The organism is Humidesulfovibrio idahonensis (assembly GCF_054657715.1).
The window spans coordinates 1,025,001-1,081,916 of the sequence record NZ_BAAHYE010000002.1 but is presented as its reverse complement, the minus strand read 5'-3'; the positions used below and the strand labels follow the sequence as shown (position 1 = coordinate 1,081,916).

Annotated in this window: 48 protein-coding genes, 4 tRNA genes, 2 rRNA genes and 1 other RNA gene (2 of these 55 running past the window's edge); 36 read left to right on the top strand and 19 right to left on the bottom strand. The window is 63.4% G+C overall.

The window, feature by feature from the left end; translation table 11 throughout:
- The 13 genes from ispE to ACYQ4W_RS05210 form a co-directional block, all read left to right on the top strand.
- Positions 1–793: the 3' portion of a 4-(cytidine 5'-diphospho)-2-C-methyl-D-erythritol kinase gene (ispE, locus tag ACYQ4W_RS05270; RefSeq protein ID WP_459853683.1), read on the top strand. 83 nt of this gene lie to the left of the window's left edge; 793 of the gene's 876 nt are visible here — the last part of the coding sequence; its start codon lies off the left edge, out of view; its stop codon occupies positions 791–793.
- Positions 794–868: transfer RNA gene (locus tag ACYQ4W_RS05265), tRNA-Gln, on the top strand.
- Positions 869–890: 22 nt separating this feature from the next.
- Positions 891–1,835 carry a ribose-phosphate diphosphokinase gene (locus ACYQ4W_RS05260; protein WP_459853681.1) on the top strand — a complete coding sequence of 315 codons (945 nt, stop codon included), beginning with the start codon at positions 891–893 and terminating at the stop codon, positions 1,833–1,835.
- A 47-nt stretch (positions 1,836–1,882) separates the two neighbouring features.
- Positions 1,883–2,521, top strand: coding sequence for a 50S ribosomal protein L25/general stress protein Ctc (locus ACYQ4W_RS05255; RefSeq protein ID WP_459853678.1), 639 nt, complete (start codon positions 1,883–1,885; stop codon positions 2,519–2,521).
- A 122-nt stretch (positions 2,522–2,643) separates the two neighbouring features.
- Complete coding sequence (gene pth / locus ACYQ4W_RS05250; protein WP_459853675.1) at positions 2,644–3,291, top strand: aminoacyl-tRNA hydrolase; 648 nt, start codon at positions 2,644–2,646, stop codon at positions 3,289–3,291.
- Positions 3,292–3,339: 48 nt separating this feature from the next.
- On the top strand, positions 3,340–3,867 hold the full coding sequence (locus ACYQ4W_RS05245; RefSeq protein WP_459853673.1) for a CarD family transcriptional regulator: 528 nt from the start codon (positions 3,340–3,342) through the stop codon (positions 3,865–3,867).
- 465 nt (positions 3,868–4,332) lie between these two features.
- Positions 4,333–5,628, top strand: coding sequence for a transcription termination factor Rho (gene rho / locus ACYQ4W_RS05240; RefSeq protein ID WP_459853670.1), 1,296 nt, complete (start codon positions 4,333–4,335; stop codon positions 5,626–5,628).
- Positions 5,629–5,759: 131 nt separating this feature from the next.
- A complete protein-coding gene (locus ACYQ4W_RS05235; protein WP_459853668.1) occupies positions 5,760–7,289 on the top strand; it encodes a beta-barrel assembly-enhancing protease in 1,530 nt (509 codons plus the stop codon).
- A gap of 89 nt (positions 7,290–7,378) precedes the next feature.
- Positions 7,379–8,353, top strand: coding sequence for a bifunctional riboflavin kinase/FAD synthetase (locus ACYQ4W_RS05230; RefSeq protein ID WP_459853665.1), 975 nt, complete (start codon positions 7,379–7,381; stop codon positions 8,351–8,353).
- Positions 8,354–8,410: 57 nt separating this feature from the next.
- Positions 8,411–8,971 carry a macro domain-containing protein gene (locus ACYQ4W_RS05225; RefSeq protein WP_459853663.1) on the top strand — a complete coding sequence of 187 codons (561 nt, stop codon included), beginning with the start codon at positions 8,411–8,413 and terminating at the stop codon, positions 8,969–8,971.
- A 14-nt stretch (positions 8,972–8,985) separates the two neighbouring features.
- Positions 8,986–9,537: an ATP-dependent protease subunit HslV gene (hslV, locus tag ACYQ4W_RS05220; RefSeq protein WP_459853661.1), complete on the top strand. Its 552-nt coding sequence runs from the start codon at positions 8,986–8,988 to the stop codon at positions 9,535–9,537.
- Positions 9,534–10,904: an ATP-dependent protease ATPase subunit HslU gene (gene hslU / locus ACYQ4W_RS05215; RefSeq protein WP_459853658.1), complete on the top strand. Its 1,371-nt coding sequence runs from the start codon at positions 9,534–9,536 to the stop codon at positions 10,902–10,904. The genes hslV and hslU overlap by 4 nt, the downstream gene beginning before the upstream one ends.
- A gap of 9 nt (positions 10,905–10,913) precedes the next feature.
- A complete protein-coding gene (locus ACYQ4W_RS05210; RefSeq protein WP_459853656.1) occupies positions 10,914–11,333 on the top strand; it encodes a PaaI family thioesterase in 420 nt (139 codons plus the stop codon).
- Between the two features lie 264 nt (positions 11,334–11,597).
- On the opposite strand, the gene ACYQ4W_RS05205 is transcribed toward ACYQ4W_RS05210, so the two are convergent.
- The 3 genes from ACYQ4W_RS05205 to ACYQ4W_RS05195 form a co-directional block, all read right to left on the bottom strand.
- Positions 11,598–12,107 (bottom strand): cytochrome c3 family protein, encoded by a 510-nt coding sequence (locus ACYQ4W_RS05205; protein WP_459853653.1) that lies wholly within the window; start codon positions 12,105–12,107, stop codon positions 11,598–11,600.
- Positions 12,108–12,266: 159 nt separating this feature from the next.
- On the bottom strand, positions 12,267–13,331 hold the full coding sequence (locus tag ACYQ4W_RS05200) for a phosphotransacetylase family protein (protein ID WP_459853650.1): 1,065 nt from the start codon (positions 13,329–13,331) through the stop codon (positions 12,267–12,269).
- Positions 13,332–13,450: 119 nt separating this feature from the next.
- Entirely contained in the window at positions 13,451–15,553 is a 2,103-nt protein-coding gene (locus tag ACYQ4W_RS05195) for an acetate--CoA ligase family protein (RefSeq protein WP_459853647.1), read from the bottom strand.
- Positions 15,554–15,709: 156 nt separating this feature from the next.
- Here ACYQ4W_RS05195 and mobA point away from each other — a divergent pair, with 156 nt between their 5' ends.
- The 13 genes from mobA to ACYQ4W_RS05130 all read left to right on the top strand — a co-directional run bounded on the left by mobA (position 15,710) and on the right by ACYQ4W_RS05130 (position 30,017).
- On the top strand, positions 15,710–16,375 hold the full coding sequence (gene mobA, locus ACYQ4W_RS05190) for a molybdenum cofactor guanylyltransferase (RefSeq protein WP_459853644.1): 666 nt from the start codon (positions 15,710–15,712) through the stop codon (positions 16,373–16,375).
- Complete coding sequence (locus tag ACYQ4W_RS05185; RefSeq protein WP_459853641.1) at positions 16,372–17,613, top strand: molybdopterin molybdotransferase MoeA; 1,242 nt, start codon at positions 16,372–16,374, stop codon at positions 17,611–17,613. The genes mobA and ACYQ4W_RS05185 overlap by 4 nt, the downstream gene beginning before the upstream one ends.
- A gap of 191 nt (positions 17,614–17,804) precedes the next feature.
- Positions 17,805–17,880: transfer RNA gene (locus ACYQ4W_RS05180), tRNA-Thr, on the top strand.
- 549 nt (positions 17,881–18,429) lie between these two features.
- Positions 18,430–20,157: a sulfoacetaldehyde acetyltransferase gene (xsc, locus tag ACYQ4W_RS05175; protein ID WP_459853639.1), complete on the top strand. Its 1,728-nt coding sequence runs from the start codon at positions 18,430–18,432 to the stop codon at positions 20,155–20,157.
- Positions 20,158–20,335: 178 nt separating this feature from the next.
- Entirely contained in the window at positions 20,336–21,718 is a 1,383-nt protein-coding gene (locus tag ACYQ4W_RS05170) for an aminotransferase family protein (protein WP_459853636.1), read from the top strand.
- 36 nt (positions 21,719–21,754) lie between these two features.
- Positions 21,755–22,873 carry an alanine dehydrogenase gene (gene ald / locus ACYQ4W_RS05165; protein ID WP_459853633.1) on the top strand — a complete coding sequence of 373 codons (1,119 nt, stop codon included), beginning with the start codon at positions 21,755–21,757 and terminating at the stop codon, positions 22,871–22,873.
- A gap of 47 nt (positions 22,874–22,920) precedes the next feature.
- The gene (locus ACYQ4W_RS05160) at positions 22,921–23,679 is read left to right on the top strand and encodes an ABC transporter ATP-binding protein (RefSeq protein WP_459853630.1); all 759 of its coding nucleotides are present in this window, start codon (positions 22,921–22,923) and stop codon (positions 23,677–23,679) included.
- Between the two features lie 93 nt (positions 23,680–23,772).
- A complete protein-coding gene (locus tag ACYQ4W_RS05155) occupies positions 23,773–24,831 on the top strand; it encodes an ABC transporter substrate-binding protein (RefSeq protein ID WP_459853627.1) in 1,059 nt (352 codons plus the stop codon).
- A 90-nt stretch (positions 24,832–24,921) separates the two neighbouring features.
- Positions 24,922–25,719 carry an ABC transporter permease gene (locus tag ACYQ4W_RS05150; protein ID WP_459853624.1) on the top strand — a complete coding sequence of 266 codons (798 nt, stop codon included), beginning with the start codon at positions 24,922–24,924 and terminating at the stop codon, positions 25,717–25,719.
- A 2-nt stretch (positions 25,720–25,721) separates the two neighbouring features.
- The gene (locus ACYQ4W_RS05145; protein ID WP_459853621.1) at positions 25,722–26,570 is read left to right on the top strand and encodes an ABC transporter permease; all 849 of its coding nucleotides are present in this window, start codon (positions 25,722–25,724) and stop codon (positions 26,568–26,570) included.
- 71 nt (positions 26,571–26,641) lie between these two features.
- Positions 26,642–27,436 carry an ABC transporter ATP-binding protein gene (locus ACYQ4W_RS05140; RefSeq protein WP_459853618.1) on the top strand — a complete coding sequence of 265 codons (795 nt, stop codon included), beginning with the start codon at positions 26,642–26,644 and terminating at the stop codon, positions 27,434–27,436.
- Positions 27,437–27,457: 21 nt separating this feature from the next.
- Positions 27,458–28,384 (top strand): EamA family transporter, encoded by a 927-nt coding sequence (locus ACYQ4W_RS05135; protein ID WP_459853615.1) that lies wholly within the window; start codon positions 27,458–27,460, stop codon positions 28,382–28,384.
- Between the two features lie 238 nt (positions 28,385–28,622).
- On the top strand, positions 28,623–30,017 hold the full coding sequence (locus tag ACYQ4W_RS05130) for a sigma-54 interaction domain-containing protein (RefSeq protein ID WP_459853613.1): 1,395 nt from the start codon (positions 28,623–28,625) through the stop codon (positions 30,015–30,017).
- Positions 30,018–30,260: 243 nt separating this feature from the next.
- Here ACYQ4W_RS05130 and ACYQ4W_RS05125 read toward each other — a convergent pair whose 3' ends face one another.
- The 7 genes from ACYQ4W_RS05125 to ACYQ4W_RS05095 form a co-directional block, all read right to left on the bottom strand.
- Positions 30,261–31,379, bottom strand: a complete 1,119-nt coding sequence (locus ACYQ4W_RS05125) for an STAS domain-containing protein (RefSeq protein ID WP_459853610.1) — start codon at positions 31,377–31,379, stop codon at positions 30,261–30,263.
- A gap of 3 nt (positions 31,380–31,382) precedes the next feature.
- Entirely contained in the window at positions 31,383–32,126 is a 744-nt protein-coding gene (locus ACYQ4W_RS05120; protein ID WP_459853607.1) for an ATP-binding protein, read from the bottom strand.
- Positions 32,123–33,241 carry a PP2C family protein-serine/threonine phosphatase gene (locus ACYQ4W_RS05115; RefSeq protein ID WP_459853604.1) on the bottom strand — a complete coding sequence of 373 codons (1,119 nt, stop codon included), beginning with the start codon at positions 33,239–33,241 and terminating at the stop codon, positions 32,123–32,125. Before ACYQ4W_RS05115 ends, ACYQ4W_RS05120 begins: the two co-directional genes overlap by 4 nt.
- A gap of 77 nt (positions 33,242–33,318) precedes the next feature.
- Positions 33,319–34,149: a methyltransferase domain-containing protein gene (locus ACYQ4W_RS05110; RefSeq protein WP_459853601.1), complete on the bottom strand. Its 831-nt coding sequence runs from the start codon at positions 34,147–34,149 to the stop codon at positions 33,319–33,321.
- 108 nt (positions 34,150–34,257) lie between these two features.
- On the bottom strand, positions 34,258–35,268 hold the full coding sequence (locus tag ACYQ4W_RS05105; RefSeq protein WP_459853598.1) for an inorganic phosphate transporter: 1,011 nt from the start codon (positions 35,266–35,268) through the stop codon (positions 34,258–34,260).
- Positions 35,261–35,890 (bottom strand): DUF47 domain-containing protein, encoded by a 630-nt coding sequence (locus ACYQ4W_RS05100; RefSeq protein WP_459853595.1) that lies wholly within the window; start codon positions 35,888–35,890, stop codon positions 35,261–35,263. The genes ACYQ4W_RS05105 and ACYQ4W_RS05100 overlap by 8 nt, the downstream gene beginning before the upstream one ends.
- Before the next feature lie 290 nt (positions 35,891–36,180).
- Positions 36,181–36,256 (bottom strand) — tRNA-Lys (locus tag ACYQ4W_RS05095).
- A gap of 97 nt (positions 36,257–36,353) precedes the next feature.
- On the opposite strand from ACYQ4W_RS05095, the gene ACYQ4W_RS05090 reads away from it, so the two are divergent.
- Together ACYQ4W_RS05090 and ACYQ4W_RS05085 are read left to right on the top strand one after the other, a co-directional pair.
- Positions 36,354–38,210, top strand: coding sequence for a protein-disulfide reductase DsbD family protein (locus tag ACYQ4W_RS05090; RefSeq protein ID WP_459853593.1), 1,857 nt, complete (start codon positions 36,354–36,356; stop codon positions 38,208–38,210).
- Between the two features lie 10 nt (positions 38,211–38,220).
- Entirely contained in the window at positions 38,221–39,408 is a 1,188-nt protein-coding gene (locus ACYQ4W_RS05085) for an iron-containing alcohol dehydrogenase (RefSeq protein WP_459853590.1), read from the top strand.
- Between the two features lie 40 nt (positions 39,409–39,448).
- On the opposite strand, the gene miaA is transcribed toward ACYQ4W_RS05085, so the two are convergent.
- Genes miaA through ACYQ4W_RS05065 form a run of 4 tightly spaced genes read right to left on the bottom strand, consistent with a single transcriptional unit; the run spans position 39,449 to position 43,047 of the window.
- Positions 39,449–40,372 carry a tRNA (adenosine(37)-N6)-dimethylallyltransferase MiaA gene (gene miaA, locus ACYQ4W_RS05080; protein ID WP_459853587.1) on the bottom strand — a complete coding sequence of 308 codons (924 nt, stop codon included), beginning with the start codon at positions 40,370–40,372 and terminating at the stop codon, positions 39,449–39,451.
- Complete coding sequence (gene coaD / locus ACYQ4W_RS05075; protein WP_459853584.1) at positions 40,369–40,887, bottom strand: pantetheine-phosphate adenylyltransferase; 519 nt, start codon at positions 40,885–40,887, stop codon at positions 40,369–40,371. The genes miaA and coaD overlap by 4 nt, the downstream gene beginning before the upstream one ends.
- Positions 40,833–41,432 carry a 16S rRNA (guanine(966)-N(2))-methyltransferase RsmD gene (rsmD, locus tag ACYQ4W_RS05070; RefSeq protein WP_459853581.1) on the bottom strand — a complete coding sequence of 200 codons (600 nt, stop codon included), beginning with the start codon at positions 41,430–41,432 and terminating at the stop codon, positions 40,833–40,835. Before rsmD ends, coaD begins: the two co-directional genes overlap by 55 nt.
- A gap of 1 nt (position 41,433) precedes the next feature.
- Positions 41,434–43,047, bottom strand: a complete 1,614-nt coding sequence (locus tag ACYQ4W_RS05065; RefSeq protein WP_459853578.1) for an MBL fold metallo-hydrolase RNA specificity domain-containing protein — start codon at positions 43,045–43,047, stop codon at positions 41,434–41,436.
- A 170-nt stretch (positions 43,048–43,217) separates the two neighbouring features.
- Between ACYQ4W_RS05065 and ACYQ4W_RS05060 the strand changes: the two genes are divergently transcribed.
- The gene (locus tag ACYQ4W_RS05060; RefSeq protein ID WP_459853575.1) at positions 43,218–43,874 is read left to right on the top strand and encodes an LOG family protein; all 657 of its coding nucleotides are present in this window, start codon (positions 43,218–43,220) and stop codon (positions 43,872–43,874) included.
- A 9-nt stretch (positions 43,875–43,883) separates the two neighbouring features.
- Positions 43,884–44,771, top strand: coding sequence for a DMT family transporter (locus ACYQ4W_RS05055; protein ID WP_459853572.1), 888 nt, complete (start codon positions 43,884–43,886; stop codon positions 44,769–44,771).
- Here the strand turns inward: ACYQ4W_RS05055 and ACYQ4W_RS05050 are convergent.
- From ACYQ4W_RS05050 to ACYQ4W_RS05040, 3 genes are all read right to left on the bottom strand, one after another.
- Positions 44,768–45,595 (bottom strand): rhodanese-like domain-containing protein, encoded by an 828-nt coding sequence (locus ACYQ4W_RS05050; protein WP_459853569.1) that lies wholly within the window; start codon positions 45,593–45,595, stop codon positions 44,768–44,770. The two genes, ACYQ4W_RS05055 and ACYQ4W_RS05050, sit on opposite strands and share 4 nt — an antisense overlap.
- 63 nt (positions 45,596–45,658) lie before the next feature.
- A complete protein-coding gene (locus ACYQ4W_RS05045) occupies positions 45,659–46,615 on the bottom strand; it encodes a YbgA family protein (RefSeq protein ID WP_459853566.1) in 957 nt (318 codons plus the stop codon).
- A gap of 13 nt (positions 46,616–46,628) precedes the next feature.
- Positions 46,629–48,623, bottom strand: coding sequence for a peptidase U32 family protein (locus tag ACYQ4W_RS05040; protein WP_459853563.1), 1,995 nt, complete (start codon positions 48,621–48,623; stop codon positions 46,629–46,631).
- A gap of 67 nt (positions 48,624–48,690) precedes the next feature.
- Here ACYQ4W_RS05040 and ACYQ4W_RS05035 point away from each other — a divergent pair, with 67 nt between their 5' ends.
- From ACYQ4W_RS05035 to ACYQ4W_RS05010, 6 genes are all read left to right on the top strand, one after another.
- Positions 48,691–49,467 (top strand): iron-sulfur cluster-binding protein, encoded by a 777-nt coding sequence (locus ACYQ4W_RS05035; RefSeq protein WP_459853560.1) that lies wholly within the window; start codon positions 48,691–48,693, stop codon positions 49,465–49,467.
- Between the two features lie 14 nt (positions 49,468–49,481).
- Positions 49,482–50,396 (top strand): dihydroorotate dehydrogenase, encoded by a 915-nt coding sequence (locus ACYQ4W_RS05030; RefSeq protein ID WP_459853557.1) that lies wholly within the window; start codon positions 49,482–49,484, stop codon positions 50,394–50,396.
- A gap of 79 nt (positions 50,397–50,475) precedes the next feature.
- Positions 50,476–50,567 (top strand) — tRNA-Ser (locus tag ACYQ4W_RS05025).
- Positions 50,568–50,576: 9 nt separating this feature from the next.
- Positions 50,577–50,673, top strand: an RNA gene (gene ffs, locus ACYQ4W_RS05020) — signal recognition particle sRNA small type.
- Positions 50,674–50,853: 180 nt separating this feature from the next.
- The gene (locus ACYQ4W_RS05015) at positions 50,854–52,056 is read left to right on the top strand and encodes an OmpP1/FadL family transporter (RefSeq protein WP_459853554.1); all 1,203 of its coding nucleotides are present in this window, start codon (positions 50,854–50,856) and stop codon (positions 52,054–52,056) included.
- 190 nt (positions 52,057–52,246) lie between these two features.
- A complete protein-coding gene (locus ACYQ4W_RS05010) occupies positions 52,247–54,034 on the top strand; it encodes a methyl-accepting chemotaxis protein (RefSeq protein WP_459853552.1) in 1,788 nt (595 codons plus the stop codon).
- A gap of 365 nt (positions 54,035–54,399) precedes the next feature.
- Here ACYQ4W_RS05010 and rrf read toward each other — a convergent pair.
- Both rrf and ACYQ4W_RS05000 read right to left on the bottom strand, forming a co-directional pair.
- Positions 54,400–54,514, bottom strand: a 5S ribosomal RNA gene (rrf, locus tag ACYQ4W_RS05005).
- 41 nt (positions 54,515–54,555) lie between these two features.
- A 23S ribosomal RNA gene (locus tag ACYQ4W_RS05000) occupies positions 54,556–56,916 on the bottom strand (it continues 579 nt past the right edge of the window).

The window sequence follows — 56,916 nt, the reverse complement described above, 5'->3', positions numbered from 1 at the left end:
GGAAAGCCTGTTCATTCCCGTGCCGGGCTTGGCCGACAGCCTCGAAATTTCCGCAGCGGCGCCGGGCAGCGGCTGTATGGTTACGCCGCAGCTGGCGGACTGCCCGCCTGAGAAAAATCTAATTTTTCGCGCCTGGCAAGCCTATGGGCTGCAAACGGGCTTCACGCCCGACATCACCGTCCGGCTGACCAAGCGCATTCCCACCGGCGCGGGTTTAGGCGGCGGCAGCTCGGACGCGGCGGCCATGCTGCGCTGGCTGCAGGCCAATGCAGGCACTGCGGCCATGGCGCAAGATGCTCTGACGGCCCTGGCCGCGGGCATCGGCGCGGACGTGCCGTTTTTTCTGCAGTGCGGCCCGGCCATCGCCGAGGGCATAGGCGACCGCTTGACCCCGGTTGCGCTTGATCTCTCGGCATTCATCCTGGTGCTGGCCCTGCCCAAGGTGCATATTTCCACGCCTTGGGCCTATGCGGCCTGGGACACGCACACGGCGCAGAAAAACAGCGCGCAACCCGCTTCGGATTGCTTGACAACCCAAGATTCGACGAATAAGAGACGTGTTTCCCTTTCGCCTGTATTGGTTCGCAACGACTTTGAGATTGTTGTCTTTCCGAACCATGCGAACTTGCGCATCCTCAAAGAGCAATTGCTCGGCCTCGGGGCGGTGTGCGCGGTGATGAGCGGAAGCGGCGCGGGGATAGCATCCCTGTTCCGGAGCAGCGGCTTGGCGGGCGATGCCGCAAAAGCGCTGCGAATGAATGGTGTGCCCGTCCATGTGGAGACCCTGAGATAATGGGGTGTAGCCAAGCGGTAAGGCGGCGGGTTTTGGTCCCGTTATTCGAGGGTTCGAATCCTTCCACCCCAGCCATGCACGCGAAGGAAGTATAACGATGGCTTGCACAGATGATCTGAAGATCTTGAGCGGCTCCGCCAACGTCGACCTGGCCGAGTCCATCTGTTCGCACATTGGCTGCAAACTGACGCACGTCCTTCGTGAGCAGTTCAGCGATGGCGAGATCCGCATCGAGATCGACGAGAATGTGCGCGGCGACGACGTCTTTGTCGTGCAGCCCACCAGCTCGCCGGTGAATTTCCATCTCATGGAGCTCTGCCTGATGATTGACGCGCTGAAGCGCGCCAGCGCCCGGCGCATCACCGCCGTGGTGCCCTATTACGGCTACGCCCGGCAGGACCGCAAGGTCGCGCCCCGCGTGCCCATCAGCGCCAAGCTCGTGGCCGATTTCCTGACCGTTGCGGGCATGCACCGCCTCATGACCATCGACCTGCACGCCGGACAGATCCAAGGCTTCTTCAACGGCCCCGTGGACAACCTGTTCGCCGCTCCGGTGTTCATGGACTACATGCGCGACCTGGGCGACGACATCGTGGTCGTCTCGCCCGACGCAGGCGGCGTTGAGCGCGCCCGCGCCTACGCCAAGCGCCTGGACGCCGGTCTGGCCATCGTCGACAAGCGCCGCGACGCGCCCAACCAGGCCAGGGCCATGCACCTCATCGGCAATGTGCGCGGCAAAACCGCCATCGTCCTCGACGACATGGTCGACACGGCGGGAACCATGTGCGCGGCCGGCCAGGTGCTGGCCGACAACGGCGCCAAGCAGATTCTTGCCTGCGCCACCCACCCGGTGCTTTCCGGTCCGGCCATCGAGCGCCTGGACAAATCGGTATTTTCGCAGATATTGGTAACGGACACCATCCCCCTGGACGCCCGCAAGCGGATGTGCCAGAAGATCAAGGTCCTGTCCGTGGCCGAACTTTTGTCCAGGGCTATCATGAACGTCCACGGAGAAACCTCCGTCAGCGTTCTTTTCGTTTAAACGTATTTCGGGCAGTCCCTAAGCCCGTTTAGAAAGGAGACTACGACATGGCTGAACTGATGACCCTCGCTGTGAGCCCCCGCGCCGAAAAAGGCAAGTGCCCCTGCCGCCGCATCCGCACCAAGACCCTGGTGCCCGGCATTTATTACAACAAGCAGGGCCAGAACATCGCCGTGCAGGTCGAAATGCTTCCGCTGACCAAGCTGTACAGCAAGCTCGGCAGCTCCCGCGTGTTCCACCTGGAAGTCGAGCAGGACGGCAAAAAGCAGTCCCTGCCTTCGCTCATCAAGAGCGTGCAGTACGACCCCATCAAGTCCCGCCCCATCCACGTGGACTTCTACGGAGTCGACCTCGACCGCGACATCAAGGTCGAAGTGCGCCTCGTCATGACCGGCAAGGCCAAGGGCATCGTCCTGGGCGGCCTGCTGGAAGTCTTCCGCGAAACCATCGAGGTCGTCTGCAAGCCCCTCGACGTTCCCGAGAAGATCATCGTCGACGTGACCGACCTGGACGTGAACGTGAACCTGCACGTTTCCGACGTGAAGATGCCCACCGGCGTGCGGGCCCTTTACGACGACAACTTCGCCGTTGTCGGCGTTGTCGCCCAGGAAGCGGAAGAAGTTAAGGCCGACGACGCCGCCGCTCCTGCCAAGGCCGCTCCGGCCAAGGCTGCCCCGGCGAAATAGTCAGATTCGTCTTTGTTTGAAATCCGGCCCGGTGCCGGTTCCATCGGCGGGGGGGCCCAGGCTCCCCCGCCGCTTCAGCATTTTCCCTCCTTCTACCCGGCGGCTTAGCGCCCTTCCACACCATGGACAGCACTCCCCTCATCATCGCACTGGGAAACCCAGGCCCGCAGTACGAACGCACCCGCCACAACTTCGGGTTTCTTTTGGCCGATGCGCTGATCGCCCAGGCGAGGGAGCGCAAAAGCGCAGCCTTCAAGACCCTGCAAACGGACGGGGATTTCGAGCTCTATTCGCTGACCATCGGCGGCGTGAGCTGCCTGCTGACCAAACCGCTGACCTACATGAACCTTTCCGGAAAGGCCGCCGCCCGCATCATCGGCCGCCACGGCCTGCAAGCCGCGGACATGCTGGTGCTGCACGACGAACTCGACCTGCCTCTGGGCCGCATGAAGCTCAAACGCGGCGGCGGCAGCAACGGGCACAAGGGCATCGAATCCATCGCCGAGCTCACGGGCACTGCGGATTTTTTGCGCCTGCGCCTGGGCATCGGCCGCCCGCAATTTTCGTCCGACGTGGTGAAGTATGTGCTTGAGCCGTTCAGCGATGAAGAATTCAAGGACGTTGAGATGATTTGCCAGGCAGCTCTCAAAGGGCTCATGCTCTTTATGCGCCGGGGGCTGACAGAAGCCGTGCAGATGCTCAACGCTTTTCGCCTTCCTGAGTCCGCCAAGCCCACCCAGGGCATGGACACTCCAGGCGCATTGGAGTAGTGTGAACATTCACCGGAAGAGTATCCCCCCCTTCTGGAAGGAGACTTTGTGTTTCAAATCAATGAGCTGGTCGTCTATCCCGCACAGGGAGTCGGCCGCATCGAACGCATCGACACCCAGGATATCGGCGGAGTTCGGGCGGACTATTATATAGTTCGGATCCTGAGCAATTCCGTCACCCTCATGGTGCCGGTGAAAAATGCCCGCAACGTCGGGCTGCGCCATGTATGCAGCCTTCGCCGCGGCCAGGAAGTGTTCGAGTCCCTGCGGGACCGTTCCGACTTCACGGGCTACACGGGACAGAATTGGAACCGCCGCTATCGTGAATATTCGGAAAAGCTCAAAAGCGTTGACCTGTCCGATGTCGCTTACGTGCTCAAGGAACTCTTTCTCATCGGCATGGACAAGGAGCTTTCCTTTGGCGAGCGCCGCCTTCTCGAGCAGGCGATGACCTTGGTCTCCATGGAACTGGCCTTCGCGCTGGGGCGCGAGCAGAATGACGTCAAGGCGGACATCAATGAAATGTTTGCGGATGTCATAATGAAACAGCAGGAAAAGTTGCAAAAAGCCAAGTAGCCCTCTTGTCAACGCCATGCCTTTGGGGTAGGCGCTAGTTTCAGCGCATTCGCGCGGCATATTTCCCTTCCGCAACATGCAGAATACCATTCGGACACGCACCGCATCTGGTACTCAAAGAAATATGCCACGCCTGTGACCGCATTCATGCGGAATCTGGATGCTTATCTCCAGCGGCGCTGCCACCAGTTGAACATATTTTTCATGCTTTAAGCCCTCAGCGTGAGGCGCATACCTTTCTCTAACCTCATCCCACGGAGCGTGAGGCTTTCAATGCCCCGCGAAAGACACCCAAATCCATCCCACAAGAGTACTCGAGGCCAGGATCGCAATCAGGATCGTGGTCAGGAACGTGGCCAAGAACGTACTTCCGAACGCAATCAGGTTGAGCGCGGCCAGGATCGCAATCAGGATCGTGGCCAGGAACGCAGCCCCGAACGTGTGCAAGAGCGCGCGCCGGAGCGCATGCCTGATTTCGTCGAGGAAGAGTACGTCACCACATCGGAAAACAAGCTCAACCTCACAGACCTGAAACAGAAGAGCATGCCGGAGCTCATGGAGTTGGCCAACAACTTCAAGATTGAGAATCCGAGCAACCTGCGCAAGCAGGAGCTGATCTTCGCCCTGCTTCAGGAGTGTGCTTCGCAAAACGGCCAGATCTTCGGCGAAGGCGTGCTTGAAATCCTGCCCGACGGGTTCGGCTTTCTGCGCTCGCCGCTGTATTCGTACATGCCGGGCCCGGACGACATCTACATCTCCCCTTCGCAGATCCGCCGTTTCGGCCTGCGCAAAGGCGATGTCATCTCCGGGCAGATCAGACCGCCGAAGGAAGGCGAGCGCTACTTCGCCCTGCTGAAGGTCAGCGAAATCGGCTTCGAGCCGCCAGAAGCGAGCAAGCATCTGGTTCTCTTCGACAACCTGACTCCCCTTTACCCGAACAAACGCTTCAGCATGGAAAACGGCGCCGAGAACTACGGTTCGCGCGTCATCGACCTGCTCTCCCCCATCGGTCGCGGCCAGCGCGGCCTCATCGTGGCCCCGCCCCGCACCGGCAAGACCATGATGCTCCAGACCATCGCCAACTCCATCAACGCCAACCACCCGGAAGTCTACTTGATCGTGCTGCTCATCGACGAGCGGCCCGAGGAAGTGACCGACATGGAACGCACGGTCCGCGCCGAAGTCATCAGCTCCACCTTCGACGAGCCACCCACGCGCCACGTGCAGGTGACCGAGATGGTGCTTGAAAAGGCCAAGCGCCTTGTCGAGCGCAAGCGCGACGTGGTCATCCTCCTCGACTCCATCACCCGCCTGGGCCGCGCCTACAACGCCGTCACGCCGTCCTCCGGCCGCGTGCTTTCCGGCGGTCTGGACGCCAACGCCATGCAGCGCCCCAAGCGCTTCTTCGGCGCCGCGCGCAACATCGAATCCGGCGGCAGCCTCACCATCATCGCCACCGCGCTCATCGACACCGGTTCGCGCATGGACGAGGTGATCTTCGAGGAATTCAAGGGCACCGGCAACATGGAAATCTACCTGGACCGCCACCTGTCCGAAAAGCGCGTGTTCCCCGCCATCGACATCAACCGCTCCGGCACCCGCAAGGAAGAGCTGCTGTTGGACGAGGAAGTGCTGAACCGCGTGTGGATTCTGCGCAAGGTGCTCTCGCCCATGAACTCCACGGACTCCATGGAGTTCCTGCTCGACAAGATGCGCAAGACCAAAAACAACAACGAGTTTTTGAACATAATGAACAAGTAACCCGTTGTTTTACGTCGATTATTCAAAAAAGGATGTGCCCCGGCGCATCCTTTTTTCTTTTCCCGACCTGTGCTAAAGGTCACGCGTCATGGCTGCCGCTCTGTCCGGCGGCCGCAACCCCTGGATACCGCATGAAACGCCATTCCACAGTTCCGTTTCGTTGCATAGGCGTTCTGACGCTGATCCTTTGCCTGCTGCTCCCGGCGCAGGCCCAGGCCCTTTTCGGTTCCGTCACCGTTGCGGACGAAATCGAGATGGGCAAAAAATTCGATGAAACCATCCGACAACAGATGAGCCTCGTGGACGATCCGGAGATCGTCATCTACGTCAAGGGCGTGGTGGACCGCGTGGCCGCCACCCTGCCGCCGCAGCCCTATCCCATCCGCAGCGCCGTGGTGGCCAACAACGCCATGAACGCCTTCGCCATCCCCGGCGGCTACATCTATATCTTCACCGGCCTCATTCTCGGCGTCGACAACGAGGCGGAACTCGCCGCCGTCATCGGCCACGAACTTGGCCACGTGACGCAGCACCATGTGGCCCGCCGCATGGAGCAGATGAAGTACATCAACATCGCCTCCTTCACGGGCATGATCGCCGGCGTGCTGCTTGGCGGCGCGGGCGGCGGCACCAGCACAGGCAACCTCGGCAAGGCCTTGTCGGTCGGCTCCATGGCCGGCGGCCAGTCCGCCTTCCTCATGTACACGCGCGAGAACGAACGCGAGGCCGACAACGTGGGCCTGAACTACATGGTGAAGGCCGGCTACAACCCCAACGCCATGCCGCAAACCTTCGAGATCATGAACAAGCAGCGTTGGTTCATGTCCGGCGACTCCATTCCGTCCTATCTCTCCACCCACCCGGGCTTGGACGAACGCATCGACTACCTGCGCGAGCGCATCCGGCACATGCCCGCCGACATCGTCGCGCGCGACTTCCAGCGCGAGAAGTTCCTGCGCATCCAAACCATTTTGCGCGCGCGCATGAGCTCCGCGGAAACGGCCCTGGCCTACTATGACAACAAGCCCAAGGCCCAGCAGACCTGCCTCGACATGGCCGGACGCGGCATCGCCCTCGACCGCCTGAAGCGGCAGCAACAGGCCAGCCAGGCCTTCACCGCCGCACTGGCCTGCGGCCCGGACGACCCGCTGGTGCTGCGCGAGGCAGGCATGTTCTTCTTCAACCAGGGCGACATGAACAAGGCCGCGCCGCTGCTGCAAAAGGCCGCCATTCTGAATCCCAAGGACGCCATGAGCATGTTCTTCACCGCGCGCATCATGGCCGAGCGCAAGGACTATCAGGGCGCCATAGCCCTTATGCAGCGCGTCATGCAGCAAGTGCCGGAGGACGCCGAAGTGCGCTTCCACCTTGGCCGCATGCTGGGCGAAAACGGCGACATCTTCGGCGCGCATTTGCAGCTCGCCTATGCCTCGCACTATGGACACGACAAGCAGAAGGCCATGTTCCATTTGGATAAGGCCAAGACCCTGGCCGCAAGCCCGGAGCAGAAGAAGCAGCTGGAAGACCTGCAGCGCGCCCTTGGCGAGGGCAAGGGCAAAGGACCGGACGGCAAGGACGGCGGCAGGGGCAAGGACAACAAAAGCCCCTTCGCGCCCCGCCCAGGCTCCCCGGCGTTTGAGATGCGCTTTGGCCGCGGCTAGCGGCGGGCGAACAGCGTCGCAGGCAATCTCAGCGGACAGGCCGAGCGGCCTCACCATTCAAGCACAGCATTAAGGACACGTTAGCGCACATGATCGTCGCACGCACCATTGACGAACTGAAAGACACCATCACCGGCTCCTGCGTCACCATCGGCAACTTCGACGGCGTGCACATGGGCCACCAGCGGCTCATAGGCCGCACCTGCGCCAAGGCCAAGAAATGCGGCTTGATCAGCGTGGTCGTCACCTTTGATCCGCACCCCATGACCGTGCTCATGGGCGCGAAAACGCCCCCGTTCCTCACCAGCACGCGCCAGCGCCTCGCGCTCATCGAGCGCCAGGGGCCGAACGTCGCGCTGGTTCTGGAGTTCACCCGCCAAATGGCCGCCCTTGAGCCGGAGCAGTTCGTGCGCCAGTACCTGCTGGAAGGCCTCGCCATGCGCGAGATGGTCATCGGCTACGACTACGCCATGGGCAAAGGCCGCAAGGGCAATTTCGACCTCCTGACCCAGATGGGCCGGGCCGAGGGCTTCAATGTCGAGCGCCTGAACCCGGTGCTTGTGGGCGGGGCCGTGGTCAGCTCCACGCGCATCCGCGACCTGGTGCAGGCAGGCAATGTCTGGGAGGCGCGCCCGCTTCTGGGCCACTTCTTCGAGGTCCAGGGCCTGGTCGTGGACGGCATGAAGCGCGGCGCGGCCATGCTGGGCTTTCCCACGGCGAACATCCGGCCCGAGGCCACGCTGCTGCCCAGACCCGGCGTCTACGCCGTGTGGGCCATTCTGGATGGCGAGCCGCTGCAGGCAGTGGCCAACGTGGGCTACAACCCCACCTTCGGCGATACGGGCCTGACCCTTGAGACGCACATCATGGACTTCAACCGCAACATCTACGGCCAGGAGCTTTCCGTGCAGTTCGTGCAGCGCCTGCGCTCCGAGCGCAAGTTCGAAAGCCTGGACGCGCTCAAGGCGCGCATTGCCGACGACGTGCGCCTGGGCCGCGTCATCCTGGGCAATCCGGACGCCCTGCCCGGCGGCGAGATCCGCTCCGAGGACGAGGACGACTAGCCCGCCGCACTCCCAAGCAATGACGGCGGAGCCCGAGACAACGACCAAGGACGCGCAATGCCCGGCTGGACTTTCCACTCCGCACGCCTCGCCCTCCGGCAAGGTGATCTGACCACGGCCGACGTGGACGCCGTGGTCAACGCCGCGAACTCCGGGCTCCTCGGCGGCGGCGGGGTCGACGGCGCCATCCACGCGGCGGCCGGACCGCGCCTGCTGACCGCCTGCCGCGAGATCATCACCCGCATCGGCACCCTGCAGCCAGGCAAGGCCGTCATCACGCCCGGTTTCGACCTGCCCGCAAGACACGTCATCCATACCGTCGGCCCCATTTGGCGCGGTGGAACGCAAAACGAGGACACGCTGCTGCGCTCCGCCCATGCGGAGAGCCTGAGGCTTGCGCACGCGCACGGCCTGGCGAGCATCGCCTTTCCGGCCATCAGCTGCGGCGCGTATGGCTACCCGCTTCATCTGGCCGCCCCGCTCGCCCTTTCCGAACTGCGCCAAGGGCTGGAGCATGGCCTCGTGCGCGAGGCCGCCCTGTGGCTGCGCGGCGCGGAGGCCTTCAATTTCTGGCGCGGCATGGCCGAAAGCCTGTTCGGACCGCCGCAGATTCCCTGAACCAAGGAGACACGATGGAAATTCACGGCACCACAATCCTGGCCGTGCTCGGCGAGGAAGGCGTGGCCATGGCCGGCGACGGCCAGGTGACCCTGGGGCAAAGCGTGGCCATGAAGCACACGGCGCGCAAGGTGCGCACCATCTACAAGGACCGTATCGTCGTCGGCTTTGCCGGCGCCACGGCGGACGCGTTCACGCTGTTTGAGCGCTTCGAGAAGAAGCTTGAGACGCATTCCGGCAACCTCACCCGCGCCGCGGTGGAACTGGCCAAGGACTGGCGCACGGACAAGTACCTGCGCAAGCTTGAGGCCATGATCCTGGCCGCCGACGCCGAGACCATCCTGCTCATCACGGGCACGGGCGACGTCATCGAACCGGACGACGGCATGGCCGCCATCGGCTCCGGCGGCACGTACGCCCTGGCCGCGGCGCGCGCGCTCAAGCGCCACACGCAGATGACAGCCAAGGACATCGCCCTGGCCTCCATGAAGATCGCCTCGGAGCTGTGCGTGTTCACCAACGACAACATCCATGTGGAGACCAAGGCGCGGGAGGAAAAGGCATGAGCTCCCTGACCCCGCGTGAAATCGTCGCCGAGTTGGACAAGTTCGTAGTGGGCCAGGCCGAGGCCAAGCGCATGGTCGCCATCGCCATGCGCAACCGCTGGCGCAGACAAAAGCTCGACCCGGAGCTGCGCGAGGAGATCGCGCCCAAGAACATCATCATGATGGGCCCCACCGGCGTGGGCAAAACCGAAATCGCGCGCAGGCTGGCCAAGCTGGCCAAGAGCCCCTTCCACAAGGTGGAGGCCACCAAGTTCACGGAAGTGGGCTATGTGGGCCGCGACGTGGAGTCCATGATCCGCGACCTCATGGAGATCGGCATCACCATGGTGCGCGCCGAGGAACGCGAGAAAGTGCGCGTGCGCGCCGAGAAGCACGCCGAAGACCGCCTGCTGGACCTGCTGCTGCCCGGCAGCAAGCCGGAGCCCGCCGGGTATTCCTTCACCCCCATTGCCGACCCCGCGGCCCCGCAGCCCGTGCAGACGGCCAACGAGAGCACGCGTGAGAAGTTCCGCCAGCTCTGGCACGAGGGCAAGCTGGACGAACGCATGGTCGAGCTTGAGATCCTGTCGCAGGACGGCGCGGGCATGGCCGTCATGGGCATTCCCGGCATGGAGGACATGGGCGGGCAGGTGCAGGACATGCTGGGCCGCATGTTTCCGCAGAAGAAGCGCCTGCGCAAAATGAAGGTGCGCGACGCCTACAACGCTCTTGTACAGGAGGAGTCGGACAAGCTCATCGACATGGACAAGGTGCAGGACATTGCCCGCGAACGCGTGGAGCAGACCGGCATCATCTTCTTGGATGAGCTGGACAAGGTGGCGAGCAGGCAGGACCACGGCGGCCCGGATGTCTCCCGAGAGGGCGTGCAGCGCGACCTGCTGCCCATCGTGGAAGGCTGCGTGGTGAACACGAAATACGGCATGGTCAAAACCGACCACATCCTCTTCATTGCCGCCGGCGCCTTCCACTTCGCCAAACCCTCGGACCTCATCCCGGAGCTGCAGGGACGCTTTCCCCTGCGGGTGGAGCTCTCCGCCCTGGGGCAGGAGGAATTCTACCGCATCCTGACCGAGCCGCAAAACGCCCTCACCGTGCAGTATTCCGCCCTGCTCGGCACCGAGGACCTCGCCCTCAGCTTCACGGACGACGCCCTGCGCGAAATCGCGGCCATGGCGCAAAAGATCAACGAGGACATGGAGAACATCGGCGCGCGCAGGCTGTACACCATCATGGAGAAGATTCTGGCGGACCTGTCCTTCGAGGCCTCTGAGAAAGGCGGGGAGCAGGTGGTGGTGGACCGCGGCTACGTGCAGTCCAAACTGACGGACATCGTCGAGAACCGCGACCTCTCGCGGTACATCCTGTAGGAGGCGGCCATGGACTTCGACGCGCTCAAGCGCTTGGCCGAGGAAGGCCTGCCCTTCCACAAGTACCTCGGCATCCGCGTGGAGGAGCTTCGCGAAGGCTACGCCCGCCTGCGCATCCCTTTCCGGGCCGATCTGGTGGGCGATTCCCGGCGGCCCGCCCTGCACGGCGGGGTCATTTCCACCCTGGCCGACGTATGCGGCGGCTTCGCCATTTGGACCAGCTGCCGTCTGGACGACCGCATCGCCACCATCGACATCGGCGTGGACTACCTGCGCCCCGCCGCGGCCAAAGACCTGTATGCCGAGGCCACGGTGCGGCTGCTGGGAAACCGCGTGGGCAACGCGCACGTGGTGCTGTGGAGCGAGGGCGCGCCGGAGCAGCATGTGGCCGTGGGACGCGCGGTGTACAACATACGACGCGGGAAATAGCGCAACAAAAAGGCCGGGCGATCCCGGCCTTTTCTTTTTCAAGCGTAGCGCGCCATTACACAGCTGGCAGCATCGCTGACGTCTCGGCGGCGGCGCCCCAGGACGCCACGCATCAAAGCCGACAAGGGCCAGCGCGGAGCAAAACACCTTGTCCGAGCGTGTGCAAGGGCGTGGCGCGCGGCAAGCTGATGCCACCCGGCCTTCCGCAGGCCGCATGGGCCGGGCGAACGTTCCGGAAGCCGAATGCGCCTTCTCTGCGGCAGGCTACTCCGCCGGGGCCGCCGGGGGCGGCAGCAGGGTCGGCATCAAACCGCCGCTGGGCAGCAGGTTGAGGGGCGCTGCCTGGGCCTGGGGGTCGCTCTTATGGCACCCGGAGCAGGTCACGGGGCCGCGCTTCTGCGCCTTGTGGCAGTCCTGGCAAACCTTGTGCGAAACGACCATGAGCGAGGCGGCGCGGTCGGTGGGCGCGGGCCGTTCATGGTGACAGTCGGAGCAGCGGCGCTCCATGCCCTTGGGCTGCGCGCCCTTCTTGCCCTTCGCGGGCTTCATGCCCGGCAAAGGATGATGGCAGGTGGCGCATTTCGTGAGCTTGGCCTTCTTGTTGTGGTCATTGTGATTGAAGGGCACGGCCAATTCCTTGGGCGCCGTGGCGGAGGGATCTGCGGGAGCGTTCATCATATATTCCTGCGCCTGGACGGGTAGCAGCCAAAGGGCGGCGAGAAGCACGGCGGCGCAAGGGGCGGCGGTTTTAACGATGCGGGAAGTCTGACGCATGAAGTCTCCTGTATGGTGTCATGGAGCGCGAGGCACAGGGCGGCGCTCGTAGGATCTTGCCGGGAAAGGGCGTTGCGACGGGACCGCGTTTGTACGCTCGACCGCGAAACGCGGCGTCAAACCGTCACGGGCTGACTCTAACCTAAAAAAATCCGCGCGTCACTCCAGACCGAGACGCTGGCGCAAAAGTTCAAAGTCAAGGGCTCCGGCCACCAGCTGCACGCCATGGTTGACCTTGATCATGTCGCGCAGCTTGTGGCGCGAGAGGATGTTCTCCATCTTCTTGGCCACGGCGAAGGTGTCCTCGCGCACCATGATGATGGGCGTTTGCAGCACCTCGGACCGGGTGAGGATGATGTCGTTGGGGTGCAGGTTTCCGGTGAGGATGAGACAAGGGCAGCTGCCTTCCAGGGCCACCAGCTGCACGTCGGACCGGTCTCCGCCCACGATGATGGCCGAGTTCTTGTGCCGCATGAAGTGGGTCAGAAAATTCTCCACCTGCATGGTGCCGATGAGGAAATCCTCCACCACGCGGTCGGCCTTGTGGTGCGCGGAAATGACCTTGCCGCCCAGGCGCTCGGCCAGGTCGCTCACCTTGATGGCGCTCATGATGGGATCGGAGGCGATGACGCCCAGGACCTCCACCCCTTTGCGGCGCAGGAAGGGCGCGAGCAGTTCGTCCACCTCGGCGCGGTAGTGCTCCGGAATGTCGTTCAGGATCACGCCGGCCAGATCGTCGCCAAGGGCCTGCTTGCAGCGCAGCACATAGTCGTACTTGAGCTCGTCGTGGTAGCGGTCGATGATGACCGTCTTGGCGCCAAGGGCGCGGGACACGCTCACGCCGTCGAGGCCGCAATACGTGCCGGAGCCGAGGAAATTGCCGGAACCGGCGATGATCATCACGTCCTTGCCGCGTGAGAGCTCCTCGTAGGCGCTGACGATGCCGGGCAGGAGGTCGCCGATGTCCTCGGAAAAGGCGCGCCGGGCGAACTCACGGTTCACCACCACGGGCGTGACCAGCGCGGGGTTCTGCTCCAGGCCCAGCACCTGCTGCAAAAACATGGCATCCTCGTCGCCCGGCTTCTGGTCCTCCCGCGGGACGGCGCCCACAGGCTTCATGTAGCCGACCTTGAGCCCCATCTTCTTGAAGCGCAACCCAAGGGACATGGCGATGAGGTTTTTACCGGAGTAGCCGGTGGTGGAGCCGATATATATGCCGACCATCAAATTCCTCCTTACGGGCGACTGCTGGCGCCGAGAGCCCCTGGCGCGCGCAGGCGCGGGCTCGGCTGGGCGCACAGTGCCGGACGCATGGCGCCAGACGCATGGTGTCAGACGCAGGGTCAGACGCGCAGGGTAAGGCGCGCCTCGGCCACGTAGGCCTTTTCGTGATTCACCAGAACAGGGCCGAGTTCCGCCTCGTAGAGTTGCGGAAAATCCTGCGCCAGGGCGGCCAGCGCCAAAAGCGCGTCCTCAAGGGCCCTAAAATTCACTGCCGGTTCTCCGCCCAGTCCCTTCAAGTGCAGATAGGAACGTATGGAACGGATCATGCCAAAAGCCTCGTCGCGACTCAAGGGGGTGAGGTGGTGCGAAACGTCCGCCAAAATCTCCGTGTGAATGCCCCCCAGGCCGAACATGAGCAGCGGCCCGAACTGCTCGTCGCGCCGCAGCGAGAGCACGACTTCCTGCGCGCCCTCCGGTGCCATGGCCTGCACCAGGCAGCCGATGATCTCCGCCTCCGGCCGGATGCGCGCCACATGGTTGGTGAGGTCGAAAAACGCCTTGCGCACAGCGGCTTCGTCCGCAAGTCCGAGGGAGACGCCGTCGACATCCGAAAGGTGGGCGATCTGCGGCGAGGCGACCTTGAGCGCCACAGGCCCCGCCATGCCGCGCGCCGCGACAACTGCCTCCGCGCTGCTGCGGGCCAGCACCGTTTCCAGCGTGTTCAGAGCATAGGCCCGCAACAGCTCCTGGGCCTGGAAGCCCGAAATCTCCTGCCGTCCCTCTGCCGTGGCGGCCGCGACGATGCGCCGGGCCGCTTCGAGATCGCGCTGGGGCGGCTCGTACACGGGCACGGGCTTTTGCAGCCATTGGGCATAGGCGTACATGGCCTCTATGCTGCGCAGGCCCGGCTCCGGGAAGGCATGGCACGGCAACCCGGCCCGGCGCAGAATCTCGCGCCCGGCCCCGCCATGGGCCCGGCCCATGAGGCAGGTCATGACCGGCTTGTCCGAGCGGCGCGCCACCTGAACGATGGCCGTGGCCGTGGCCTCCAACTCCACCATGGCCGTGGGGGCGATGAGCAGCAGCACGGCATGCACCAGGGGATCGTCGAGCACGGCCTCCAGGCTCTTGCGGTAGCGCTCGGCTCCGGCGTCGCCGATGATGTCCACGGGGTTGTACACCGAGGCGTAGGAAGGCAGCACGGCCTGCAGGCGCTGGATGGTCTCCGGCGAAAGGCGCGCCATGTGCAGGCTGGTGCGCTCGCAGGCGTCCGCCGCGAGAATGCCCGGACCGCCGGCATTGGAGAGCACCGCCACGTTGGGCCCCTTGGGCAGGGGAAGGCTGGCGAAGGCACCGGCCAGGGCGAAAAGCGATTCCACGTTGGCTGCGCGGATGACGCCGCATTGCCGGAACGCCGCGCCATAGGCCTCGTCGGACCCGGCAATGGCCCCTGTGTGCGAGCTGGCCGCCTTGGCCCCGGCGTTGGTGGAGCCGGCCTTGAGCAGGATGACCGGCTTCTTGCGGCTCACCTCGCGCGCGGTGCGCACGAAATCCTCGCCCGCCTCAACGTTCTCCAGGTAGCCCATGACCACCTTGGAGGCCGGGTCGTCGCCCAAATAGGCCAGGAGGTCGGTTTCATTCAGCACGGCCTTGTTGCCCAGGCTGATGAACTTGGAGAAGCCGAAATTCTCGCCCCGCGCCCAGTCGAGAAACGCCAGACACAGCGCGCCGGACTGGGAGCAGAAGGCCACGTTGCCCGGCAGGGGCTGGGTGGCGGAAAATGTGGCGTTGACGCCGTTGGCGGTGTTCATCATGCCCAGGCAGTTCGGCCCCAAAAGCGCCACGCCGTGCTGCCGCGCCAGCTCAGTGAGCCGCCGCTCGAGCAGAAAGCCCTCGCGTCCGGTTTCGCGGAAGCCCGCGCTGATGACGATGGCCGACTTGAGCCCGCGCACTGCCAGGGCCTCAAACGCCGGCAGCACGTGGTCGCGCGGCACGGCGAACACGGCCAGGTCGATGCCGCCCGGCAGCTCGGCTATGGTGCGAACGGCGCTCAGCCCCTCGATGTCGCCGCCCTTTGGATTGACGGGAAAGAGACGGCCCTTGAAGCCGGCGGCCAGCATGTTGCACACGACGACATTGCCGACCTTGCCCGGCGCGGCCGAGGCCCCGATGACGGCCACGGTCCTGGGTGCGAAGAAAGCCTGCAAGGTGCGCTGGTCCACATGTCACTCCATGCTCTACGATCTTTCCGGTACTTGGCCTGGATACACCGTCGCGGCCCGGTCCTCAAGGGGCAGCGGCTGCCCTGGGCGATCTTTCAAGAGAAAAGAGGGCGCCGCATGTTGCCCAAGCACTGCCCAGCAGTATACAGAAGAACAATGCGCCACGCTCAAAGCCCGTCGACCAGGCCACACGCCACCGCCGCCATATTGGCGGGCGGCGCAGCCACGCGCATGGGCGGCGCGGTAAAAGCCCTGCTGGATGTGGGCGGCCGGACCATCCTCGACCGGCTTGCGGAGACCTTGCGCCCGCACTTTGTGGAAGTGCTGCTGGTCGCCAAGGAGCCGGAACCGTTTTTGGCTCTTGCCGCGGCCAACCCGCCCTGGCGCTTGGTGCTGGACTCCCTGCCGGGCCGCAGCTCGCTCACGGGCATCCACACCGCTTTGCGGAATGCGCGCACCGAGCACGTCTTCCTCACGGCCTGCGACACGCCCTTCCTGCGCCCGCAATTGCTCAACGCACTCTTCGACCACTTGCGGCAGGAGGACGACGTCGTGCTGCCCATAAAGCCGGACGGCTACTTCGAGCCGCTCTGCGCCTTCTATTCTCGGCGCTGCCTGCCGCACATCGAGGCGCAACTGGCGCACGATGATCACAAGATCATCCGCTTTTTTCCCAAGGTCCGCGTACACCCCCTGCCGGTGGAAGCCCTGCTGCGCGCCGACCCGGACCAGCTCTCCTTCAAGAACGCCAACACCCCGGATGAATTGCGCGCATTGCGCGAAACCGCAGCCACGCTGCCCGTCCCACAGGAGGTCCCGTGACGGCTGAACGAATATCCCGAGATCTTGCGCTTGAGCGCATCCGTCACCACATCCGCGACACCCAGCCGCACGTTCGCGATAGCGCGTTGTTCGAAAGCCTGGGACTCATCTGCGCCCAGGACATGTTCGCCGAGCACGCCACCCCGGCCGAACCGAAATCCACTGTGGACGGCTTTGCCCTGGCCAGCGTCGACACGCGCGGCGCCACGACCGAAACCCCCGTGCAGTTCCGCGTGGAGGGGCTCATCCGGCCCAGCACGGCGGCCCCCCCGTCCATCGGCATCGGGCAGGCCGCAGCCATTCTCACGGGCGGTCCGCTGCCTCCGGGGGCCGACTGCGTCGTGCCCAGGGAAGCGGTGGAGGTGCTCGAATCCGGTCTGCGCCTCGTTCGGGAGCTCGCCCCCATGGACCACGTGCGCGCCATCGGCAGCGACCTCAAGGCCGGAACGCGCATTGTGCGCCGGGGCGAGGAGCTGACTCCGGCCGTGCTGGCTTCGCTGGCGGTCTCGGGCAGCAAGATGGTCAAGACGATCATTCCGCCGCGCGCGCTGGTGCTGGCCCTTGGCAACGAGCTTTCCGCCATCGGCGCCGGGCCGTCTCCCGGGCATATGCCCGCGGACAACCTGCTGCTCGCCGCGGGGCTGCTGCGCTATCGCGGCGTGGGCGAGGTCCGGGCCGAAGTTTGCGCCAACGAGCTTGGGACCATCACTCAGAAGCTTTGCGCGGACAATGTGCAGTGCATCGTCACCACCGGGGGCACAGGCCCGGGCGAGCGCGACTTCATCCTGAAGGCGGCCCTTGAGGCCGGGTTCGAGCTCTTGTTCAACGGCATCGCGCTGACGCCCGGCAAGAGCATGTTCGCGGCGGTGCGCGGCGACACCTTGCTCTTTGCCCTGCCGGGCACGCCCTGGGCCGTTTTCGCGCTGATGCATGCGCTGGTGCTGCCCGCCATCTGCTGGCTGCGCGGCCGCACCTTGCCGGTGCCGGGGCTCATACTGGCGCGGCCCTCCATTACGCCAAACGCGGCGCAACTGGGCTGGGAACGCCTTGTGCCCTGCACCAACTCCGCCCTTGGCGCGGAGCTGCAAGCCCAGCCGCTGCTGGAGCGCAGCCGCGAAGCGCGGCTCGACATGCTGGAAACCCACGGACTGCTCATCGTCTCGGACAAGGTGGAGCAAGGCGAGCTGCTGCCGATGATTCCCATATGGGAAAATCCGCGGGGGCACAGGCTGGGCTGAGGCGATCGGCAGCGTTGAGGAAAATAGCATGCGTGAATAAATGGTTCCGGCAACAGACCGGACAAGCGCCACCAGATGATCATGAACCGCTCAGGATGTTTTGCCGCTGGATGCTTGCCAGGGGTTTTGCGGGGCCATTTTTCAACTTGACCGCTTTTCCGGCGTTGTGTAACAAGGCTCCGCGTGAGTCAGCCAGCGTAGCTCAGCTGGCAGAGCAGCTGATTCGTAATCAGCAGGTCCGCGGTTCGATTCCGCGCGCTGGCTCCAGAGAGATCAAGGCCCGACAAGGATTGCAAACCTTGCTGGGCCTTTTTCATTGGTGACGCAAAGAATCATGGCGTGGCGGTTTGTTACGCTATTTTTCATAAACGACGTCAACGCATTCGGCGCGACACAGCCGTGTTGACCGCACGCGCCGCCTTCCGCCGCCGCCAGTACTCCGAACTCCTCCAGCGTCGAGCCACTCTTTGAGAGAACCCGGCTTCTCAATCGCTTCACCACCCGCCCATGCCGCTTTTCGACCTCCGCCTGATTTGCAGCTGGCACTCGGCGAAGTGTCTCGTGATCCAACGTACGCCACTCCAGACATGTCGCCCAATCCAGACACATCCACTAGCCGCCCCCATCCGAATCACGCTTGCCCCTACAAAACAGATTTTGATTTAATCTGTGATTTCAAGATGTAATGCGAATTTCAAAAACATCGTCATGAATCATAAATCTCGGCATGCCGCTTGCTCTTTCTTTCACATGCCAGCCCAGCCGGGCCGGCGAAAGAACTCGACGCCCAAAACCGTCTGGAAAGGAGCGGCAGCGATGAAAATGACCCCAAGCGAGGCATTAGCTGAAACCCTGGTGGCTGAGGGCGTGCAGAACGTCTTCGGCATTGTCGGATCCGCGTTCATGGACCTGCTCGATCTGTTCCCCGCAGCGGGCATCCGCTTCATACCCTGCGCCCACGAGCAGGCGGCGGCCCACGCGGCGGACGGCCTGGCGCGCGTCACCGGCCGCCCGCAGGCCTGCATCGCGCAGAACGGTCCTGGCGCGCTCAACTTTGTTTCCGCCATCACCGCGGCCTACTGGGCGCATTCCCCGGTGGTCGCCCTGACACCGGAAACCGGCAGCAAGGGCATCGGCACCGGCGGGTTCCAGGAAATCGACCAGATGCCGTTCTTTCAGCCCAGCACCAAGTATCAGGTGCGGGTGAACCGGCCCGACCGCATGTCCGAACTGGCCCGGCGCTGCTTCTACATCGCCAAGGCCGAGCACGGCCCCACGCAGTTGAACATTCCCCGCGACTACTTCTACGGCATCTGCGACGACGAGATCTACACAACGGCCGAGGTGCAGTTCGGCCCCGGCGCAACGAGCCAGATCGAAGAGGCTGCCCGGCTTCTCTCACAGGCCAAGTATCCGGTCATTCTGGCCGGCGGCGGCGTGTCCGCGGGCGAAGCCATAGCCGAAACCCGCGCCCTGGCCGAGTATCTCACCGCGCCTGTGGTCAACAGCTACCTGCACAACGACTCTTTCCCGGCGGACCATCCCCTGTGCTGCGGTCCCATCGGCTACTGCGGCTCCAAGGGCGCCATGCGCACCATCGCCAAGGCCGATGTGGTTCTGGCCCTGGGCTGCCGACTCGGCCCCTTCGGCACCCTGCCCCAGTACGACATCGATTACTGGCCCAAGGGCGCCAAGGTCATTCAGGTCGACGTGGACTACCGCGTGCTCGGCCTGTCCAAGCGGGTGAACCTGGGCATCCTGGCCGACGCCAAGCAGTTTGCCGCCGCCCTGTTCCAGGCCGTCAAGGCCGCGGATCCCAAGCGCAAGCCCAACGTCGTGCGCCAGAAGGACGTGGACGCGGAAAAGGCCGGCTGGAACGACGAGCTCAAGAAGTGGTCCAGCTCCACGGCCAAGCTCATGCACCCGCGCCGTTTCCTCAAGGAGCTTTCCGAGGCGCTTCCGGCCGGGGCCATCGTCTCCACGGACATTGGCAACAACTGCTCCATGTCCAACAGCTACCTCAAGTTCAGCGGGGCGCGGCAGCACATCTCGGCCCTGTCCTGGGGCAACTGCGGCTTCGCCTACGGCGCGGCCATGGGTGCCAAGATCGGCAATCCCGGCGCGCCCGTGTTCGCTCTGCAGGGCGACGGCGCCTATGGCATCAGCGGCCTGTCCGAGGTCATGACCGCCGTGCGCGAGAACATCCCGGTCATCGCCGTGGTGTTCCAGAACTACGAGTGGGGCGCGGAAAAGAAGAACCAGGTTGACTACTACGCCGAGCGCTACGTTGGCGTGAACCTGCGCGAGAACCCGAGCTACGCCCAGCTCGCCAAGGACATGGGCGCCGAGGGCTACCGCGTGGAGGACTACAAGACCGTGAAGGACGTTGTGCGCGCGGCGGTGGCCTCCGGCCGTCCCGCGGTCATCGAGGCGGTCATCGAGGGCGGCAAGAACGTATTGGCCGAGCCCTTCCGCCGCGACGCCCTAGCCATGCCCACGCGCTATTTGAAGAAGTACGCGCATCTGAACGCGCCCAAGGGCTAGGATGCATTGACACGCCACTCCCTCTGCCCGGGCCTGGCTCCCGTGCCCATCAAAGGGGGCCGGGCCCAAGAGGAAGGCGGCAAGCGGCTCTTTGCAAAGGATTAGCTGATCCATTGCGGCGGCAACGCCCGGACCGGCGGATAACGAGCACGCAACCCATGTTGCGGAGGAAGCAGCCATGCAGCAAAACGCCAAAAAGTCAGATCCCGCGGTTCTGGTGAGGAACGATGTGGAGCATGTTTGGCACCACCTGACCCAGCACAGCGTCTTTTCCGCAAAGGACCCGCTCATCATGGTCGAGGGCGACGGAATGCGCCTGCGCGACATCAACGGCCGCGAATACCTCGACGCCACCTCGGGCGGCGTCTGGTGCGTCAACGTGGGCTACGGCCGCAGGTCCATCGCCGAGGCGGTCTGCGCGCAAATGATCAAGATGCCCTATTACGCCGCCTCGGCCGGGAACGTGCCCTACGCGGAATTCGCCGCCAAACTCTCGTCCCTGCTCCCGGGCATCAACCGCATCTACCTGTCCAACTCCGGGTCCGAGGCCAACGAAAAGGCCTACAAGATGGTCCGGGCCATTGGCCACATGAAGCACAACGGCAAGAAGAAGACGGTTCTGTACCGCAACCGCGACTACCACGGCACCACCATCGGCGCCTTGAGCTCCACGGGCCAGCAGGAACGCCGCGAGTGGTTCGGGCCATTCGCTCCGGGCTTTGCGGAGATTCCCCACGCCTGCTGCTACCGCTGCCCCTTCGGCAAGACCTATCCCGGCTGCGACATCGACTGCGCCAAGGCCATGGAGGACGTGATCCAGCGCGAGGGCCCGGACGAGGTCGGCGCGGTGATCTTCGAGCCCATCACCGCCGGCGGCGGGGTCATTCCCCCTGTGGCGGAATACTACGACGTCATCCAGGGCATTTGCCGCAAGCACGGCGTGCTGCTCATCATGGACGAGGTGGTTTGCGGCATGGGCCGCACGGGCAAGTGGTTCGGCTACCAGCACTACAACGCCAGCCCGGACATCGTGACCATGGCCAAGGGCGTGGCCAGCGCCTACATGCCCATCTCCGTCACCGCCGCAACCGAGCAGGTCTTTGCCCAGTTCCTCAACGATCCCGGCGACCCCATGGCCTACTTCCGCGACATCAGCACCTTTGGCGGCTGCGCGGCGGCCTGCACGGCGGCCCTGGAGAACACCCGCATCATCGAGGACGAGAAGCTGCTCGAAAACTGCCGCGTCATGGGCGAGCGCCTGCTGGCCGGCATGAAGGACATGGCCGACCTGCCCAAGGTGGGCGATGTGCGCGGCCGCGGCCTGCTCTGCGGCATAGAGCTTGTGGAGGACAAGAAGACCAAGGCCCCGGTGCACGAGTCCTATGTGCTCAAGGTCGTGGGCGAAATGGCCGCCCAGGGCGTGCTGGCAGGCCGCACCAACCGCTCCCTGCCAGGGCACAACAACATCGTGAACCTTGCGCCGGCGCTCATCGCCACCAAGGACGACATCGACGCCATCCTGGCGGCCTTGAAGGCGGCGCTGCTGAAGGCCGCGCAATAACCCTGCCCAACCCTGGCACAGATCTGGAGGAACGCCATGATCGTCGGCATTCTCAAGGAGATCAAAAATCAGGAGAACCGCGTGTCCATGACGCCCGCCGGCGTCGAGGTCATGCGCCAGCACAAGCACGAGGTTCTGGTGGAGCGCGACGCGGGCCTGGGCAGCGGCTTCACCAACGAGTCCTATGAGGCGGCCGGGGCCAAGGTCATCGGCTCCGCCGCGGAAATCTACGCCAAGGCCGAAATGGTCATGCACGTGAAGGAGCCGCTGGCCTCGGAATACCAGCTCATCCGCCCGGGGCAAATCAACTTCACCTACCTGCACCTTGCCGCCAACGAGGAGCTCACCCGCGCGCTCATGCAGAGCGGCTCGGTGAACATCGCCTACGAAACCATCCAGAAGCCAGACCGCTCCCTGCCGCTGCTCACCCCCATGAGCGAAGTGGCCGGGCGCATGGCCGTGCAGGAAGGCGCGAAGTATTTGGAAATGGCCCAGGGCGGCGGCGGCATCCTGCTCTCCGGCGTGCCCGGCGTCGACCCGGCCACGGTGGTCATCATCGGCGGCGGCGTGGTCGGCGTGGGTGCGGCCAAGATGGCCTGCGGCCTGGGCGCCAAGGTCTACCTGCTCGACACCAGCCTGGACCGCCTGCGCTACCTGAGCGACGTCATGCCCAAGAACTGCTTTCTCATCATGAGCAATCCCGCGGCAATCCGCAAAATCGTGCCCTCGGCCGACCTGGTCATCGGCGCGGTGCTCATCCCCGGCGCCAAGACGCCAAGGCTCATCACCCGCGACATGCTCGCAACCATGAAGCGCGGCGCGGTCATGGTCGACGTGGCCATCGACCAGGGCGGCTGCTTTGAAACCAGCAAGGCCACCACCCACACGGACCCAATCTACATCGTGGACGGCGTGGTGCACTACTGCGTGGCGAACATGCCAGGCGGCGTGGCCAAGACCTCCACCCTGGCCCTGACCAACGCCACCCTGCCCTATGCCCTGGAGATTGCGGACAAGGGCTGGAAGCGCGCCTGCCGTGAAAGCCGCGAAATCCTCCTTGGCCTGAACGTGGCCCAGGGCAAGATAACCTACAAAGCCGTGGCCGAGGCCTTCGACATGGACTACGTGCCGGCGGAGAGTCTTGTGCAGGAATAACGACGACAGGCGGCCGGGCTCTGCAACACGTGAGCGAGGTGAATCCAATGGCGCGAGAGGGCGATTCGAGCAAGACCAAGATCGAGGTCCGCAACCTGACCAAGCGCTACGGCGAACTGCTTGTGCTGGACGACATCAGCTTCAACGTGGCCGAGGGCGAGTTCGTGGCCATTGTCGGCCCCACGGGCTGCGGCAAGACCACCTTCCTGAACGCCCTTTCGCGGCTCATTCCCATCAGCTCGGGGAACATCCTCATCGACGGCGAGGAGGCCGACCCCAAGCGGCACAACATCTCCTTCGTGTTCCAAGAGCCCACGTGCCTGCCCTGGCGCACCGTGCGCGACAACGTGGCCTACGGCATGGAGGTGAAGGGTCTGCCCCAGGCGGAAATCAATGCGCGGCTGGAAAAGATTCTGGACATGGTGGGACTTACCCAGTGCGCCGACCTCTACCCCAACCAGATCTCCGCGAGCATGCTCCAGCGCATCGCGGTCTCCCGCGCGTTCGCCGTCAACCCCGACCTGCTGCTCATGGACGAGCCCTATGGCCAGCTGGACGTGAAGCTGCGCTTTTATCTGGAAGACGAGCTGGTGAACCTGTGGCGCAAGCTTGAGAGCACCGTGCTCTTCATCACCCACAACATCGAGGAAGCGGTCTACGTGGCCGAGCGCATTCTGGTGCTCTCCAACAAGCCGACCAAGATCAAGGCCGAGGTGAAGGTGGATTTGCCGCGGCCAAGAAACTTCCTTGATCCGGAATTCGTCCGCATCCGCAAGCACGTCACCGAGCTTATTCGCTGGTGGTAGCTTGCGGCGGCGGTGGAGGCGACAAAGGCGGCATGGCGCGGCGGGCAGCCCGCGCAACGGGTGTGGAACATCACAACGACGGAGGGAAAGTCTATGCCGAAGCTGAAGCATCACTTGACGCTATGCGTGGCGCTCATCCTGGTTCTGGCCTTTGCCGGACTGGGGCAGGCGGCGGAGACCAAGGTGCTCAACACCACCTGGCAGGCCGAGCACGAGACGTTCATTCCCTGGTACGCCAAGGCCCAGGGCTGGGACAAGGCCGAGGGCTTCGAGTTCAAGCTGCACATGTTCGACTCCGGCATGGCCCAGATTGAGGCCCTGCCCGCCAAGCAGTGGGTGCTGGGCGGCACCGGCGGCGTGCCCATGATGTTTGGCGCGCTTCGTCACAACGCCTATCTCCTCGCCATCGGCAACGATGAATCCGTGACCAACGCCGTGCTTGTGCGGCCCAACAGCCCCATCCTCAAGACCAAGGGCTTCAACAAGAAGTTCCCCGAGGTCTATGGCTCGCCCGAGACCGTGAAGGGCAAGACCATCCTGTGCACCACCATCTCCTCCGGCCACTACGCCATGAGCCTGTGGCTCAAGTCCCTGGGCCTCACGGACAAGGACGTGGTCATCAAGAACATGGACCCCGCCCAGTGCGTGGCGGCGTATGAAAAGGGCATCGGCGACGCGGTGGTGCTGTGGGCCCCGCAAATGTACAACGGCCTCAAGAAGGGCTGGAAGGTCGCCTCGGACGTCAAGAAGGCCGGCGGCTTCGTGCCCATCGTGCTCATCGGCGACAAGGACTACTGCGACAAGAACCCGCAGGAAGTGGCCAAGTTCCTCAAGGTCTACTTCAAGGGCATCGACCTGATCCGCAAGGACGGCGTCAAGCTTTCCCCGGACTACAAGAAGTTCCTGGGCTGGGCCGGTCTGCGCATGACCGAGGACGAGGCCAAGATGGACTTGCAACTGCACCCCGTGTTCACCCTGGACGAACAGCTCAAGATGTTCGACTCCAGCAAGGGCCCCAGCCAGGTTCAGCTGTGGCAGAAGGATCTGGTGAAGTTCTTCACCGACCTGGGCAAGCTGAAGCCCGCCGAGGGTGAAAAGCTCCAGTCCGGCTTCTACATCACCGACAAGTTCCTCAAGATGGTCAAGAAGTAAGGTGTCATGCCGGTCGGCCCGGCCGTCCTCGGACGGCTGCGGCCGGCCCTTTCCTGCAGCACAAGGCCCGCAGCAGCAAGGAGGCACACGATGACAGCGTACCGCGAGATACGGGTGAAGACGCCCCTGGCGCTCAAGATTCTGCCGGTGGTGAGTGTCGCCGCCTTCTTTTGCCTGTGGGAATTCGTGGTGCGCACGGGCATCGTGCCCGAGACCATGCTCGCCGCGCCAAGCAGCGTGGCCCAGCTCTTCGTGCTCAAGCTGAGCGAGGTGGACCCGGACGGCGCGCTCTTGCAGGAGCACGCCTGGGTCAGCATTCAGGAGGCCTTCACCGGCTACTTCCTGTCCCTGGCCGTGGGCATTCCCCTTGGGCTGGCCATGGGCTGGTTCGTCATGGCGGAGGGCTTGGCTAGGCCCGTGTTCGAGATCATCCGGCCCATTCCGCCCGTGGCCTGGATTCCCCTCACCATTTTCTGGTTCGGCATAGGCCTGCCGGGAAAGATCTTCATCATCTGGCTCGGCGGGCTGGTGCCCTGCGTCATCAACGCCTACGTGGGCGTGAAGATGACCAACCCGACGCTGATACAGATGGCGCGCACCTATGGCGCCAGCGACTGGCAGATCTTCCGGCAGCTGTGCATCCCCTCGGCCCTGCCCATGGTCTTCGGCGCGCTGCAAATAGCGCTCGCCTGCTGCTGGACCAATCTTGTGGCAGCGGAGCTGCTCGCCGCGGACTCCGGCCTCGGCTTCATGATCACCATGGGCCGCAGGCTGGCCATGCCGGAAATGGTCGTGCTGGGCATGGTCATGGTGGGGCTCACCGGCGCGGTCATCGGCGTGGTCATCGACCGTGTGGAAAAGAAGCTTCTGGCCGGGATCAGGAGGTAGCCATGTCCTCGAACATCGCCAACGAGACGACCTGCGCCTTCAGCGACCGCCAGCCCTGGACCTTGCGCCGGGTGCTGACCAACCGTTATTTCCTGTACACCGTATCGTTCTGCGGCTTCTTTCTCGGCTGGGACTACTTGGCCAGAACCCTTGGGGCCGAGGGCTCGAGCTCCCTCGCCAGACCGACAGAAGTCATAGCGGCCCTGCAGGACCTGTGGGACAACGAGCTGGCCGAGTACAAGCTTCTGGGCCACATCTGGGCCAGCACGCAACGGGTGCTCATCGGCTTCTGCATCGCCGCGGTCCTCGCCGTGCCCCTGGGCCTGATCATGGCCTTGAACCGCTACGTCAACGCCATCGTCAAGCCGCTGTTCGACCTGCTCAAGCCCATGCCGCCCATCTCGTGGATCTCCATCTCCATCCTCTGGTTCGGCATCGACGAGACGAGCAAGGTCTTCATCATCGTCATCGGCACCTTTGTGCCCTGCCTGCTGAACGCCTACAACGGCGTGCGCCTGGTTGACCCGGAGCTGTACGATGTCATCCGCATGCTGGGCGGCAACCGGCGCGACGAGATCCTGCATGTGTGCTTCCCGGCCTCGTTCCCGGCCATTTTCGCCGGGCTGCAAATCTCGCTCAGCTCCGCCTGGACCTGCGTGCTCGCGGCCGAGCTGGTCAGCGCGCGTTCCGGCCTGGGCTACATCATCGTCCAGGGCATGAACCTCTCCGACCCGGCCATGGTCATGGGCGGCATGGCGGTCATCGCCGTGGTGGCCTGGTGCACCACGCTTCTGGTCACCGGGCTGGAACGCTACCTCTGCCCCTGGAAGCGCAAGATCGCCGGGCTGTAGGGCTCGGCACGCAAGCGGCAAAAGGCGCACAGACTCCGAAAGACGCAGAAGCCAAGCGAAGGAAGGCTGTCGTGGCAACCCTCACCCCCACTCCCGACATCAAGATCGCCTGCACGAACGTCAGCAAGACCTTCATCCAGAAGGGCAAGCAGGAAGTGCCCGTGCTAAGCGACGTGAGCCTCGCGGTCCGCGAAAACGAGTTTCTGGTGATCCTCGGCCCTGGCCAGTGCGGCAAGAGCACCCTGCTGCGCATCATCGCCGGGCTGGAAACGCCCACCACCGGCACGGTGACCCTGGCCGGAGCGGACGGCCGGGCGCATGGAGTGGAGGGCCCCGGCTCGGACCGCGGCCTGGTGTTCCAGGGCTACATGCTCTTTCCATGGAAGACCGTGCTCGGCAACGTGGAGATGGGCCCGAAGCTCCGCGGCCTGCCGGGAAAGGAGTGCCGCGAGATCGCCAAGCGATACATTGAGCTTGTGGGCCTCACGGGATTCGAGGACCATTACCCGCACCAACTCTCCGGCGGCATGAAGCAACGCGTGGGCATTGCCCGCGTGTACGCCAACAGCCCGCAGGTTATGCTGCTGGACGAGCCCTTCGGCCAGTTGGACGCCCAGACGCGCATCTTCATGGAGCAGGAGACGGCGCGCATATGGCAGGCCGAGCAGCGCACGGTGATCTTCGTCACCAACAACATCGACGAGGCCCTGTACCTGGGCGACCGCATCGTGTGCATGGAGGGCAAGCTGCCCGGCCGCGTGCAGACCGTCAAGGACGTGCCCCTGCCGCGCCCGCGCGAGTTCACGGACATGGAGTTTCTGCGCCTGCGCCAGGAGATCATCGACGCCTCGCAGTTGACGTTGTAGCCGGCGCCGGAGGAGGCGGCGATGGACGCATCGGCCTTAGGCCTTGTTCTCGTCTCGGCCGCGCTGCACGTGTTCTGGAACACGCTGGTCAAGCAGTGCGCCGACAAGCTCTCCTTCGCCTGGCTCACCACCGTCGCCGGCAGTCTGGTCCTTGTGCCGCCGCTGCTGCTCTGGCACGGCCTGCTGGCACACGGCAACGCCACCCTGCTCAATCCGGAGGTGTGGCTTTGGGCCGCGCTTTCCGGCCTCCTCGAAACAATCTACGTCGCCTGCCTGTTCGGGGCCTATGTGGCGGCCGACCTCTCCGCCGTCTATCCCCTGAGCCGCGGCACGGCTCCCGTGGCCACCCTGCTCTTTGCGGGCGTCCTCGTGGGCGACACAGTGCCCACGGTTCAGGCGCTCTTTGTGGCCGTTGTGGTGGCGGGAACGCTGCTTGTGGGGCTCTCGACCTGGAGCGGGTTGCCGCTTTCGCGCCGGGGGCTGGCGCTTTCCATCTGCACGGGCTGCGCCATAGCGGGCTATCATCTGGCCGACCGCAAGGCCATGAGCCTGGGCCCCGCGCCGGATCCGCTGGACTACCTGTTCCTCATGCATCTGTTCATGAGCTTGTTCGTCAGCCTGTGGGCCTGGCGCAAGCGGCCCAGTTGGCGCGGCCTGGCAGCGGCCTGGCGCAACGCGGCCAAGTGCGATGCGCAGCGCGGACAGAAGCGCAACGACAGGCGCGACGTGCTGCTGGTGTCCGTGTTCACGCCCTTGTCCTATTTCCTCATCGTGCTGGCCCTGCGGCAGGGCAATGTCATCCAAGTCACCGCGGCCCGCAACGTCGGCATTCTGTTCAGCACCCTGGCGGGCCTGCTGCTCCTGCGCGAGCGCATCAGCCCGGCGCGGGCCCTGGGGTCGGCGCTGATCATGGCCGGGCTGGCCGGGATGGCCCTGGCGCGAGGGTGACGCACCGTTCTGTCTGGACCTCTGGACACAGGCACAGACGGAAAACACCGCGGATGTTTCAAACACGATAGCCGCAAGATCACGCGTCCGATACTTTTCAATATGCTAATCTGAAAGGAAAAATATCGTCAAATGCCTTTGCTTTTCTCTTGATGCGTGCCGGCATTCCTGACATGTACAAATTGTCGGACAGGCTCATACGCCCCCCTGCAGCACGCGCAAACGTCTGAGGATTGACATGATGAACGCCGCTGGTTTTTATCTGGACAACCTCGCCGAGAGCATCCTCGACACCATGCCCATGGGTGTCATCTTCTGCGACCGCGATTGCATCATCCGCTTCGTCAACGAGACCTATGCCCGCTATCTTGGCATCGTCAAAAACCAGGCCCTGGGCCGGCACATCACCGAGCTGATTCCGGATTCGCGCGCGGCGGTCGTGATGCAGAACGGCGTGGCCGAGATGGGCGAGCAGTGCAGCGTGGGCCAGGGCAGGGGCAGACGGACCCTCATCGTCAACCGCATTCCCGTGCGCGCGGTGGACGGCGCTGTGGTGGGCATGCTTTCCCAGTCCATCTTCGGCAATCCGGAAGAGCTCAAGTGCCTGTCCGAAAAGATAGAACGGCTGGACAAGAAGGTCTCGCTGTATAAAACGCGCATGAACACGGCCCTGGCCGCGCGCTACAACATGGAGAGCATTCTGGGCCAGAGCGCGGCCTTGCGCGCAGCCAAGCAACACCTGCTGCGCTACGCCCGCACAGAGGCGCCGGTGCTGCTTCTCGGGGCCACGGGCACAGGCAAGGAGCTTTTCGCCAACGCGCTGCACCACGCCAGCACGCGCGCTTCCGGCCCCTTTGTGGGCATCAACTGCGCGGCCATCCCCAACGACCTCTTCGAGTCCGAGCTTTTCGGCTACCTGCCGGGATCCTTCACCGGAGCCCAGCGTGAGGGGCGCATCGGCAAGATTGAGCTGGCGCACATGGGCACCCTTTTTCTGGACGAAATAGGCGATTTGCCGCTCACGGCGCAGGTGAAGCTGCTGCGGGTGCTGGAGGACAAGCTGGTGCACCGCCTGGGCGCCAACTCGCCCACACGCGTGGACTTCCGTCTTGTGGCGGCCACCAACCGCGATCTGCAGGCCATGATGCAGGACGGGCTCTTCCGCGAGGAGCTGTACTACCGCATGGCCGGGCTGACCATCCGCATTCCGCCCCTGCGTGAGCGCACCGAGGACATCCCCATGCTTGTGGCGCATCAGCTCAGCTGCATGAACACGCAGGTTTCCGGCTGCGCCGATGCGGCCATGGACGCCCTGATGCGTTACAGCTGGCCGGGCAATGTGCGCGAGCTGGCAGGCATGATCAGCCGCGCGGCAAGCCTGTGCATGGGCAAGTGCATCGAACTGTCCGACCTGCCGCCGGAGATCGTGGCCGGCGTGGCCCGCAGCCAACCCTTGCAGCCGCTGCACCACAAGCCGCTGCTGGCCGACGTGCAGTCGAACAACGAGCAGCGGCTCATTCTGGCCGCCCTGCGGGAAAACACGTGGAACATGGCCAGAACGGCCAAGGCGCTTGGCATATCGCGGGCCACGCTCTACGAAAAGACCCGCAAGCACGGCATTGTCCGGAGCTGACTCAGACCCTGGCCCCCGCGGCTGCCTGTAGCGGTTGCGGAGAGTGGTTGCCGAGTGTGGCGCATCGGCCAAGCGCCTGCTCGCGATCGTTTTCCCGCTTGTGCGAGCCGAAACGGAGTCGTCAATTCCAAGACGTCGATTCAGATGCGCCAATTCGGAAGCGCCTGTTTTGATGCGCCTGTTCAAGGGCACCACTTCAGAGGCGACGTCTCAGATGCTCCGGAACAGGCGTGGCAGGCTGGTCTAGGCCACCGGCAACAGGCAACCGGGCGCTTCCGCGCTGCCCAGCCCCTGCAGCAGGCAGGCCGCGCGCAGGTCTTCCGGCAGGGGGCCGGAGGCTTGCAGGCTTTTGCCCCGTCCGGCGTAGCTGCGCTTGGCCGCCAGCAGCATCTGGAAAAAGAACACGTCCGCGCGGTTGACCTTGCCCCAATCGAGGACAAGGCCGGCGCACCGCTCCAATCCGGCCAGCAAGGCTCTGCGCAGGTCGTCCAGCACCGGTGAGGATATCTCCTCCGGCAGGGCCAGCGCACCGGCCGCGGCATCGATGCGCAGCACAAGGACGCCGAAGGATTCCTCCGCCTTCTGGCTGGGCGGAGCGACCGTCACCGCATTGGGCACTTCCTCGATGCGTCGCACGCGGTCGTCCGGCAGCTTCACCAAGCCGCTCACGTACTTGGGCTCCAGAATGGTGGCGAAGAGCACATGAAAGGGAATGCTGTTGCCGAAGGCGTCCAGATCGCCCACGGCGGCGAAGTCCACCTTGCAGTCCACGATGCGCCCGGTGTCGGTGAGCATCTTGAGCACCTCAAAGGGCATGCGCCCCTTGCCGTGTATGTCGTGGATCAGGTCGAACTCCAGCAGATAGAGGTCGTTGCCTCCGCTTTTGGCCTGCGCAAGGCTCACGGCGTCGACGGCGAAAATGCCCGCGCCCACTTCAAAGCGGGTCGGCGCAAGGTCTTGCGACGCAGCGCCCTCCTGCGGGGAGGAGATGGCGAGCAGCCGCTCCACCCAGGAGGCGATGGGCATGTTCTCGCTGTCCGCAATGTTGTCCACCAGGGCGGTGAGCCTGTCGAAGCCCTTGAGCAGAACCTCGACCACGGCGTGGGTTGGCACCAGCTCGCCGCTGCGCACCATGTGCAGCACGTTCTCCAACTTGTGGGCCAAGGTCTTGATGTTGTCCAGGCCGAGCATGCCCGCGCCGCCCTTGATGGAGTGCGCCAGGCGGAAAACGCTGTTCACCAGTTCGGGGTTCTGGTCCTCGCCCGCGGCTTCAATGTCCATGAGCGCGGCCTCGATGCTGTCCAGATGCTCCCGGCAGTCCTCAACAAAGCTGTGGATGAGGTCGTTCACTTCGTCGGTCATGGCTCAGGCCCCCATGCCCGCGCTGCCGGAGCTGATGGAAAAGTGCTTGTCCAGGCGCATGAGGGTCAGGAGCTGGAGGATCTCTTTGCGGACGCCGGACAGATGCAGCGCCCCGCCCATTTTGTGCAGCGAGTTGTGGGTGGCCACCAGCAGGCCTATGCCCATGGAGTCGAGGCTCTCCACCTTGCTGAAGTCAAGATGGATTTGCCGGGCCCCTTCCTGAATGCGCGCGCGCAGCACATCGCGCAGGGCAGGCACGTCCTGCGCGGCGACGCGGGCCTCAAGCGTCATATGGATCGTCGTGGGGTCGCTCATGTCCAATACCTCCGAAGGGGCGCGCTTGATGATGGTGAGCGCGTTGCCCGGGTCATTGTAGGAAAAGTCGTCCGCATACTTGCGGATGATGAACAGCCCGCGCCCGGATTCACGGGCGGGATCGGGCGGGGCAACGGGCATTTGCCGCCAGTCCCAGCCTGCGCCCTCGTCCCGCACGGTGAGCACCAGGGCTCCGTCCTCAAAGCGCAGCGCGGCGTGGACGGTCTTTGCCGGGTCGGAGCCGGAGCCGTGCTGCACGGCGTTGACCAGCGCCTCCCGTGCGAGAAGCTCCATGTCGAAGGAGAGGCCGCACAGGTCACGCTCGGCCAAAAAACCATGGATGCCTGCGATGAAGCCCTCCACGTTCTCGGTGGTGGCGGAAAAGCTTTGACTAAGGCCATGGCCGTCCGCTGCCGACGAGGACTGCATCATACGTCCACCCCCAGCAGAACGATGTCGTCCACCGGTGTCTGCTCCCCGGTCATGTCGCGCATCATGTTCACCACCGCGTTGGGCAGGGGCATGACGGCGTTGTGCTCGCAGGACCGCAGCAGACTGGCGCGGAAGTCCTCGCTGGTGACGTAATGCCCGGCGTTTTCCGCCAGGCCGTCGGTGTAGAGGTAGAAACGGTCGCCTGCGGCCGCCGGACCTTCGAGCACCGTGTAGTCCGCGTCCTCGAACATGCCCAGGGGCAGGCCGGAAACGTCCAGGCACCGCGCCGTGCCCGCAAGGCTGGCCAGCACGGGTGGATGCCCGGCAGAGCTGACGGTGTACACGCCGGCATTGCGGTCGAGCATGAGGCAGACGGCGGTGAGATAGACCTCTTCCGGGGTGATGGCGCACAGGATGCGGTTCATGGCGGCAAGAATCGCGGCCGGGCTTTTGTCCGCAGCGGCATGCTGCCGGAACAGGGCCTTGAGCGACGAGGTGATGAAGGACGCGCCCAGATCGTGGCCGCTCACATCGGCCACAAGATACGCCGCGCGGTCCTGATCAAAGGCGATCACATCGTAGAAGTCGCCGCCGGCCTCGAGCACGGGCAGAAAGTGCACGGCGAAGCGCGCCTCGGGCACGGACTGCGGCGAGGTGAGCAAGGCGAGCTGGGCGGCGTGCACCTGCCCAAGCCGGTTGGCCTGGGCATCGATGATGGCCCCCTGATGGCGCTTGAAATTCATGTGCGAACGCACGCGGGCAACGACTTCCTCGGCCATGAAGGGCTTGGTGATGTAGTCCACGGCGCCCAGGTCAAGCCCGGCCAGCTTGTTGGAAAGCTCGTCCAAACAGGTGACGAAGATGACAGGGATGTGCGCGGTGGCCGGGTCGCTCTTAAGCTTGCGGCAGGTTTCAAATCCAGTCTCGCCGGGCATCATGACATCGAGCAGGACCATGTCCGGCCGCTCGGCCTGGGCCCTGGCCAAACCTTCCGCCCCGTCCGGCGCGCTGGCCACGGCATAGCCGGCGCGGCCGAGGACGCCCTTGAGCACTGCGATATTCAACGGCTCGTCATCCACCACGAGGATGCTGCCGTGTTTCTCCGCTTCCGCCATTTTCCGCACTGGTCCAGGTGAAGATTTACAGCCGCGAAACCGACCCCCGACCACAGGGATCATTGAAGCACACTGCGTTATGGACGAGCGCAAGTCAAGGCGGAGAGCGGCTTCGAGAACGGCGAGAGGGGCTTGCGGCAAAAAAAGACCGCACCGGTGGTCAGCGGCGAACTCTTGAAGGACGTGCGGAAAAGAAGGCGCGCCTCAATGAACCCTGCGGACTCAAGCATATCCAGGAAGACCCTTCCCGGCACAGCGCCGTCCTGTCACCTGGCCCACTGCTGCGCCCTGGCCTCCGGGCCGGCTCCCGGTCCTGCGGGCAACAACGGGCATGCCGGGGGCTCGTCGGATTCCAGAATCTGGTCCGCCACCTGCACAAGGCCGCCAGGCTTGAGCACCCGGTGCACCTCGGCCAGGGCCGTGGCCTTGTCCTGCACCAGGTTGAACACGCCGTTCGAGATCACGCGGTCGAAGACGGCGTCGGCAAAAGGCAAACGCTCCGCCCTGCCCTGCGCAAGCCCCACGGTGGCGATTCCGCAGGCGCGGATGTTCTTCCGCCCGCGCAGGGCCATTTCCGGTGAAAACTCGAGGCCCGCCACACGTCCGGACGGACCGGCGTAGTGCGCGGCCACAAGGGTGTCCACCCCGGTGCCGCAGCCCACGTCGAGCACGGCCTCGCCAGGACTGGGGAGCCCGGCGGCAAAGGGATTGCCCACGCCGCAGTAACAGGCCAGGACAGCCTCCGGCAGTTCGGACAGGGCCTCGGGCGGATAATCGAGGGCGCGCAGCCCTGCCAAGCCCGTGGGATAGCTGAACAGTCCTTCGGGGCTGTGCGCCACGGCGCGGAAGCGCTCTCGCAGGGCATGGTCAATGGCAGCGGGTGGGGACAGGGCCGGATCAGGCTTCATGGACGCCTCCATCTCTTATTGCGGCAAATACCACGCGCAACGGCGCGGGGCAACGGCATGGCCGCAGGCGGCGGAGATAGACGAAATCGGCGGGCGGTGGCGCCTGGGCTACTGGTGAACGCCCAGGGCCTGCAGCGCGTAGAACACCAGGGCGGCGACAAGGCCGGAGGCGGGAATGGTGATGATCCAGGCCACGACCATGTTGCCGGCCACGCCCCAGCGCACAGCCGAAAGACGCTTGCTGGCGCCTACGCCGAGCACGGACGTGGAGATGACATGCGTGGTGCTGATGGGCGCGCCGAAATGGCTGGCGCCGGTGATGACCATGGCCGCGGCGGTTTCCGCGGCGCAGCCGTGGATGGGCTCGAGCTTGAAGATCTTGTGCCCCATGGTCTTGACGATCTTCCAGCCGCCCGTGGCGGTGCCCAGGCCCATGGCCATGGCGCAGGAGATCTTGACCCAGAAGGGAACGTGGATGGCGGGAATTTCGTGGGAAAGGAACAAGGCCAGGGTGATGATGCCCATGGTCTTCTGGGCGTCGTTCTGGCCGTGGCTGGTGGCCATGAAGGCCGAGGAGACGATCTGCAGCTTGCGGAAAAGGTTGTTCACCTTGCGCGGCTTGGATTTGTGGAACATCCAGGACAGCGCGACCATGATGACATAGCCGCCGAGGAAGCCGGCAAGGGGCGAAACCACCAGCGGAATGATGACCTTGTGGAAGATGGACAGGAAGTTGAGGGCGTTCATGCCGCTGTAGGCCACGGCCGCGCCCATGAGCCCGCCGATGAGCGCGTGGGACGAGGACGAGGGCAGTCCAAGGTACCACGTGACGAGATTCCAGAAGATGGCGCCGAACAGCGCGGCGAGCACGATGGTTTGGCACCCGGCGACCATTTCGGCGTTCACGATGCCGCTGCCGATGGTCTTGGCCACCTGCTCGCCCATGAACGCGCCGAGAAGATTCAGCGATGCGGCCATGACCACGGCCATCTTGGGCGAAAGGACCTTGGTGGAGACGATGGTGGCGATGGCGTTGGCGCTGTCGTGCGCGCCATTGGTGTAGTCGAAGAATAAGGCCAGAGCCACAATGGCGACCAGCATCATGGGGACATCAGGCATTTTTGAGCACCACGCCTTCGATGATGTCGGCCAGGCGGTCGGCCTGGTTCACTGCCTGCTCGATACGGTCGTAAATGTGCGTCCATTTGACGATGTCCATGACCGCGTCGAAACCGGTGAGCTTGATGTCGTAAACCTCGCCCAGGGCCACCAGAAGCAGCATCTCGCACTCGTACTTGAGCGACTTGATCTTCTTGGCGTTTTCCTCAACGGCCTTGCGCTGGCGCAGGCGGTCCATCATGCGGCCCACTTCCTCGACCATGATGGCGAGGTTCTTGACCAGCTTCTTGGCGGGAAACTTGATGACGTGGAAATCGTAGAGCCCGATGCGGGTGGAGATGGCTTTGATGAGGTTCAGCAGATCTTCTTGGGCGACGTTGATGTTGTGGATGTCTTCGCGGTCGATGGGGGTGATGAAGGTCGTGGAGAGCTGCTGTGAAATGCGCCGGGCCACTCCGTTTCCGGTTTCCTCAACGAGGTTGATGGCCTTGCATTTGTTCTCGACGTCTTCAAACTCCTGAAAAATGCTGCTCAGGGCGATGACGGCCTCGTTCAGTTTCTCGAACTGTTCCTGAAACAAGTCGAAAAACTGGACTTCCTTAGGGAAGAAGCTGAAGCCCATTGGTACTCCTTGTGCGATGTCTGCTTGCGTTTTCGGGATGTTCAAGGGCGCCTTGCCCCAGCCGCGGAACTATATCCGCCCATAAGCGGTCTGCCAAGACAAATCAGAGGTTCATTGCCGCCGGCCCTTCGCCTTGACACCTGGAAACGAAATGCGCAGAAGGAAGCATGTTCATAACCATGCGCTTTCCATTCGGTGTTGTTCCCGTGTTGTGCCGCGGCTTTTCACCGGCCCAATCCGTAAAACAAGAAAAAGCCGATACCTTGCGATATCGGCTTTCATTTGTAACGTGGTGGGTCACCAAGGAATCGAACCTTGAACCTCCGGATTAAGAGTCCGCTGCTCTACCAATTGAGCTAGTGACCCACGTTTGCGCTGCGTCGCGTCCGCGTCGTCATCGCGAAAAGGGGTCTACGCGGGGGGGCACTCTTTGTCAACACGAAAAATTACATTGGACAAAAAAATGTTGCAGAAATTTTTCTGGTCATGCCTTTGCGTTACCCTGTTAAGCCTTGGTACTCTAAGCGTTTCTCACGCAAAAGACAGGCATGGCGACCTGCCTGTTTCCACCACTTGGGCCGTCTTCAGCCTGAGCGACCAGGCCAGAGCCGAGTCCGGACTGGCCGCAAAGCGTCTGGCCGTGCTGTTTTTGGACCCGGACGAGGGCTGGCACACCTATGCCCACAATCCCGGCGGGTTCGGCAAGCCGACAACCCTCACGGCGAAGCTCGGCGCAATCGCCCTGCCCGTGCTCTACCCGGCGGGCACGCCGACCACGGACCCGCTGGACCCCAGCGCCCTGGTGAACGCCTATCCGGGGCACACGCCCCTTTTTGTGCCCCTGCCGGACAAGCCCCTCAAGGGCGCGCGGCTCACGGCGACCCTGGAGATGCTGCTTTGCGCCAAGGACAAATGCCTGCCCGCCAGCCTGGACCTGGCCTATGCCCCGCCCAAGGGCAAAGCGCCGGAGGCCCGCGGCCAGGACTGGTGGCCCAAGCTCCTCGGCGCGTCCAAGCCCGCGCCCCAGGCCCAGGTGGAGCTGACGCCGACGGCTGCCACCAGCGGCTCCATTGCGCCCGCCACGGCCGAGGGCTGGGCGAACCTGAAGCCCCGCTACCATCAGCCTGAATTGGAAGTGCGCGGTTTGTTCAAGGCTGTGCTGCTTGGCCTGCTGGCCGGCTTCATCCTGAACTTCATGCCCTGCGTGCTGCCGGTCATCAGCATCAAATTGTCAGCCCTCATGGCGGGCAGCGCCCTTGCCGACGCCAAGGCGCGCCGGGCCAAGTTCTGCGAGCACAACATGTATTTCGCCCTGGGCATCCTCGCCTATTTCTTCATCCTGGGCGGCCTATTGGGGGCCACGGGCCTGGCCTGGGGGCAGATCTTCCAAAAGCCCAGCGTGGTGCTCGGACTCACCGCGCTGATCTTCGCCCTGGCCTTGAGCCTCTTCGGCGTGTTCAGCCTGCCCATCGTGGACTTGAAATTCGACCAGATGACCACGCACCCCAAGCTGCAAGCCTTGTTCACGGGCTTCCTCGCCACCTTGCTGGCAACGCCGTGCAGCGGGCCTTTTCTGGGCGGCGTGCTGGGCTGGACGCTTTTGCAGCCTCCCTGGGTCATCAGCTCCGTGCTGGCGGCCGTGGGCACAGGCATGGCCCTGCCCTATCTCATCATGGTGCTCTTTCCCGGCCTGGTGCGCCTGTTCCCCAAGCCCGGCCCCTGGACGGGCCACCTGGAGAAGATCGTTGGTCTGCTGCTCATGGCGACCTGCATCTATTTGTTGAGCATTCTGCCCGACACGCGCCTTGTGCAGGCCCTCATCGTGCTCTGGCTCACAGCCCTGAGCGCCTGGATATGGGGCGCTGCCGGGCCCGGCTTCGACACCGGCCGCATGAAGGTCTTGAAGGCGCTGGCCGCGGGCGTACTTGTTTTGGCCGTATTCGCGGCCCTGCGTCCGGCGAGCCTCGTGTCCCACATCGATCCCTATTCCGAGGGCGCGCTCAAGGCCATGCTGGGCAAGGAGACCGTGGTGGTGGACTTCACCGCCGACTGGTGCCCCTCGTGCAAGGTGCTGGAGCAGACGACCTTGACGCCCGCGCGCCTTGGGGACATGAAGTCGAAATATGGCCTGAAGCTCATGAAGGCCGACCTGTCGGAAAGGAACCCCGAGGCGGAAGCCCTGCTGCGCGCCCTGGGCAGCCAAAGCATTCCGCTGCTGGCCATCTTCTCCAAGGACAACCCGGACAGCCCTCTTGTGCTGCGCGATCTTTTCACGCCGACGCAGTTCGAGGACGCCCTGAAACACGCCACGCGCCCCTAAAGGAGGCCCAATGCTTTCCTTCGACTTCCGCATGCCCACGACGCTTCTCTTCGGCCCTGGACGCTTGGCGGAGCTGGAGACCACGACGCTTTTGCCCCAGGGCAAGAAGGCCCTCATCTTCATCGGGCAAAGCGGCAACATTCTGCGCCAGGGGCACCTGGGACGCGTGCAGGGGCTGCTCGCCGCCCGCGGCATCAAGTCCGCCGTGTTCGACGGAGTGCGCGCCAACCCGCGCACCGAGGATGTGGACGCGGCCGCGGCCCAGGCCCGCAGCATGGGCGCGGACTTCCTCGTGGCCATCGGCGGCGGCAGCGTCATCGACTCCGCCAAGGCCGCCTCCCTTGCGGCCACGCGTGAGGAGCCCTTCTGGGAGGCCATGGCCGCCAAGGCCTATGGCGACGAAGCCAAAGGGCTGCCGCTGGTGGCCATCCCCACCACGGCGGGCACCGGCACGGAAGGCAACGGCGTGTCCATGCTCTGCGGCGCGCCGGGCAAGCGCGGCTTCATCCACCCCGCCTTTTTCCCGGCCCTGTCCCTTGTGGACCCGGAGCTCATGCGCTCCATGCCGCCGCGCCTCACCGCCTTCACCGGCATGGACGCGTTCTTCCACGCCGTGGAGTGCTTCCTTTCCGTCGCGCACCAGCCCATGAGCGACATGCTCTGCCTGGACGCCGCGCATCTGGTGACGCGCTTCCTGCCCCAGGCCGTGGAGCACGGCGACGACATCAACGCGCGCACGGCCATGGCCTGGGCCAGCACGGCGGCGGGCATGTCCCTGGCCCTGTCCTCGCCCATTTCCCAGCACGCGCTGGAATACTCCTTCAGCGGGTCCAAGGTCAGCTCGCACCACGGCGCCGGGCTGGTCATGCTCTCCAGGTCCTACTTCGCCCGGCTCATCGAACTGGCGGAGAAGCACGAGGACACCCGCGACCGGCTGCTCAATCTGGCCGTGGCCATGGGCTTCGGTGCGGACGAGGACGGGGACATGCATCCCTTCCTGGAAGGTTTGGAGGCGCTGCTGGAGGCCACGGACCTGGCCGGGCTGCGGCCGGAGGAGTTGGGGCTCGACGCGGCGGATGTGCCGGCCTATGTGGCCTCGGCCATGCAGCTCAAGGATGCCCGCAATTTCGTGAACACCCCGGTCGCCATGACCGAGGACGACGTGCGCGTCATCTTCGAGGGAGTGTTCGAGCGGTAGTTGGAATTCAAAAGACTCTTGCGGCTGGGCGCGGGCGTTATCAGGCGTCCGCGTCCCAGTCCCGCACAAGGCCGGGCAGCCGGTCGAAGCCCTCGGCCCGGATCCAGCGCGTGCCCTGTTCCTTGGCGAACCACGTCAGCTGGCGCTTGGCATAGGCGCGCGTGTTGCGCCGCCACAGCTCGCAGGCTTCCGGCAAGTCCGTCTCGCCCAGAATGTGGGTCAAAAGCTCCGCACAGCCAATGCCGGTGAAGCCCGGCGCCTCGCGGTCCGGCGTGCGCTCGTAAGCCTGGCGCACCTCCTCCACGGCACCGCGCGCCAACATGGCTTCAATGCGCTTCCACAGCCGGGGCTCCAACTCGCCCAAGGTGGTGGAGACCCCGACCTTGCACAGCGTCACCCCTGTGCCCCCGCGCTTCTGCTCCGCAAACCAGTCCGTCAACGTGCGCCCGGTGCCGAGAAAAACCTCCAGCGCCCGGGCGATGCGCTGCGTGTCGTGCGGATGCAGGCGCGCGGCGCTTTCCGGATCGGCCTTGGCGAGGTCCGCGTGCAGCACGGCGTTGCCCTCGTTGGCCATGCGGTCCAGCACCCACTGGCGCACCGCCGGCGCAATGGCCGGAATATCCGCCAGGCCCTGCTCCAGGGCGCGCACGTAAAGCCCTGTGCCGCCCACGAGCACAGCCGTGCGCCCGGCCTCTTGCGCCGCGGCGATCTCGACCCGGGCCAGCTCCGCAAAGCGCGCCGCGGTCATGGCCTCGGCCGTGGGCAGTATTCCATACAGCACGTGCGGGCACTGGGCACGCTCGTGCGGCTCCGGCTGGGCGGTGACGATGGGAAAATCGGCGTAGATCTGGCGCGAGTCGTAGTTGATGACCGTCACCGGCATGGCCCGGGCGAGCACCAGGGCGGCCTCGGTCTTGCCGGAGCCCGTCGGCCCCAGGATGCAGACGGCGCGCAGGGAGGTCATGCCTCGCCGCTCTCCGACTTCAGGGCAAGATGCTTCTCCGTCAACTTGGCCAGCACCGGCTCCGACACCAGCCCCTTGACGTTGCCGCCGTGCAGGGCGACCTCCTTCACGATGGTGGAGCTCAGGTACATCCAGTTGTAGTCGGTCATGAGGAACACGGTCTGCACCTCGCGGGAGAGCCTGCGGTTCATCAGCGCCATCTGGAACTCGTACTCGAAGTCGGACACGGCCCGCAGCCCGCGCAAAATGGCCCCGGCGCCCCGGCCCTGCACATAGTCGATGAGCAGCCCGTCAAAGGGCTCCACGATGATGCGCGGCTCGCCGGCAAAGGTGTCGCGCGCCATCTGCACGCGCTCGTCCAGGGTGAAGCAGGTCTTCTTGGGCGTGCTTTGGGCTATGGCCAGCACCACGTTCTCAAAAACCTTGAGCCCCCGGTAGATGAGGCTCATGTGGCCGCGCGTCAGGGGGTCGAAGGTTCCGGGGTAGACTGCGAGCCTGGGGTTGTATTCTGCCACAGCAGTATCCTCGTCTGCCCGTAGAGCCTGTCGGTCTGCGGGATGAGTTGGGCCGGAACGCGGCCAGCGAAATCGCAATGCGCCTCCACTTCGGCGAGCACAAGCCCGCCTTCGGCAATCCAGCCGCCGCGCACGGCCTTTTCCATGGCCGGAGGCAAAAGGTCAAGCCCATAGGGCGGGTCCACGAACACGAGGTCGAAAGGGACCGCGGCGGGCTTGGCCAAGGTCTTGAGCAGATCGCCCAGAAGTACGCGGCAGCGGCGCGGCGCCACCTTGAATTCCGCCAGGTTGCCTTTGATGGCCGCGACGGCGTGCGGGTTCTTGTCCATGAACCAGGCTTCGGCCGCGCCGCGGCTCAGGGCCTCGATGGCCAGGGACCCGCTGCCGGCGAACAGATCAAGCACGCGGCAGTCCTCCCAGGCAACCCCGCGCGCCTCCAGCATGGAGAACACCGCCTGGCGCACTTTGCTGGTGGCGGGCCGGTAGCCCGGCCCCTCCACTGTGCGGATGCTTCTTCCGCCATATTCGCCTGCTATAACACGCATATTACAGCTCGCTGATGAGCTCCACCATCTTGCGGTTCAAATCGAGGAAGCGGTCGCGGATTTCCGTCTGGGCCACCCAGGGCTTGGCCTTGGCCAGGGCCATGCGCTTTTGGAACTCGGCAAAGAGGTTCTGGGAGTCGGACAGGAGGAAATCCCAGTCGATGCGGGGCGCGGCCTTGGCCTCGTCCACAACGGGCACCATGCCCTTGCCGGGCTGCAGGGTCAGCTCCTCCAGGTACGAGGGGATGTGCACCTCCATGCCCAGTTGGTCGTGCACGATGCCGGACAGCGTCTTGAGGGCCTTCACTTCGCCGTGGATGAGGATGACCTTGGTGTCCTTGCCGTCAAAGCTCTTGAGCCACTGGAGGATCTCCGCCTGGCCCGCGTGGGCCGAGAACCCGCCGATGGTGAACACCTTGGCCGCCACGGCCACGTCCTCGCCGAAGATCGTTATCTGCTTGGCGCCGTCAACGATCTTGCGGCCCGGCGTGCCTTCGCCCTGGTAGCCGCAGAACACGATGCTCGCGCCCTTGCGCCAGAGGTTGTGCCGCAGATGGTGACGGATGCGCCCGGCGTTGGCCATGCCGCTGGCCGAAATGATGATGGCCGAGCCGGTCATGGTGTTCAGCGCGCGCGATTCCTCCGCCGTCTGGCTGAAGCGCAGGTTGGGCAAAGACAGCGGGTCCTTGCCGGCGCTCAAAAGGGCCTTGGTCTTGTCGTCGAAATACTCTGGATGATTTCTGAAGATTTCCGTGGCGCGGATGGCGAGCGGGCTGTCCAGATAAATCGGCATGTCTTTCGGCAGCTTGCCTTCCTGGTCGAGCAGAAACAACGTGTACAGAATCTGCTGGGTGCGCTCCACGGCAAAGGCCGGGATGATGACCTTCTCGTGGTTCTTGTAACTGTAGGCGATGGCCGAGGCCAGCTCCTCGCGGCTGTTCTCCACGCTCTTGTGGTCGCGGTCGCCGTAGGTGGACTCCATGAACAGGTAGTCCGTGTGGTCGCCGTTGCCCTTGCTGGGGTCGGGCAGAATCAGCTGTCCGGGGCGGCCAAGGTCGCCGGAGAAGATGATCTTGGTGTGCTTGCCCTCCTCCGTGTACTCCACCTCGATAAAGGCCGAGCCGAGGATGTGCCCGGCGTCGCGATAGGTGACGCGAATGCCCGGAACCGGCTCGAAGGGCTTGTTGTACTCGATGGTCTGGATAAACGGGAAGGTGGCCGTGGCGTCGGCCGTGGTGTACAGCGGCTCCACCTGCTTGTTGCCGTGGCGCTGGCGGCGGCGGTTCTGCTGTTCGGCTTCCATCTCCTGAATATGCGCGCTGTCGAGCAGCAGGATCTGCATCAGGTCGCGGGTGGGCGGCGTGGCGTAGATGGGATTTTTGAAGCCGCTCGCCACCACGCGGGGCAAAAGCCCTATGTGGTCGATGTGCGCATGGGTGACAAGAATGAATTCCAGCGTGCCCGGACGGTAGGCGTCCATGTTCAGGTTGCGCTTTTCAATCTCCGCGTTGCCCTGATGCATGCCGCAATCCACAGCGAAGCGATGCCCACCGGTCTCCAGAATGTAGCAGGAGCCGGTGACGCCCTGGGCCGCGCCCAAAAAATTTATCTTCATGGTTACCCCGCGTTGAACCGTTTATGGAACAAGCCGCCGCAGGCCGGTAGGGGGGCGTCCCTCTTCCGCTTGCTTCGGAATCCGTGTACAAGGCTGGTCCCTGACCCGCGCATGTTAGCCAAAGACCTTGCCGGGCCGCAACCACTATTCCGGGAGCCATTGAAAAGCCCATGCCCAATTCCAAACAGTACCTCATCGACGACCTGTCCATGCAGGAGTCTTGGCGGCTGTTCAAGATACTCTCTGAGATCGTGGACGGATTCGAGACCCTGAATGACCTCGGCCCGGCGGTTTCCGTCTTCGGCTCCGCACGTGTCAAGGCTGGCGACCCGCTGTATGAAAAGACCATCGACCTTGCGCGCCAGCTCACTGAGGCGGGCTTCGCCGTCATCACCGGCGGCGGCCCGGGACTCATGGAGGCCGGCAACAAGGGCGCCTTCGACGCCGGCGGCAAGTCCGTGGGCCTGCACATCCACCTGCCGCTGGAACAGAAGAACAACCAGTTCCTGAACGTGCGCTGCGACTTCCGATATTTCTTCGTGCGCAAGCTCATGTTCATCAAATACGCCATGGCCTACATCGCCCTGCCCGGCGGTTACGGCACCCTGGACGAGCTCTCCGAGGCGCTGGTGCTCATTCAAACCAAGCGCATCAAGGCCTTTCCCATCGTGCTGCTCGGCAAGGACTACTGGGGCGGCCTGGTGGACTGGTTCCGCGACCGCCTGGTGGCCGACGGCTACTGCAACGCCAAGGACCTCGACCTGTTCCTGGTGACCGATTCCAACGAGGAAGCCGTGGCCCACATCCGCCGCCACGTGGTGATTTAGGCGGCATTGGTGCACGACGCCTCCGCAAGGCAGCGTCTGGCCTACATGTATGGTCTTGGCACGGTGCTCATCTGGAGCACCGTGGCCTCGGCCTTCAAAATCGCCCTGGGGCACATGAACCACGTGCAGCTGCTGCTCGTGGCCGATGCGGTGTCCGTGCTCACGCTCCTCGTCATCCTGACCGCGCAGGGCCGCCTTGGCCTTTTGCGCAAGCTGAGCGGCCGCGACATCCTGCGCAACTGCCTCATGGGCGCGCTGAACCCCTTCCTCTATTATCTGGTGCTGTTCAAGGCCTATTCCCTGCTGCCGGCCCAGGTGGCCCAGCCCCTCAACTACACGTGGGCCATCACGCTCTCGCTTCTGGCCGTGCCCTTTTTGGGGCAAAAGCTCACCAGGCGCGACCTTGCCGCAATCTGCGTCAGCTACCTGGGCGTTGTGGCGCTCTCCACACAGGGCAACCTCACGGGGACGGATTTCGGCAATCCCTTCGGCATCGGCCTGGCGTTGTGCAGCACGCTCATCTGGGCGCTGTACTGGATAGGCAACACCAAAAACGCCACGGACCCTGTGCTGGCCCTTTTGCTGAACTTCGCCGCCGCGCTGCCGCTGATTCTCTGCACCGCGCTGGCGACCACGGGGCTGCCCGCTTGGGACAACCCCGGCATGGCCGCGGCCTGCTATGTGGGGGTGTTCGAGATGGGCGTCAGCTTCGTGTTGTGGCTCAAGGCCATGCGGCTCACCACATCAACGGCGCGCATCGGCAATCTGATCTTCCTCTCGCCCTTCCTGTCGCTGGTGCTCATCCACTTCATCCTGGGCGAGACCATCCACGCCACGACGTATGCCGGGCTGGCGCTCATCCTGGCCGGAAACCTGCTGCAAAAACGCCGCGCCTAAAGCTTGGCCCGCTCGTCCACAAAGGTGCCCAGCACCTTGAGGTGGGCGCGCTCCTCCTCGGCCAGCAGCACCAGCGTGCGCCGCAGGTCGGCGTCGGTGACGGAGACGGTGCGCCGCAGGTACAGGTCCAGGGCCTGGGCCTCCACGGCCATGGCCAGTTCCAGGGCCTCTGCGGAATCGGACGGGTCGCTCATGAGGCCGAGGTAGTCCTTGGCCGTCACGCCGCCCTCCAGAACGCCGGTGACGATGGTGGCCTTGGCGCGGACCTCGAAGGCCCTGGTTTCGCCGCCTTCCAGGCGCGACCAGATCTCCACGAGCACGCGGCGGTGCTTTTCCTCAAATCCGGCCATGCGGCGGAACAAGGCCGCCAGCTGCGGGTCCGTGGCGCGACCGGCCAGGGCGCCGTAGAACTTCTCAAGCGCCAGCTCCATGCCCCAGGCGTGCTCCAGAAGCGCGGCAGGCGTCTCCGCCGCGGCGAGCGAAGCCATGCCGAGATCGGCCGGGCCTTGGGCCTGCGCGCCCTCCCAGGCCATTATGCCGCCCTTGAGGCTCATGATCTCGCGAAAGCCCTGCCCCGCCAGCATGTTCGCGGCGGCCAAACTGCGCATGCCGCCATGGCAGTACACGAGGATCGGCAGGTTTTTGTCCAGCTCGCCCAGGCGCTCGGCCAGTTCAGGAAGGGGAATATGCCGCGATCCGGGCAAATGCCCCTCCGCATACTCGAAGTCCTGGCGCACATCGAGCAGCGTCCGCGAGCCGAGGCGGACCTCGTCGAGAAACTTCCCCGCTTCACGGGGATCTATCTGATGGACATAGGCGACCATGGCACACTCCTTTTGTGGAAGCATACCAATGAACAGTATTCGCGGCAAGATGGCCGGCGGATTTTAAACGTGATTGCGCAGCTTGAGCTCCGCCGGGTGCGGGCGCAGGTACCATTGCCCGGCCAGATAGCCCTCGCCGAACTTCCTCACGTAATGGTTAAGCAAAGTCACGGGGACTATGAGCGGCAACAGTTCCTGGGCATAGGCAGCAAGAATCTCAAGCAGCTCCTGCTTCTCGTCCGGGCTCAAGGAACGCTTGAAGTAGCCCATGACGTGCTCAAGGACATTGACGTTTTTCTTGATGGTGGCCGGAAGGCGCAAGGCCTCCATGAGCGCGCTCAAATATGCGGCCTTCAGGTCGGGCAGCGGCATGTCCGCACCGTGGGCCACCAGCCGGCCCAGGCTGCGGTAGTGCACCACGCTGTGCGCCATGACGAGCAGCTTGTGCCGGGTGTGAAAGTCCACCAGCGCGCCAAGGCTGAAGCCCTTTCCGCCCACAAGCCGCCGCCAGCGGTGCATGACGAACACCCGCTCGATGAAGTTCTCGCGCAGGACAGGATCGTTGAGCCGGCCCTCGTCCTCGACGGGCAGCAGCGGCAGGGCGTCCATGAGTCTGGCGGCGAAAAGCCCCCTGCCCTTGAGCGCGGGCGCGCCGCCGTTTTCCGGGTAGACCTTGACACGGCTCATGCCGCTTGAGGGCGAGCCGTATTTGAACACAAAGCCGCACAGGTCCGCCGCGCCCAGTTCCGCGACTTTTGCTTCGGCCCAGCGGTCCATGCGCTCCGTGAGGTCCACCTTGTTTTTCACCGTGAGCAAGCGCGGGGCCGCCGGGTCGCCCACAAGCCGCATGGCCTCGCGCGGGACGGTGAGCCCGCATTCCACCTCCGGGCACACGGGAACAAACTCCACAAAGGGGGCCAGCACATCCGTCAGAAAGCGGTCCAGCTTGTGGCCGCCGTCATAGCGCACGGCCTCGCCCAGCAAGCAGCGGCTAACGCCTACGCGCGGCAAATCGCCCATGCATCCCCCTCGGTTACAGCAGCCCTTGGTCCCAGTTGAACACGCTGGTGCGCGGCGCGGTTTCCAGGAACCTGGGCCAGGGCTCGCGCAACGTGGCGTACATGGCGTACCCGGCCTGCTCCAGCTCGCGGCGGTGGGCGGAGAGATCCAGCTCCCAGCCGGGGTAGATCCAATGGTTGTTGGCGATCTTGCGCACAAAGGCCACCTCGCCGCGCGGGCTCAGGATGGGCTCTTCCAGGCGGACTTCCTCCGCCAGAATGCGCGTTATGCCCAGCGGCCAAAAGCCGCCCATAACGATTCCGAGCGGCACGGGGCTGTGCCGGGGCAGAGAAAGCAGCTCCGGGCCGGAAAGCTCCGGGCTGACGAACACGCTCTCCATGCCGAGTGACGCGTATTGCGCGGCGGTGTGCGCGCTGGCCAGGTTGCAGAAAGGGCCGCCAATGAGCCGGATGTCTTTTCTCTCGGCAAAGAACCCCACCTGCCACGGCGCGTTCAGCACAAAGATGCGCGCCCCGCGCTCCAGGGCCTCGCCCACAAGGCGCTTGTAGCGCTCTTCCTCATTGGGCCAAATGACCGGCGGCAACCACCACCAGATGCGCCCGGTGACCGGACGCGGGGTGTCGAGCAGGGCCGAGCGCTCCAGCCAGATGCCGGTCTCCACGGCCTTGCCCCCGCGCGACTGTCCGCGGGGCAGGCTGCGGAACACGCTCAGTTCCGTGCGTCGCTCCACGCGTGGAGCGCTGTAGGTCTTGGGGTGGAAGCTGGAGGCCTCTTTCTCCGGCGGCTCCGGCCGCACGGCCAGTTCTTTTTCCATTCCGGCCAAAAGCTGCATCAGCTCCGGCTCGCGGCGGTCGATGAGAAACGCCGGGGCTTTGGACGGAGGACCGCCCTTGGAGCCGGGCACGGGACGGATGTCGAGCCTGCCGCCCTTGGGGATGCGGCGGCGCAGGGGAATGGTCTGGTGCCAGGGGTCGTCCTCGCAGCCCAGGCGCAGCAAGTCGCCGGGGAGCAGGTCCTGCCAGGTCTGCACATAGGCCTTGCCGTCGGGCTCGCGCTTCACCAGCCCGGCCGTGAGCCCAGAGGCGGTGCTGGTGCCCGGCTTGACCGGCGGATAAGGGCGCTGGGGCAGAAACACGCCATGCGTGGCCGGCCGGCCCAGGGCCTGCTCCAAAAGCGAGAATGCGGCCTTGCGTGTTTCCGCGTTGTTCGGGTCGTCGCGCAGCATGCGGTAGGCCGTGACAACATAATAGACGTAGTGCGGCCCTTTCTTGCGGCCCTCAATTTTCCAAGACGTCACCTGAGGCACGTCCAGCAAGGTTTTTGTGAGCACGTCCAGGCTCAGGTCCTGGCAGGAGAACAGCCCCTCGGGCTTGCCTTTGAGGCCGCCTTGCCTGTACAAGCGGCGGCAGGGCTGCACGCAACGGCCGCGCAGACCGCTTTTGCCGCCAAAGAAGCTGCTCCACCAGCACCGGCCGGAGACGCAGTGGCACAGCGCGCCGTGGACGAAGATTTCAAGGCCCAGGCCTTCCGGGCATGCCCCGGCCATGAGCTTCACCTCGTCCAGGTCCAGCTCGCGGGGCAGAACGACGCGGTTTGCGCCAAGTTGCCGAGCCACGGCAAGAGCCGCCGGGTGGGTGGCGTTGGCCAGGGTGGAGATGTGCAGATCGCCCTCGTAGCCGGCTTGCCGGGCCAGCGCGAGCACCCCGAGGTCCTGCACGATGAGGGCGTCGGGCTTGACCATGCGCGCCAGGCGTTCCATAAGCCCGCCAGCGGCGCGGGCATCGTCCGGCTTGAGCAGCACGTTCATGGTCACATGCACGCGCACGCCGCGCTCGTGGGCATATTCCGTGAGAGTCGCCAGCTCGCCCAGGCCGAAGTTCTTGGCCTGCATGCGGGCGGAGAAGTGCTTCAGTCCCAGGTAGATGGCGTCCGCGCCGGCGGCAACGCCAGCCAGGAAGCTCGGGCGGTCGCCCGCCGGGGCCAATATTTCAGGTGCAAGTTTGTCCATTCGGGGAAAACGCCTTTGGGTGAGAGTGCGCCCTGCCGCTGCGGGCAGGACAAAGGATGGGGGGATCGTGGTCAGAAATTGCCGTGAAGTCAAGGTGCGCGAGGTGCGCTTCCTTGGAGCCTGGGATGTTCCCAGCGACTTCGTGGAGCTCACGCTGGAGAACCCCGAGTGGGCGGGCTATCGCCCCGGCCAGTTCGCCATGCTGCGCCCCAAGCATTGGGGGCTCGAGCTTTCGTGGGGGCGGCCCTTTTCCATCTCCCGCGCCGACGCCGACTCCGTGACCTTCTTTTTCCAGGTTGTGGGACGCGGCACCGCGCGCCTGGCCCGGCTCCAGCCCGGAGACGACGTCATCATCTGGGGACCGCTCGGCAACGGCTTCAGCGCGCCGGAGGAGACCCCCACGCTGCTGCTGGCCGGCGGCATGGGCATAGCGCCCTTCCGGGGCTACATCGAAAAGCACCCCACGCCGGAATTTCTGCGCCTGGTCTTCGCCCACAGACCGAGCCTGGACAGCTACCCCTTCGCCCTCATGTCCGACAAGGTCCGCGCCGAGGCCATTCAGGAAAAGAGCGCCGAGGACCTGCCCATGATCATCGAGCGCATCGAATCGGAAGTGGCTGGTGCGGCTGGCGGCATCGTGCTGGCCTGCGGCCCCCTGCCCTTCCTCAAGACCATTCAGGAAGCCGCCAGAGTGCACCAGGTGCGCGCGGAGCTCTCCCTGGAGCGCTCCATGGCCTGCGGCGTGGGCGCGTGCCTGGGCTGCGTGTGCAAGGACGGCCAGGACAAACACGTGCAGGTTTGCGCCCGCGGCCCGGTCTTCAAGGCCGAAGACGTGCACTTGTAAGGTAAGGAGAGGGCATGGATCTGCGCGTTGAATTTGCCGGCCTGGTGCTGAAGAATCCGATCATCACCGCTTCCGGCACCTTCGGCTTCGGGCTTGAGTTCATGAATTTCGGCGACTTGAAGCGCCTGGGCGGCATCGTGGTCAAGGGGCTTTCCCTGAAGCCGCGCGAGGGCAACCCCATGCCGCGCATCGTGGAGACGCCCTGCGGCATGCTGAACGCCATCGGCATTCAGAATCCCGGCGTCGAGGCCTTTGTGCGCGACAAGCTGCCGCTTTTGCCCTGGCGCGAAACCGCCATCATCGCCAACCTGTATGCCTGCACGGTGCAGGAGTTCGGCGAGTTGACCGGCGTTCTTGCCGGCGAGGAAGGCGTCGCCGCCCTGGAAGTGAACGTGAGCTGCCCCAATGTGCAGACGGGCGGCGCGGCCTTCGGCCAGGACCCGACGCAGATCCGCAAGGTGACGGAAGAGGTCAAGAAGCGCGCCGCGGGCAAGCCCGTCATCGTCAAGCTTTCGCCCAACGTCACGGACATTGGCCTGTGTGCGCGCGCGGCGCAGGATGGCGGCGCCGACGCAGTGAGCCTCATCAACACCCTGCTCGGCATGGCCGTGGACATTCGCACGCGCAGGCCGCGCCTGGCCAATGTCGTGGGCGGGCTTTCCGGCCCGGCCATCAAGCCCGTGGCCCTGCGCTGCGTCCACCAGGCCTGCAAGGCGGTCAGCATCCCGGTCATCGGCATTGGCGGCATTGTGAGCGCGGAGGACGCGCTGGAGTTCATCCTCGTGGGCGCCGCCGCCGTGGAGGTAGGCACCGCGAACTTCCTCCGCCCGGACCAGGCCTTCCGCATCGTCGATGACCTGCAGCGGGTCATGATCAAGGCCCGGTGCGAGGAACTGAGCGAATTGCGCGGCAGCCTCAAGCTCGGCTGAGGAAAACGCGGTAAAATTGCATATCGCACAGATTTCGCTTGCCAGCCAAGATGATTCGTATTAATTGGTTCGTCCTCGCGGAGAGGTGTCCGAGCTCGGTTTAAGGAGCACGCCTGGAAAGTGTGTGTACCCGAAAGGGTACCGGAGGTTCGAATCCTCTCCTCTCCGCCATTTTTCACCCCGGGGAAGCCGGACGGCGAGTTCGCCGTGAATCCCGTCAGGCCCGAAAGGGAGCAGCGGTAGCGGTCCGAACCCGGGTGTCCGGTTTCCCTCGAAGAAGGGCGCAGCAATGCGCCCTTCTTTTTTTGCGCCACGCTTCAAACAGCGCGATTTTGCACGTTTACATTCCCTCCCCAAGCTGGTAATTGATTCCATCTTTTGCAATTTGCTGTTTCAAAGCAGCGTGTTGTCAACACCAATAGATGCTGTGTCAATCAATTTGCCAAGAGGAGACCGGATGCGTTCCAATCGAAGTGTCGGCCATGTCATCGCCAGTCTGCGGGCTTTTGTCCTGCTCATGCTCGTTCCCACAGTCTGCCATGCGGGCGGCTTCGCCCTCAACGAATACAGCGCCCGCGCCAACGGCATGGGCGGCGCCATGATCGCCATAGCCGACGACGCCTCGGCCGTGGCCTACAACCCGGCCGGCATCACCCAGATTCTGGGCGACAGCATGATGTTCGGCATGACCGCCATCGCCCCTGTCGCCGATGTGAAGACCGGGACCGGCGCCAAGACCACGACCCAGACGAACATCTACACTCCGCCCCACGCCTACCTCGTGCACCAGATCAACGACATGGCCTGGCTTGGCGTCGGCGTGTACACCCGCTTTGGCGTCGGCACCCAGTACAGCGTCGACTGGGCCGGAGCCACCAAGCTGTACCGCTCGGAGCTCAGCTCCTATTCCTTTGCGCCGAACATCGCCCTCAAGCTCACGGACAAGCTCTCTGTGGCGGTTGGACCGGAGATTCTTTACAGCTCCGCGGACCTTCGTCAAAAGACGGCCGTGCCCAACTCGGACGTGCGGATGTTCGTCGACGGCGTGAGCTTTGGCGGCCAGGCCGCGCTGCATTACATCTTCAATGACGAATGGAGCGCCGGTTTCGTCTATCACACCTCACAGCGCGCCTCGGACAAGGGCGGCGTGCACTACACCGGTGTGTCGCACAACCAGAACCTGACCATCACGCTGGACCTGCCTTCCTCGTACAATCTCGGCGTGGCTTACAAGCCCAATGCGGATTGGAAAATCGAAGCGGACGCGATCTTCACGCAGTGGCAGGACTACAAGGACATGCGCTATTCCTTTGAGGACAACGGCACGACCATCAAGCCGAAGTATTGGCGCAACGTGTGGCGCTTTCAGCTCGGCACCGAGTACATGGCGACCAAGTGGCTTGCGCTCCGGGCCGGTCTCGTCTGGGACCAGGATCCGATACGCAAAGGCTATGAGGACTACATGCTGCCGACCAACGACCGCAAGATCATCAGCACCGGCTTCGGCATCATCGACGGCAAGTACACCTACGACTTCTCCCTTGCTTGCGTCATCAACAACGACAGAAGCATCAACGCGAATTCGAACATCATCGGCGCTACCCAGGTGACCCAGAGCCGGGCCTACATGGCTGGCTTCTCGCTCGGTTACAAATTCTAGCACCTCCCTGCCGCACTACAGTAGAGAACATCCCTCAGCATCCCAAAGGCCCGGCGCAAGTCGGGTCTTTTTTTGTGCAGAGCAACAGTAAGTACACACACGCACATTAACACAGTTTGACATTTTCAAGCTTTATGGGCATTGCGCATGAGTATTAGTATTTAAAATTAACATTTTTGCAGGAGGAACCATGCCCCCACGTGCGTTTTCTCTCTCCGCAAGATTGTGGCTTACAGCCCTGCTTGCGCTCTTTGGTTCCGTGGCCTTGCTCGTCGTCTCCATGCGGACGATCAACGAAGTAAAAATCCGAAGTCCGTTATACCAGGAAATCGTCTCATACAAAGATCTGCTCGCGGACATCCTCCCTCCTCCTGCGTATCTCATTGAAAGCTATCTGACCTGCTTTGAACTCACCAAAGCCAAGGGGCCAGAGCAAGAAGAGCTGCTCAAAAGGTTGTCCAGGCTGGATAAGGAGTATCAGGAACGAAACACCTTCTGGAAAACGGAGTTGAAGCTTCCGGCGTTGCGCAAAACCATGCTCGAAGACGCCGCGGCACCTGCTCAAGAGTTTCTAACAACTCTCAAGACACAGTTCATCCCCGCCATCCAGCGCAACGATCTTGATGCGGCACAGAAAATTCTCGAAGGACCGCTGACAAGCGCGTATCGAAAACATCGTTCGGCGGTCGACAGCACTGTGGAACTGGCAAACAAGGAAGTCCTCAGCGTTGAGGCCACTGCCGACAAAACGCTTTCTCAAAGCATTACCACCCTGTTCGGATATGCACTGGCAATCAATATTCTGGTTCTTGCGCTCACCTTCCTGTCTATCCGTTCCATATTGAAGCCGATGTCCAGTCTCGCCACTTATGCAAAGCGTGTCTCTGCCGGCGATTACGACTGCCAGTGCGACATACAGACAGGCAATGAGATAGGTAACCTCGCAGCCATTCTGGCTGATACTGTTTCCAAAATACAAACAAGCATCAACCAGGCTGCGGAATCCGAACACGTGGCGCAGGAAGAGGCGCGCAACGCGCATGTCGCCTCGGCAAAGGCAGAGGAAGCCATGGCGCGGGCCGAACAGGCGAAAAAGCAAGGCATGTTCCAGGCAGCCATCAAGCTCGAAAAGGTTGTTGAAGTGGTCGGAACCGCATCGGAGCAGCTCGCAGCCCAAGTCGAGCAGGCCAACAAAGGTGCTCAGGTTCAGGCGCATAAGGCGGCCGAGGTGGCCACGGCCATGGAAGAGATGAACGCGTCAGTTCTTGAAGTCGCCAGCAACGCGACCCAGACTGCGGCGACCTCGACCCTTGCACAGTCAAAGGCAAAAGCCGGCGCAACCGTCGTGGATCAAGTCATCACGGGCATTGGAGAGGTGCGGGGCATTGCCGTCGCCCTAAAGACGCAGATGACCGAACTTGGAGTCCAGTCCGAAGAAATTGGCCAAATATTGAATGTTATCAGCGACATTGCAGACCAGACAAATCTTCTTGCGCTGAACGCCGCCATCGAGGCCGCCAGGGCAGGTGATGCCGGACGCGGCTTTGCCGTGGTGGCCGACGAAGTGCGCAAGTTGGCGGAGAAGACGATGACAGCCACCAAGCAGGTCGGCGATGCCATAAAATCCGTTCAGGCGGCGACAAGGACGAACATTGCACGTGTGGACGAGGCCGTGCATTCGATTTCGTGCGCGACGGATCTTGCTGGCGAATCCGGCCATGCCCTTGAGGAGATCGTGGCGCTTGTCGAGGCGGCTTCGGGCCAGGTGCAAGCCATTGCTGCCTCTGCAGAGCAGCAGTCCTCCGCAAGCGAGGAGATCAATCATGCTGTCGAGGACGTGAACCAGGTTGCCAAACAGAGCTCTTTGGCCATGGGAGATGCGGCAAGAGCCGTTGTGGAGCTCGCTCGCCAGGCGGAAGAGCTTCGCAACCTCATTCACGAGTTGAAGTCAGGCGAACAGGTCGAGACTGCACGGTAGGTTCAGCCGGCCGCCTTTGTTCCCTGCGACCGGGCATAGGCGGCACAACGTTCTGCAAATGGCATCAGCCCAAGGGGACGAACGCGAAAGAATGAGGATGCTTGCAATCCTGACCCTGCGTCCTATCCTGAATGCTTGTGCATAGGCGAAGACAAGTCCTCGACGGACGTTGCCCCGAAAGCGGGCCTTTAGCGTCATGCGCACTCTTGGCAATATGCGCATCATGTTTTGGGGCTTCTCCCCCCTTAACTCGGCGCAATACGCATTGCCGGAGGCGACAGGACGGGGATAGCCGCGAGTGAGCGCCACGCTGGCAAACGAGAAAAGGCCCGCTCTCATTTGAGAGCGGGCCTTTTGAAATTAAGTCTTGGCGGCGACCTACTTTCCCACGATTAGAACCGCAGTATCATCGGCGATGGCGGGCTTAACTTCCGAGTTCGGAATGGGATCGGGTGTACCCCCGCCTCCACGGCCACCAAGACAAATATATAAGTTAGATAGGGGAGAGAGGAGCTTTTTGAAATCAAAAGCCGCACGACTTATTAGTACTGGTTAGCTAAATGTGTCACCACACTTACACGCCCAGCCTATCAACCCGGTGGTCTACCGGGAGTCTTCAGCAGCCGAAGCTGAGGGAGAACTAATCTTGAGGCAGATTTCCCGCTTAGATGCTTTCAGCGGTTATTCCTTCCGAACTTAGCTACCCTGCAATGCCACTGGCGTGACAACAGGAACACCATAGGTTCGTCCACCCCGGTCCTCTCGTACTAGGGGCAGGCCCTCTTCAATTCTCCAACGCCCACGGAAGATAGGGACCAAACTGTCTCACGACGTTTTAAACCCAGCTCGCGTACCACTTTAAACGGCGAACAGCCGTACCCTTGGGACCTGCTTCAGCCCCAGGATGTGATGAGCCGACATCGAGGTGCCAAACCGCATCGTCGATGTGAACTCTTGGATGCGATCAGCCTGTTATCCCCGGCGTACCTTTTATCCTATGAGCGATGGCCCTTCCATGCGGGACCACCGGATCACTAAAACCGACTTTCGTCCCTGCTCGAGATGTCTCTCTCACAGTCAAGCTCCCTTATGCTTTTGCACTCAACGCCTGGTTTCCGATCAGGCTGAGGGAACCTTTGCAAGCCTCCGTTACTGTTTTGGAGGCGACCGCCCCAGTCAAACTACCCACCAGACACTGTCTTCCAACCGGATAACGGTGTGGAATTAGAATCTTAAACAAGCAAGGGTGGTATTTCAAGGATGGCTCCTCCGAAGCTAGCGCCCCGAATTCACAGCCTCCCACCTATCCTACACATGCTTGTTCAAAACCCAATGTCAAGCTATAGTAAAGGTGCACAGGGTCTTTCCGTCTTTCCGCGGGTAACGGGCATTTTCACCCGTATTTCAATTTCACTGAGTCTCTGGTTGAGACAGCGGGGAGATCGTTACGCCATTCGTGCAGGTCGGAACTTACCCGACAAGGAATTTCGCTACCTTAGGACCGTTATAGTTACGGCCGCCGTTTACTGGGGCTTCGGTTCAAGGCTTCGCATTGCTGCTAACCTCACCCCTTAACCTTCCAGCACCGGGCAGGCGTCAGTCCGTATACGTCGTCTTACGACTTCGCACAGACCTATGTTTTTAGTAAACAGTCGCCACCCCCGATTCTCTGCGGCTCTTCGAGGCTTTGGAAGTTAAACCATCACCACAAAGAGCACCCCTTCTTGCGAACTTACGGGGTCATTTTGCCGAGTTCCTTAACCAGAGTTCTCTCAAGCGCCTTGGTCTACTCGACCCGCCCACCTGTGTCGGTTTGCGGTACGGTCAGCGTGTGATAAACTTAGAAGCTTTTCTTGGCAGTCTGGGATGAGTTGCTTCAGGCCTTGCGGCCACGGCATCACTTCTCGGGCATGTAGAACTGCGGATTTGCCTACAGTTCAACCCTACGGGCTTACACCAGGATATCCAACACCTGGCCAACCTACCCTCCTGCGTCCCTTCATCGCGCTCACACACCGGTACAGGAATATTAACCTGTTTTCCATCGACTACGCATTTCTGCCTCGCCTTAGGGACCGACTCACCCTGGGAAGATTAACTTTACCCAGGAAACCTTGGGCTTACGGCGAACGAGTTTTTCACTCGTTTTATCGTTACTCATGTCAGCATAATCACTTCTTATTACTCCAGCAAACTTTACAGTTCACCTTCGTCGCGTCTAAGAACGCTCCCCTACCGAGTACGACTAGCGTACTCCCGTAGCTTCGGTACTATGCTTAGCCCCGATACATTTTCGGCGCAACATCGCTAGGCCAGTGAGCTATTACGCTTTCTTTAAAGGATGGCTGCTTCTAAGCCAACCTCCTGGATGTCTAAGCAACGTCACTACCTTTTCCACTGAGCATAGATTTAGAGACCTTAGCTGACGATCTGGGCTGTTTCCCTTTCGACTACGGACCTTCGCACCCGCAGTCTGACTCCCAGGAAGCAATTGACGGCATTCGGAGTTTGATAGGGGTTGGTAAGCGGGTAAGCCCCCTAGCCCTGTCAGTGCTCTACCTCCGTCAATCTCGTCCTGAGGCTATACCTCAATATATTTCGGGGAGAACCAGCTATCACCAAGTTTGATTGGCCTTTCACCCCTATCCACAAGTCATCCGGGTAATTTTCAACTTACGGCGGTTCGGTCCTCCACTCAGTTTTACCTGAGCTTCAACCTGCTCATGGATAGATCACTTGGTTTCGGGTCTACTCCGCAGTACTATGCGCCCTATTCAGACTCGCTTTCGCTTCGGCTCCGTCTTTTTTAGACTTAACCTTGCACTACAGAGTAACTCGCTGACTCATTATGCAAAAGGCATGCGGTCACGGAACAAGTCCGC

Excerpts from the sequence above, each read along its gene's own strand:
- ACYQ4W_RS05230 (WP_459853665.1), top strand. The coding sequence starts at position 7,379 with ATGATCGTCGCACGCACCATTGACGAACTGAAAGACACCATCACCGGC.
- ACYQ4W_RS05120 (WP_459853607.1), bottom strand. The coding sequence starts at position 32,126 with ATGATGCAGTCCTCGTCGGCAGCGGACGGCCATGGCCTTAGTCAAAGC.
- ACYQ4W_RS05200 (WP_459853650.1), bottom strand. The coding sequence starts at position 13,331 with ATGGTCGGCATATATATCGGCTCCACCACCGGCTACTCCGGTAAAAAC.
- ACYQ4W_RS05010 (WP_459853552.1), top strand. The coding sequence starts at position 52,247 with ATGCCCCCACGTGCGTTTTCTCTCTCCGCAAGATTGTGGCTTACAGCC.
- ACYQ4W_RS05205 (WP_459853653.1), bottom strand. The coding sequence starts at position 12,107 with ATGCGTCAGACTTCCCGCATCGTTAAAACCGCCGCCCCTTGCGCCGCC.
- ACYQ4W_RS05100 (WP_459853595.1), bottom strand. The coding sequence starts at position 35,890 with ATGGGCTTCAGCTTCTTCCCTAAGGAAGTCCAGTTTTTCGACTTGTTT.
- mobA (WP_459853644.1), top strand. The coding sequence starts at position 15,710 with ATGCGCCACGCTCAAAGCCCGTCGACCAGGCCACACGCCACCGCCGCC.
- ACYQ4W_RS05155 (WP_459853627.1), top strand. The coding sequence starts at position 23,773 with ATGCCGAAGCTGAAGCATCACTTGACGCTATGCGTGGCGCTCATCCTG.
- rsmD (WP_459853581.1), bottom strand. The coding sequence starts at position 41,432 with ATGCGTGTTATAGCAGGCGAATATGGCGGAAGAAGCATCCGCACAGTG.
- ACYQ4W_RS05050 (WP_459853569.1), bottom strand. The coding sequence starts at position 45,595 with ATGGTCGCCTATGTCCATCAGATAGATCCCCGTGAAGCGGGGAAGTTT.
- ACYQ4W_RS05145 (WP_459853621.1), top strand. The coding sequence starts at position 25,722 with ATGTCCTCGAACATCGCCAACGAGACGACCTGCGCCTTCAGCGACCGC.
- ACYQ4W_RS05260 (WP_459853681.1), top strand. The coding sequence starts at position 891 with ATGGCTTGCACAGATGATCTGAAGATCTTGAGCGGCTCCGCCAACGTC.
- ACYQ4W_RS05125 (WP_459853610.1), bottom strand. The coding sequence starts at position 31,379 with ATGACCGACGAAGTGAACGACCTCATCCACAGCTTTGTTGAGGACTGC.
- ACYQ4W_RS05040 (WP_459853563.1), bottom strand. The coding sequence starts at position 48,623 with ATGGACAAACTTGCACCTGAAATATTGGCCCCGGCGGGCGACCGCCCG.
- ACYQ4W_RS05235 (WP_459853668.1), top strand. The coding sequence starts at position 5,760 with ATGAAACGCCATTCCACAGTTCCGTTTCGTTGCATAGGCGTTCTGACG.
- ACYQ4W_RS05015 (WP_459853554.1), top strand. The coding sequence starts at position 50,854 with ATGCGTTCCAATCGAAGTGTCGGCCATGTCATCGCCAGTCTGCGGGCT.
- ald (WP_459853633.1), top strand. The coding sequence starts at position 21,755 with ATGATCGTCGGCATTCTCAAGGAGATCAAAAATCAGGAGAACCGCGTG.
- ACYQ4W_RS05160 (WP_459853630.1), top strand. The coding sequence starts at position 22,921 with ATGGCGCGAGAGGGCGATTCGAGCAAGACCAAGATCGAGGTCCGCAAC.
- ACYQ4W_RS05115 (WP_459853604.1), bottom strand. The coding sequence starts at position 33,241 with ATGGCGGAAGCGGAGAAACACGGCAGCATCCTCGTGGTGGATGACGAG.
- ACYQ4W_RS05150 (WP_459853624.1), top strand. The coding sequence starts at position 24,922 with ATGACAGCGTACCGCGAGATACGGGTGAAGACGCCCCTGGCGCTCAAG.
- ACYQ4W_RS05255 (WP_459853678.1), top strand. The coding sequence starts at position 1,883 with ATGGCTGAACTGATGACCCTCGCTGTGAGCCCCCGCGCCGAAAAAGGC.
- hslV (WP_459853661.1), top strand. The coding sequence starts at position 8,986 with ATGGAAATTCACGGCACCACAATCCTGGCCGTGCTCGGCGAGGAAGGC.
- ACYQ4W_RS05210 (WP_459853656.1), top strand. The coding sequence starts at position 10,914 with ATGGACTTCGACGCGCTCAAGCGCTTGGCCGAGGAAGGCCTGCCCTTC.
- rho (WP_459853670.1), top strand. The coding sequence starts at position 4,333 with ATGCCTGATTTCGTCGAGGAAGAGTACGTCACCACATCGGAAAACAAG.
- xsc (WP_459853639.1), top strand. The coding sequence starts at position 18,430 with ATGAAAATGACCCCAAGCGAGGCATTAGCTGAAACCCTGGTGGCTGAG.
- miaA (WP_459853587.1), bottom strand. The coding sequence starts at position 40,372 with ATGACCTCCCTGCGCGCCGTCTGCATCCTGGGGCCGACGGGCTCCGGC.
- hslU (WP_459853658.1), top strand. The coding sequence starts at position 9,534 with ATGAGCTCCCTGACCCCGCGTGAAATCGTCGCCGAGTTGGACAAGTTC.
- ACYQ4W_RS05170 (WP_459853636.1), top strand. The coding sequence starts at position 20,336 with ATGCAGCAAAACGCCAAAAAGTCAGATCCCGCGGTTCTGGTGAGGAAC.
- ACYQ4W_RS05105 (WP_459853598.1), bottom strand. The coding sequence starts at position 35,268 with ATGCCTGATGTCCCCATGATGCTGGTCGCCATTGTGGCTCTGGCCTTA.
- ACYQ4W_RS05065 (WP_459853578.1), bottom strand. The coding sequence starts at position 43,047 with ATGAAGATAAATTTTTTGGGCGCGGCCCAGGGCGTCACCGGCTCCTGC.
- ACYQ4W_RS05060 (WP_459853575.1), top strand. The coding sequence starts at position 43,218 with ATGCCCAATTCCAAACAGTACCTCATCGACGACCTGTCCATGCAGGAG.
- ACYQ4W_RS05130 (WP_459853613.1), top strand. The coding sequence starts at position 28,623 with ATGATGAACGCCGCTGGTTTTTATCTGGACAACCTCGCCGAGAGCATC.
- ACYQ4W_RS05090 (WP_459853593.1), top strand. The coding sequence starts at position 36,354 with ATGTTGCAGAAATTTTTCTGGTCATGCCTTTGCGTTACCCTGTTAAGC.
- ACYQ4W_RS05135 (WP_459853615.1), top strand. The coding sequence starts at position 27,458 with ATGGACGCATCGGCCTTAGGCCTTGTTCTCGTCTCGGCCGCGCTGCAC.
- ACYQ4W_RS05225 (WP_459853663.1), top strand. The coding sequence starts at position 8,411 with ATGCCCGGCTGGACTTTCCACTCCGCACGCCTCGCCCTCCGGCAAGGT.
- ACYQ4W_RS05045 (WP_459853566.1), bottom strand. The coding sequence starts at position 46,615 with ATGGGCGATTTGCCGCGCGTAGGCGTTAGCCGCTGCTTGCTGGGCGAG.
- pth (WP_459853675.1), top strand. The coding sequence starts at position 2,644 with ATGGACAGCACTCCCCTCATCATCGCACTGGGAAACCCAGGCCCGCAG.
- ACYQ4W_RS05085 (WP_459853590.1), top strand. The coding sequence starts at position 38,221 with ATGCTTTCCTTCGACTTCCGCATGCCCACGACGCTTCTCTTCGGCCCT.
- ACYQ4W_RS05030 (WP_459853557.1), top strand. The coding sequence starts at position 49,482 with ATGGATCTGCGCGTTGAATTTGCCGGCCTGGTGCTGAAGAATCCGATC.